At 73.0% G+C, this 57,671-nt stretch carries 48 protein-coding genes and 1 pseudogene (1 of these 49 running past the window's edge); 29 read left to right on the top strand and 20 right to left on the bottom strand.

Annotated features, from left to right (window positions below):
• The 3 genes from G011_RS0118485 to G011_RS0118475 form a co-directional block, all read left to right on the top strand.
• Positions 1-336, top strand: the final stretch of a protein-coding gene (locus G011_RS0118485; protein WP_019609783.1) for a sugar-binding transcriptional regulator. Its footprint begins 603 nt before the window's first position; 336 of the gene's 939 nt are visible here — the last part of the coding sequence; its start codon lies off the left edge, out of view; the stop codon is at positions 334-336.
• 168 nt (positions 337-504) lie between these two features.
• Positions 505-2,283, top strand: coding sequence for an ABC-F family ATP-binding cassette domain-containing protein (locus G011_RS0118480; protein ID WP_013155000.1), 1,779 nt, complete (start codon positions 505-507; stop codon positions 2,281-2,283).
• Between the two features lie 201 nt (positions 2,284-2,484).
• On the top strand, positions 2,485-2,979 hold the full coding sequence (locus G011_RS0118475) for a glutathione peroxidase (RefSeq protein WP_019609781.1): 495 nt from the start codon (positions 2,485-2,487) through the stop codon (positions 2,977-2,979).
• 62 nt (positions 2,980-3,041) lie between these two features.
• On the opposite strand, the gene G011_RS0118470 is transcribed toward G011_RS0118475, so the two are convergent.
• The 4 genes from G011_RS0118470 to G011_RS0118455 all read right to left on the bottom strand — a co-directional run bounded on the left by G011_RS0118470 (position 3,042) and on the right by G011_RS0118455 (position 6,493).
• Positions 3,042-4,031 (bottom strand): GDSL-type esterase/lipase family protein, encoded by a 990-nt coding sequence (locus G011_RS0118470; RefSeq protein ID WP_019609780.1) that lies wholly within the window; start codon positions 4,029-4,031, stop codon positions 3,042-3,044.
• A 233-nt stretch (positions 4,032-4,264) separates the two neighbouring features.
• Positions 4,265-4,774: a MarR family winged helix-turn-helix transcriptional regulator gene (locus G011_RS0118465; RefSeq protein ID WP_019609779.1), complete on the bottom strand. Its 510-nt coding sequence runs from the start codon at positions 4,772-4,774 to the stop codon at positions 4,265-4,267.
• Between the two features lie 85 nt (positions 4,775-4,859).
• Complete coding sequence (locus G011_RS0118460) at positions 4,860-5,516, bottom strand: TetR/AcrR family transcriptional regulator (RefSeq protein ID WP_174547716.1); 657 nt, start codon at positions 5,514-5,516, stop codon at positions 4,860-4,862.
• A 14-nt stretch (positions 5,517-5,530) separates the two neighbouring features.
• Positions 5,531-6,493, bottom strand: coding sequence for an acyl-CoA desaturase (locus G011_RS0118455; RefSeq protein WP_019609777.1), 963 nt, complete (start codon positions 6,491-6,493; stop codon positions 5,531-5,533).
• 585 nt (positions 6,494-7,078) lie between these two features.
• Here G011_RS0118455 and glmU point away from each other — a divergent pair.
• From glmU to pth, 4 genes are all read left to right on the top strand, one after another.
• Positions 7,079-8,539, top strand: a complete 1,461-nt coding sequence (gene glmU / locus G011_RS0118450) for a bifunctional UDP-N-acetylglucosamine diphosphorylase/glucosamine-1-phosphate N-acetyltransferase GlmU (RefSeq protein WP_019609776.1) — start codon at positions 7,079-7,081, stop codon at positions 8,537-8,539.
• A 17-nt stretch (positions 8,540-8,556) separates the two neighbouring features.
• Positions 8,557-9,525, top strand: coding sequence for a ribose-phosphate diphosphokinase (locus G011_RS0118445; RefSeq protein WP_013154993.1), 969 nt, complete (start codon positions 8,557-8,559; stop codon positions 9,523-9,525).
• 605 nt (positions 9,526-10,130) lie between these two features.
• Positions 10,131-10,748 carry a 50S ribosomal protein L25/general stress protein Ctc gene (locus G011_RS0118440; RefSeq protein WP_019609775.1) on the top strand — a complete coding sequence of 206 codons (618 nt, stop codon included), beginning with the start codon at positions 10,131-10,133 and terminating at the stop codon, positions 10,746-10,748.
• 92 nt (positions 10,749-10,840) lie between these two features.
• On the top strand, positions 10,841-11,506 hold the full coding sequence (gene pth / locus G011_RS0118435) for an aminoacyl-tRNA hydrolase (RefSeq protein WP_013154991.1): 666 nt from the start codon (positions 10,841-10,843) through the stop codon (positions 11,504-11,506).
• A 177-nt stretch (positions 11,507-11,683) separates the two neighbouring features.
• On the opposite strand, the gene G011_RS0118430 is transcribed toward pth, so the two are convergent.
• On the bottom strand, positions 11,684-12,868 hold the full coding sequence (locus G011_RS0118430; protein WP_019609774.1) for an endo-1,4-beta-xylanase: 1,185 nt from the start codon (positions 12,866-12,868) through the stop codon (positions 11,684-11,686).
• A gap of 163 nt (positions 12,869-13,031) precedes the next feature.
• On the opposite strand from G011_RS0118430, the gene G011_RS0118425 reads away from it, so the two are divergent.
• The 9 genes from G011_RS0118425 (at position 13,032) to G011_RS0118385 (ending at position 24,809) form a co-directional block, all read left to right on the top strand.
• Positions 13,032-14,048 carry a LacI family DNA-binding transcriptional regulator gene (locus tag G011_RS0118425; RefSeq protein ID WP_013154989.1) on the top strand — a complete coding sequence of 339 codons (1,017 nt, stop codon included), beginning with the start codon at positions 13,032-13,034 and terminating at the stop codon, positions 14,046-14,048.
• Positions 14,049-14,283: 235 nt separating this feature from the next.
• Complete coding sequence (locus tag G011_RS0118420; protein ID WP_019609773.1) at positions 14,284-15,576, top strand: SGNH/GDSL hydrolase family protein; 1,293 nt, start codon at positions 14,284-14,286, stop codon at positions 15,574-15,576.
• A gap of 367 nt (positions 15,577-15,943) precedes the next feature.
• Positions 15,944-17,530 (top strand): sugar transferase, encoded by a 1,587-nt coding sequence (locus tag G011_RS0118415; RefSeq protein WP_026338426.1) that lies wholly within the window; start codon positions 15,944-15,946, stop codon positions 17,528-17,530.
• A gap of 3 nt (positions 17,531-17,533) precedes the next feature.
• Positions 17,534-18,325: a 3'(2'),5'-bisphosphate nucleotidase CysQ gene (locus tag G011_RS0118410; RefSeq protein WP_026338425.1), complete on the top strand. Its 792-nt coding sequence runs from the start codon at positions 17,534-17,536 to the stop codon at positions 18,323-18,325.
• A gap of 50 nt (positions 18,326-18,375) precedes the next feature.
• Positions 18,376-19,305, top strand: coding sequence for a sulfate adenylyltransferase subunit CysD (gene cysD / locus G011_RS0118405; protein WP_013154983.1), 930 nt, complete (start codon positions 18,376-18,378; stop codon positions 19,303-19,305).
• A 181-nt stretch (positions 19,306-19,486) separates the two neighbouring features.
• Positions 19,487-20,770, top strand: a complete 1,284-nt coding sequence (gene cysN / locus G011_RS0118400) for a sulfate adenylyltransferase subunit CysN (RefSeq protein WP_255342149.1) — start codon at positions 19,487-19,489, stop codon at positions 20,768-20,770.
• A gap of 518 nt (positions 20,771-21,288) precedes the next feature.
• The gene (locus tag G011_RS0118395) at positions 21,289-22,449 is read left to right on the top strand and encodes a S8 family peptidase (protein ID WP_026338424.1); all 1,161 of its coding nucleotides are present in this window, start codon (positions 21,289-21,291) and stop codon (positions 22,447-22,449) included.
• A 241-nt stretch (positions 22,450-22,690) separates the two neighbouring features.
• Positions 22,691-23,581 carry a sulfotransferase gene (locus G011_RS0118390; protein ID WP_019609769.1) on the top strand — a complete coding sequence of 297 codons (891 nt, stop codon included), beginning with the start codon at positions 22,691-22,693 and terminating at the stop codon, positions 23,579-23,581.
• A 103-nt stretch (positions 23,582-23,684) separates the two neighbouring features.
• A complete protein-coding gene (locus G011_RS0118385) occupies positions 23,685-24,809 on the top strand; it encodes a glycoside hydrolase family 26 protein (protein ID WP_036552802.1) in 1,125 nt (374 codons plus the stop codon).
• Between the two features lie 102 nt (positions 24,810-24,911).
• Here G011_RS0118385 and G011_RS0118380 read toward each other — a convergent pair whose 3' ends face one another.
• The 9 genes and pseudogenes from G011_RS0118380 to G011_RS0118340 all read right to left on the bottom strand — a co-directional run bounded on the left by G011_RS0118380 (position 24,912) and on the right by G011_RS0118340 (position 36,408).
• Entirely contained in the window at positions 24,912-25,496 is a 585-nt protein-coding gene (locus G011_RS0118380; RefSeq protein WP_019609767.1) for a GNAT family N-acetyltransferase, read from the bottom strand.
• 60 nt (positions 25,497-25,556) lie between these two features.
• Entirely contained in the window at positions 25,557-27,182 is a 1,626-nt protein-coding gene (locus G011_RS0118375) for a glycosyltransferase (RefSeq protein WP_019609766.1), read from the bottom strand.
• Positions 27,179-27,637: a polysaccharide biosynthesis protein gene (locus tag G011_RS0118370; protein WP_013154976.1), complete on the bottom strand. Its 459-nt coding sequence runs from the start codon at positions 27,635-27,637 to the stop codon at positions 27,179-27,181. Before G011_RS0118370 ends, G011_RS0118375 begins: the two co-directional genes overlap by 4 nt.
• Positions 27,638-27,898: 261 nt before the next feature.
• On the bottom strand, positions 27,899-29,665 hold the full coding sequence (locus tag G011_RS0118365; protein ID WP_019609764.1) for a lipopolysaccharide biosynthesis protein: 1,767 nt from the start codon (positions 29,663-29,665) through the stop codon (positions 27,899-27,901).
• A complete protein-coding gene (locus G011_RS0118360) occupies positions 29,635-30,516 on the bottom strand; it encodes a sulfotransferase domain-containing protein (protein ID WP_019609763.1) in 882 nt (293 codons plus the stop codon). The genes G011_RS0118365 and G011_RS0118360 overlap by 31 nt, the downstream gene beginning before the upstream one ends.
• Before the next feature lie 125 nt (positions 30,517-30,641).
• A complete protein-coding gene (locus tag G011_RS0118355) occupies positions 30,642-31,865 on the bottom strand; it encodes a phosphotransferase (RefSeq protein WP_019609762.1) in 1,224 nt (407 codons plus the stop codon).
• Positions 31,865-33,271, bottom strand: a pseudogene (locus G011_RS0118350) (ligase); the annotation flags it as partial. The pseudogene G011_RS0118350 and the gene G011_RS0118355, both read right to left, overlap by 1 nt.
• On the bottom strand, positions 33,271-35,799 hold the full coding sequence (locus G011_RS0118345) for an LPS biosynthesis protein (protein ID WP_026338420.1): 2,529 nt from the start codon (positions 35,797-35,799) through the stop codon (positions 33,271-33,273). The gene G011_RS0118345 and the pseudogene G011_RS0118350, both read right to left, overlap by 1 nt.
• A 216-nt stretch (positions 35,800-36,015) precedes the next feature.
• Entirely contained in the window at positions 36,016-36,408 is a 393-nt protein-coding gene (locus G011_RS0118340; RefSeq protein ID WP_013154970.1) for a hypothetical protein, read from the bottom strand.
• A gap of 441 nt (positions 36,409-36,849) precedes the next feature.
• On the opposite strand from G011_RS0118340, the gene purN reads away from it, so the two are divergent.
• The 3 genes from purN to G011_RS0118325 are packed head-to-tail and all read left to right on the top strand — an operon-like array spanning position 36,850 to position 39,924.
• Positions 36,850-37,485 (top strand): phosphoribosylglycinamide formyltransferase, encoded by a 636-nt coding sequence (purN, locus tag G011_RS0118335; protein ID WP_019609760.1) that lies wholly within the window; start codon positions 36,850-36,852, stop codon positions 37,483-37,485.
• Positions 37,482-39,050, top strand: coding sequence for a bifunctional phosphoribosylaminoimidazolecarboxamide formyltransferase/IMP cyclohydrolase (gene purH, locus G011_RS0118330; protein WP_019609759.1), 1,569 nt, complete (start codon positions 37,482-37,484; stop codon positions 39,048-39,050). Before purN ends, purH begins: the two co-directional genes overlap by 4 nt.
• A 16-nt stretch (positions 39,051-39,066) precedes the next feature.
• Positions 39,067-39,924 carry a bifunctional methylenetetrahydrofolate dehydrogenase/methenyltetrahydrofolate cyclohydrolase gene (locus G011_RS0118325; RefSeq protein ID WP_019609758.1) on the top strand — a complete coding sequence of 286 codons (858 nt, stop codon included), beginning with the start codon at positions 39,067-39,069 and terminating at the stop codon, positions 39,922-39,924.
• 139 nt (positions 39,925-40,063) lie between these two features.
• On the opposite strand, the gene G011_RS0118320 is transcribed toward G011_RS0118325, so the two are convergent.
• Entirely contained in the window at positions 40,064-40,669 is a 606-nt protein-coding gene (locus G011_RS0118320) for an FHA domain-containing protein (protein WP_013154966.1), read from the bottom strand.
• Positions 40,670-41,195: 526 nt separating this feature from the next.
• On the opposite strand from G011_RS0118320, the gene G011_RS0118315 reads away from it, so the two are divergent.
• Both G011_RS0118315 and G011_RS0118310 read left to right on the top strand, forming a co-directional pair.
• Positions 41,196-41,687 (top strand): DUF3017 domain-containing protein, encoded by a 492-nt coding sequence (locus G011_RS0118315; RefSeq protein ID WP_019609757.1) that lies wholly within the window; start codon positions 41,196-41,198, stop codon positions 41,685-41,687.
• Positions 41,688-41,870: 183 nt separating this feature from the next.
• Positions 41,871-43,088 (top strand): NADP-dependent isocitrate dehydrogenase, encoded by a 1,218-nt coding sequence (locus G011_RS0118310; protein ID WP_013154964.1) that lies wholly within the window; start codon positions 41,871-41,873, stop codon positions 43,086-43,088.
• Positions 43,089-43,653: 565 nt separating this feature from the next.
• Here G011_RS0118310 and G011_RS0118305 read toward each other — a convergent pair.
• Together G011_RS0118305 and G011_RS0118300 are read right to left on the bottom strand one after the other, a co-directional pair.
• The gene (locus G011_RS0118305; RefSeq protein WP_019609756.1) at positions 43,654-44,949 is read right to left on the bottom strand and encodes an LCP family protein; all 1,296 of its coding nucleotides are present in this window, start codon (positions 44,947-44,949) and stop codon (positions 43,654-43,656) included.
• Between the two features lie 184 nt (positions 44,950-45,133).
• Complete coding sequence (locus tag G011_RS0118300) at positions 45,134-46,255, bottom strand: galactokinase family protein (RefSeq protein WP_019609755.1); 1,122 nt, start codon at positions 46,253-46,255, stop codon at positions 45,134-45,136.
• Between the two features lie 233 nt (positions 46,256-46,488).
• Between G011_RS0118300 and G011_RS0118295 the strand changes: the two genes are divergently transcribed.
• The 5 genes from G011_RS0118295 (at position 46,489) to G011_RS0118275 (ending at position 52,154) form a co-directional block, all read left to right on the top strand.
• The gene (locus G011_RS0118295) at positions 46,489-47,613 is read left to right on the top strand and encodes a YihY/virulence factor BrkB family protein (RefSeq protein WP_019609754.1); all 1,125 of its coding nucleotides are present in this window, start codon (positions 46,489-46,491) and stop codon (positions 47,611-47,613) included.
• 181 nt (positions 47,614-47,794) lie between these two features.
• Entirely contained in the window at positions 47,795-48,967 is a 1,173-nt protein-coding gene (locus G011_RS0118290; RefSeq protein WP_019609753.1) for a glutamate--cysteine ligase, read from the top strand.
• A gap of 25 nt (positions 48,968-48,992) precedes the next feature.
• Positions 48,993-50,231: a M20 family metallopeptidase gene (locus G011_RS0118285; RefSeq protein WP_019609752.1), complete on the top strand. Its 1,239-nt coding sequence runs from the start codon at positions 48,993-48,995 to the stop codon at positions 50,229-50,231.
• A gap of 196 nt (positions 50,232-50,427) precedes the next feature.
• A complete protein-coding gene (locus G011_RS0118280; RefSeq protein WP_019609751.1) occupies positions 50,428-51,525 on the top strand; it encodes an adenosine deaminase in 1,098 nt (365 codons plus the stop codon).
• Positions 51,525-52,154, top strand: a complete 630-nt coding sequence (locus tag G011_RS0118275; protein ID WP_174547541.1) for a PH domain-containing protein — start codon at positions 51,525-51,527, stop codon at positions 52,152-52,154. Before G011_RS0118280 ends, G011_RS0118275 begins: the two co-directional genes overlap by 1 nt.
• A 403-nt stretch (positions 52,155-52,557) precedes the next feature.
• Here G011_RS0118275 and G011_RS0118270 read toward each other — a convergent pair whose 3' ends face one another.
• A complete protein-coding gene (locus G011_RS0118270) occupies positions 52,558-53,382 on the bottom strand; it encodes a purine-nucleoside phosphorylase (RefSeq protein WP_013154956.1) in 825 nt (274 codons plus the stop codon).
• A gap of 87 nt (positions 53,383-53,469) precedes the next feature.
• Entirely contained in the window at positions 53,470-54,024 is a 555-nt protein-coding gene (locus G011_RS0118265; protein ID WP_026338419.1) for a gamma-glutamylcyclotransferase family protein, read from the bottom strand.
• A gap of 165 nt (positions 54,025-54,189) precedes the next feature.
• On the opposite strand from G011_RS0118265, the gene G011_RS0118260 reads away from it, so the two are divergent.
• From G011_RS0118260 to G011_RS0118250, 3 genes are read left to right on the top strand one after another with little or no spacing between them, the layout of a single operon-like run.
• The gene (locus G011_RS0118260) at positions 54,190-55,569 is read left to right on the top strand and encodes an NAD(P)H-quinone dehydrogenase (protein WP_019609748.1); all 1,380 of its coding nucleotides are present in this window, start codon (positions 54,190-54,192) and stop codon (positions 55,567-55,569) included.
• Between the two features lie 48 nt (positions 55,570-55,617).
• Complete coding sequence (locus G011_RS0118255) at positions 55,618-56,004, top strand: zf-TFIIB domain-containing protein (protein WP_013154953.1); 387 nt, start codon at positions 55,618-55,620, stop codon at positions 56,002-56,004.
• 34 nt (positions 56,005-56,038) lie between these two features.
• Positions 56,039-56,680, top strand: coding sequence for an AAA family ATPase (locus tag G011_RS0118250; protein ID WP_019609746.1), 642 nt, complete (start codon positions 56,039-56,041; stop codon positions 56,678-56,680).
• Positions 56,681-57,311: 631 nt separating this feature from the next.
• On the opposite strand, the gene G011_RS32525 is transcribed toward G011_RS0118250, so the two are convergent.
• Positions 57,312-57,671 (bottom strand): HNH endonuclease signature motif containing protein (locus G011_RS32525; protein ID WP_231391525.1); only part of this gene is annotated, 360 nt, incomplete at its 5' end.

Genomic DNA, 57,671 nt, shown 5'->3' with positions numbered 1-57,671 from the left:
GGGGGCTGGGACGAGCGCAACTCGACCGTCTTCCAGGCGCTGGACCCGGACTCGCGGGCCAGGTACACCGCGCTGGGCGTGTGCGCGGAGATGTCCGCCCAGCTGTTCGACGCCGACGGCCGGCAGGTGCACTCCGACCTGGACGAGAGGGTCATCAGCGTCCGGGCGGACCAGCTGCGCCGGGTGCCCGAGGTGGTGGCGGTCGCCGGCGCCGGGGACGAGGCCAAGGCCAGGGCGATCGGCGCCGCGCTGCGCAGCGGCCTGGTGTCCACGCTGGTGACGGACGACGCCGTGGCCCGGCTGCTGCTCGACGAGGAGCCGACGGGGCGGGAGTGAGACACCGGTCGCCGCCCCGGGGGAGCGGCGGCGGGCGCGGGGACGGGGCTTGGGTGACGCCGCGTGCCCGGCGCCTCCGCCCGTCCGGGGCCGCCCTCCCGCCCCGGAGCCGTCCGGGGGAGCGGCGGCGGTCAGCGCACCACGGCACTGCCGCCACAATGGATAGCGATGAATCTGGTCAATCTTCAGGACGTGTCCCTGGCCTACGGGCCGCTCGTACTCCTCGACAAGGTGTCGCTCGGCGTCGACGAGGGTGAGCGCATCGGCGTCGTCGGCCGCAACGGCGGCGGCAAGTCCACGCTCATCTCCGTGCTCTCGGGCATCACCCGGCCCGACTCCGGGCGGGTGGTGCACAACCGCGGGCTGCGCATCGGCTTCCTGCACCAGCGCGACACCTTCCCCGACTCCACGGTCGGGGAGTTCGTCCTGGGCGACCGGGCCGAGCACGAGTGGGCGGGCGACGCCCGCGTCCGCGACATCCTGCGCGGACTCCTCGGCGGCTGGGCCCTGGACACCCCCATGAGCGGCCTGTCCGGCGGCGAGCGCCGCCGCTCCGGCCTGGCCCGGCTCCTGGTGGGCGACCACGACCTCATCGTGCTCGACGAGCCCACCAACCACCTCGACATCGAGGGCATCGCCTGGCTCGCCGAGCACCTGCGCGCCCGTCCCGAGGCGCTCGTGGTCGTCACCCACGACCGCTGGTTCCTGGACGCCGTCACCACCCGCACCTGGGAGGTCGGACGCGGCGCGGTCGAGCGCTACGAGGGCGGTTACGCCGCCTACGTCCTGGCCAAGGCCGAGCGCGAGCGCCAGGCGGCCGCCGCCGAGGAGCGCCGCCAGAACCTCATGCGCAAGGAGCTGGCCTGGCTGCGCCGCGGCGCCCCGGCCCGCACCTCCAAGCCCAAGTTCCGCATCGAGGCGGCCAACCAGCTCATCGCCGACGAGCCGCCGCCCCGCGACACCGTCGAACTGGTCAAGTTCGCCAGCTCCCGGCTCGGCAAGACCGTCATCGACCTCAAGAACGTGTCCGCGTCCGTCCCCGACCGGACCCTGCTCGACCACCTCACCTGGCAGCTGGGCCCCGGCGACCGGGTCGGCCTGGTCGGGGTCAACGGCGCGGGCAAGTCCACCCTGCTCAGGATCCTGGCCGGGGAACGCGAGCCCGACTCCGGCAGCGTGCGCACCGGCCGGACCGTCAAGCTCGCCCACCTGTCCCAGAACGTCGCCGAACTCGACCCCGCCGCCCGCCCCCTCCAGGCGGTCATGGACGTGCGCGAGCACGTCACCATCGGCAAGCGCGACTACACCGCCAGCCAGATGCTGGAGCGGTTCGGGTTCCGCGGGGAGCGCCAGTGGACCCCGATCGGCGACCTGTCCGGCGGTGAGCGCCGCCGCCTCCAGCTGCTGCGGCTGCTCATGGACGAGCCCAACGTGCTGCTGCTGGACGAGCCCACCAACGACCTGGACATCGAGACGCTCACCGAGCTGGAGGACCTGCTCGACGGCTGGCCCGGCTCCCTGGTGCTGGTCAGCCACGACCGCTACTTCCTGGAGCGCATCACCGACCGCGTGCTGGCCCTGATGGGCGACGGCGGCCTGGCCTTCCTGCCCGGCGGCGTGGACGAGTACCTCCAGCGCCGCGCGGCCAGCGCGGGCGAGGCCACCGTGCCGCTGGGCGCCTCCGAGGCCGCCGCGGCCCAGGCCCCGGCGGAGCAGCCCGCGGTGTCGGCGGCCGAGCGGCGCGCCGCGCAGAAGGAGATGCAGCGCGTCGAGCGGCGCATGGACCGCATCGCCAAGCGCGAGGCGGAGCTGCACGAGCTGATGGCCGCCGCGGCCGAGGACTACACCCGGCTCGCCGAACTCGACGCGGAGGCCAAGGCCCTGGCCGTCGAGCGCGGGGAGCTGGAGGAGGTCTGGCTGGAGCAGGCCGAACTCGTCGGGGAGTGAGGCCGCGGCGCGGCTGACCGCGAAGGACGCCCGGCCGGAGCACTCCGGCCGGGCGTCCGGCTCGGAGAGGCGGTACGGCTGGACCGGGGCCCCTTCCTGAGAAAGAATCCGAGCCACGGCGGCGTGCGCTCCGAATACGCCGTGAAGCACCGCGCCGCGCGGTGGGCGTCGGCGCCCCGGCAAACGAGGAGATGGACGCGGATGAGCGACCTGGACGAGATCCCGGTGACCCTGATCGACGGACGCGAGACGACGTTCGGAGAGTGGTCCGGCAAGGTGAGGCTGGTGGTCAACGTCGCCTCGCGCTGCGGCTACACCCCGCAGTACGAGCGGCTGGAGAAGCTCCAGCACCGGTACGGCGACCGGGGGTTCACCGTGCTCGGCGTGCCCAGCAACCAGTTCCTCCAGGAGTTCGGCAGCGAGGAGAAGATCGCGGAGTACTGCTCGGCCACCTGGGGCGTCACCTTCCCCATGACGGCCAAGGCCAAGGTCAACGGCAAACAGCAGCACCCGCTCTACGCGGCGCTCTCCTCCGCAGAGGACGAGGACGGCAAGGCGGGGAAGGTCAAGTGGAACTTCGAGAAGTTCCTCGTCCTCCCCGACGGCGCCGTGCACCGCTTCCGCAGCTCGACCGAGCCCGACGACCCAAGGATCACCGCGCTCATCGAGAAGGCGCTCCCCGGCGGCCCGGAGTAGACGCCGCCTTCACTCGTTCCCCGGCGGCCCGCCCCCGAACGCGGCCGCCGGGCCCGGCCGGGTCACTCGGCCCGGTCCACCTGCCGGGCGAAGACGGCGGCGATCTCGCGCGCGCCCTCCTCGTTGGGGTGGATGTCCGGGCCCCGCTCGCCGTGGCACATCCACGTCAGGTCGCAGATGTTCTGGAGGTTGGCGGGCAGCCCGGTCCCACTGCCCCGGGGCACCTCCTGGTTGGTGGACTCGAAGACCGCGTCCACCTCCGCCACGTCGATCCCCTCCGCCCGGTAGGCGGCGGCGATCGTCCCGTTGACCTCCAGCAGGATGTCCACCGCCTCCTCGGCCAGACCCCCGCGCGCCTCGGTCTCGGGGAAGAGCTCCTCGGCCTCCTCCGCCGCCGCGGTCGCCTGCTGGGCGGGGTCCCCGTCCAGCAGCAGGAAGGCCAGGAACGGGTTGTAGTAGGTCATCCCGACGATCTGCGTGTCCGGCCCCGCCGCCTCGCGCAGCCGCTCGGCGATCTCGGGGGTCTCCTCCCGGAGCCGGTCCAGGCCCTCCTCCACGCACGCGCGGTCGATGTCCACGTCCCCGGAGTCGGGGGCCTGCCCCTCGGGGGTGTTGATCCCCCGCACGCAACGGGTGAAGTTGTTGGCGCCGATGGTCAGGGTGACCAGGTCCACCTCGCCCCGGTGCCCGGCCAGGAAGGCCTCGGCCTCCTCCAGTTGCGAGCCGTGCTCGTAGCGGGGGTCGCAGCCGGGCAGCCCGCCCTCCATGAAGGTGGTGGTGTCCTCTCCCGCGCACCCCATCCGCTCGTGCCGCAGCTCCGGGCGCTCCTCCTTCAGGGTGCGGTACAGGACGTCGGTGTAGCCCTCGGAGGTCTCCACCGGTCGGCCGTTCCCGTCGGGCTGCACGCCCACGCTGATCGAGTCGCCCAGGGACAGGTAGCGGCCGCCGGAGTCCGCCCCGCCGCCTTCGCCGCCGGAGCTCCCGCCTTCACCGTCCCCGCCACCGTTGCCCGAGCACCCCGCGACCAGCACGGCCGCGGCCGCCACGGCCATCCAACGGACCCGCACGTGTTCCCCCGAACGATCGACTGCGCGTACCGGGGCTGGACTACCCCGGGACGCGCGGTTCTCACGCGGTACGGCCGTGCGGCGTCCGACACACGGCGGCGGTCCCGGCTTCGGGGGCGAGGGGGGAGTACGCGCCGGTCGGCGAGGACGGCGGCGATTCGCCGCGCGCCCGCCCTGTCCGTGTGGAAGCCGGCCCCCCGGGGGCCGGTACCGCCTGTCTAACCCTGCTGGCCCTCGGGGCCCCGGTCGAGGGGCGCCAGGAGGCGTCTGAGTAACGATGCCAGCTGTTCGCGGTCTCCGTCGGCCATCGGCGCCAGCAGGGTCTCCTCGTAGCTCAGGAGCGACCTGAGGGCCGCGTCGATGCGCTCGGCGCCCCGCTCGGTCAGCCGGACCAGGACCCCGCGCTTGTCGGCGGGGTCGGGGCGGCGCCGCACGAGCCCGGCCGCGGCCAGCCGGTCCACCCGGTTGGTCATGGTTCCCGAGGTCACCAGGGTGGCGCGCAGCAGCCGTCCGGGGCTCAGCTCGTACGGGGGGCCGGAGCGGCGCAGCTCGGCGAGCACGTCGAACTCCCAGGGCTCCAGGTCGTGCTCGGTGAAGACGGTGCGCCGGGCACGGTCCAGGTGGCGCGCGAGCCGCGACACCCGGCTGAACACCTCCAGCGGCGTCACGTCCACGTCGGGGCGTTCGGAGCGCCACGCCTCGATCAGCCCATCCACCTCATCGCGCATGGGGACAGCTTATCTCTTGACATCAAGATAGTGGGGCGGGTATGCCGCGCACACCCGCCCCACAGGTCACCAGGACCGCCCCGCGTCAGCCCGTCCTGCGCTTGCCCGGGCTCAGCCTCGGCTTCGGCTCCAGGCTCGACAGTCCGTTCCAGGCCAGGTTGACCAGGTGCGCGGCGACCACCTCGCGCTTGGGCCTGCGCACGTCCAGCCACCACTGGCCGGTCAGGGCCCACATCCCCACCAGGGCCTGGGCGTACATGGGGGCGAGCGCCGGGTCGTAGCCCCGTTCGGCGAACTCGTCGACCATGATGTGCTCGACCTGGCTGGCGATGTCGTTGAGCAGACTGGCGAAACTCCCCGTGCCGGAGGCCGCGTGCGAGTCCCGGGTCAGCACCCGGAACCCCACGGTGTTCTCCTCCACGTACCGCAGCAGGGCCAGGGCCGCGTTCTCGATCTTGCTCCGGGCGCCGTCGGCGGAGAGGGCCTCGCCCATCATCGCCAGGAGGGTGCGCATCTCACGGTCGACCACGACCGCGTAGATGCCCTCCTTGCCGCCGAAGTGCTCGTACACCACGGGCTTGGACACACCGGCCCGCGCGGCGATCTCCTCGACGGAGGCCGCGTCGAACCCGCGCTCGGCGAACAGCTCCCGGCCGATCTCCAACAGCTGTTGCCGACGCTCCTTGCCCGTCATGCGCTTACGGCGCACACGGATCTTCTGACCGCTGTCGGCTGCTCCCATGATGGCTACCGATCCTAGACGCTGACCCGTTTGGCGGCGAGTCGCTCGTTGTTGGGCCAGCGGACCTTGGAGGCCCAGCCGAGCTTCTCGAAGACCCAGATGACGCGGGCGGAGATGTCGATCTGACCCTTGAGCACGCCGTGGCGGGCGCAGGTGGGGTCGGCGTGGTGCAGGTTGTGCCAGGACTCGCCGAAGGACGGGATGGCCAGCCACCACACGTTGCGGGAGCGGTCGCGCACCTCGAAGTTCTCCTCGCCGATGGTGTGGCAGATGGAGTTGATCGACCAGGTGACGTGGTGCAGCAGGGCCATGCGCACCAGGCTGGCCCAGAAGAAGGCGGTGAACGCGCCCCACCAGGACATGGTGACCAGGCCGCCGATGAGCGCCGGGGCGCCCAGGGAGAAGACCACGATCAGCCCGAAGAGCTTGTCGACCAGGACGATGTCCTTGTCCTTGAGCAGGTCGGGGGCGAAGCGGCGCGGCGAGGTCTTCTTCTCGTCCAGGTACATCCACGCCATGTGCGCGTAGTACAGGCCCTTGGCGACCGACTTCCAGTCGTCGCCGAAGCGCCACGGCGAGTGCGGGTCGCCCTCGGCGTCGGCGTACTTGTGGTGGCGGCGGTGGTCGGCCACCCACTTGATGACGCTGCCCTCGATGGCCATCGAACCGGCGATCGCGAGCGCGATGCGCAGCGGGCGCTTGGCCTTGAACGAGCCGTGCGTGAAGTGGCGGTGGAAGCCGACCGTGATGCCCAGGCCGCTGATCAGGTAGAAGACCGAGGCGATGGCGATGTCGGTCAGGGTCAGGCCCCAGCCCCAGAAGAAGGGCAGCGAGGCCAGCAGGGCGATCAGCGGCACGAACACGAACGCGAAGACCGTGTAGCGCTCGGCCTTGCCGCGCAGTTCGGGCTCGTACTCGGGGATCGCCTCGCGCTTCGGCTCTGTCGTCTTGGTCGGTAGCTCGGGAGCAGCGGTCATGGGTTCTTCCTCGCTGTCAGGCGGTCGGGCAACGTCGTCGCGGTCAGGACGGCGTCCGAACGGCACCTGAGTGACCGCCGCGACGACCCAACCTATTCCTACGTAACCGTAACCTACGATGCCGTAGGTTTGGCAAGCCCTCCGTCGAAGGCGCTATGTTGGTGGCTGGCGTACGGGCGGTGTGCTCCGCCCTCGCGCGTTCCCGGATGATGTAATCGGCAGCATGTGGGGTTTTGGTCCCCATCGTCCAGGTTCGAGCCCTGGTCCGGGAGCTACCCCGGCGTCGCGCGCACACACGCGCGGGGCGCCGAGCGGGTCCGCGCGTCCCCGTGCGACGGACGTGTCCCCACGGACCCCCGCGGAGCGGTGCATCTCACACCGAACCCCCAGAAACCGCCGCCACAGGCGCGGCGCGGCCAACGGCCGCTCACCCCCGCGTCACGCGCCCGTGGGGCGCCGGTGACGCGCATGTATCCTTCCCATGTCGGCCGCTGGTCATCCGACGGCCGCCCGTGCGGCATGCGGGTCGCGCCGCCGAGGGGTGAGCCGACATCTCAGCCACCAGCTACCACGAGGGACTCCTCAGTGAGCGTGAACCGTCCGGCTGCCGTCATCGTCCTCGCGGCGGGCGAGGGCACCCGAATGAAGTCGAAGCTTCCCAAGGTCCTCCACGAACTCAACGGCCGCAGCATGCTCGGCCACGTGCTCGCGGCGGCGCGGGAACTCGATCCCCAGCACGCGGTCGTGGTCGTCGGCCACGCGCGTGAGCAGGTCAGATCCCATCTGGAGGAGATCGCCCCCCATGCCGCCACCGCGGTCCAGGAGGAGCAGAACGGCACCGGCCACGCCGTGCGCATGGCGATCGAGGACCTGGCCGCCAAGGGCGTCAAGCTCAGCGGCACCGTGGTCCTGACCTGCGGCGACACCCCCCTCCTGCGCGGTTCCACGCTCGCGGAGCTCGTCGCGGCCCACGACGAGGAGGGCAACGCCGTCACGGTGCTCTCCGCGCGCGTACCCGACCCCCACGGTTACGGCCGCATCGTCCGCGACGCCGACGGCGACTTCACCGGCATCGTCGAGCACGCCGACGCCACCCCCGAGCAGCACGCGATCGACGAGATCAACTCGGGCATGTACGCCTTCGACGGCGCCCTGCTGTCCGAGGTCGTCCAGCGCCTGTCCACCGACAACGCCAAGGGCGAGGAGTACGTGACCGACGCGGTCTCCCTGCTGCGCGGCGACGGCCACCGGGTCGGCGCCTGGGCGGCGGACGACTGGCACGAGGTCCAGGGCGTCAACAACCGCGTCCAGCTCTCCGAGGCCCGCCGCGTCCTCAACGACCGGCTGGTCAACGAGCACATGCTCGCCGGGGTCACCGTCGTGGACCCCGCCACCACCTGGATCGACGCCCAGGTCACCGTCGGCCGCGACACCGTGATCGAACCGGGGACCCGGCTGCTGGGCGCCACCTCCGTCGGCGAGGACGCCGTGGTCGGCCCCCGCGCGGACCTGAGGGACACGGTCGTCGGCGCGGGCGCCACGGTGCGCGAGACCACGGCGGACCGGGCCGAGATCGGCCCCGGGGCCTCCGTCGGCCCCTACACCTACCTGCGGCCGGGCACCCGCCTGGCCGAGCGGTCCAAGGCCGGAGCCTTCGTCGAGGTCAAGAACTCGAACGTCGGCGCCGAGTCCAAGATCCCGCACCTGACCTACGTGGGCGACGCGGACATCGGCGTGGGCAGCAACATCGGCTGCTCCTCGGTGTTCGTCAACTACGACGGGGTCAACAAGTCCCGGAGCGTCATCGGCGACCACGTCAGGATCGGCAGCGACAACACCATCGTCGCCCCGGTCCGCGTGGGCGACGGCGCCTACTCCGGGGCGGGGACCGTGGTCCGCGACGACGTGCCGCCCGGTGCCCTCGCCGTTTCCGAGGGGCACCGCCAGCGCAACGTCGAGGGCTGGACCCGGCGCAAGCGCCCGGGCACGCCCTCCGCCGAGGCGGCGGAGCAGGCCGATCGGCACAGAGCCGACGACAAGCAGTGACTGTGGGGGAGAAACACGTGACCGGGATGAAGGCCACCGGCCAGAAGAACCTGATGCTCTTCTCGGGGCGCACGCACCCGAGCCTGGCCGAGGAGGTCGCGAAGGAACTGGGGATCGACGTGGTCCCCACCCGGTTCGACACCTTCGCCAACGGTGAGATCTTCGTCCGTTACCTGGAGTCGGTGCGCGGCTCGGACGCGTTCGTCATCCAGTGCCACTCCGACCCGATCAACGAGTCCATCATGGAGCAGCTGATCATGGTGGACGCGCTCAAGCGCGCGTCCGCCAAGAGGATCACCGTGGTGACCCCGTTCTTCGGCTACGCCCGGCAGGACAAGAAGCACCGCGGCCGCGAGCCCATCTCGGCCCGCCTCATGACCGACCTGTTCCGCACCGCGGGCGCGGACCGGATGATGGCCGTCGACCTGCACACGGACCAGATCCAGGGCTTCTTCGACGGCCCGGTGGACCACCTGTTCGCGCTGCCGATACTGGCCGACCACATCGCCGGCCGGGTCGACCAGTCCGAGATCACCGTGGTCTCCCCGGACGCGGGCCGGGTGCGCACCGCCGACCGCTGGGCGGACCGCCTCGGCGCCCCGCTGGCGATCATCCACAAGCGCCGCGACCCGGACGTGGCCAACCAGGTCCGGGTGCACGAGGTCGTCGGTGAGGTCAAGGGCCGCGTCTGCGTGCTGGTGGACGACATGATCGACACCGGCGGCACCATCGTCAAGGCCTCCGAGGCCCTGTTCGAGCAGGGTGCGGCCAAGGTCCTGGTGGCCGCCACGCACGGCGTGCTGTCCGGTCCGGCGGCCGAGCGCCTCCAGAACTCGCGGATCTCCGAGGTGGTCATCACCAACTCGCTGCCCGTTCCGGAGGAGCGCTCCTTCGAGAAGCTGACCCAGCTCTCGATCGCGCCGCTGGTGGCCCGCGCCATCAGCGAGGTCTTCACCGACGGCTCGGTCACGAGCCTGTTCGAGTAATCGGGGGACGCGCGCCCCTTCGCCCGGACCTCCCGCGGCCGCCCCTCCGGGCCGCCGCGGGAGGTCCGCGTCGTTCCCGGTCCGCCTCCGGGCCCGCGGCCGGCGGGGACGGTGCGGCGCGGGACGGCGCAGACGGCCTCCAGTGCGCTGACCGGGGCTTTCCGGGTCGGACGGCCTGGACGCGTGTCCTCGGGCCCCGACGGCCGTCTGGGGGCCGGGGCCGCGTCCGCCGCCGGGCGGTCCCCTCGCGGGCGTCCGCGCCGAGGCCGTCCGGCCGGCGGGTTTCTCTGGGGGCTTGTCCGGACCGGGGCGGGAATCGCGGGCCATGTTCGGAGTCGTCGGCGAAGCCATTAGACTTGACCGAGTGTCCCCGTGCCCAGGCGGAGCCCTAAGAAGGCTGCGTTCGGAAGGCGGGCAGGGGTGCGCGACGAGCGTTCCCGGGCCGGGCGGGTCCGGTGACGGCTCGCCGGGCACGCCTGGAACCAGGGCGGCCGCGTCCCTGCCTGAGGGCAGCCCCCGCCGCATTCCCCGCCGAGGGCGGGAATCGTTCGTGCTACTGGAGCCGTGTTCCCCGTTCTGCGGGGTTGAACCCGAGGAGTTTTGTCGTGTCCGAGGTACGTATCGCTGCCGAGCCCCGCACGGAATTCGGCAAGGGCGCCTCTCGTCGCGCCCGCCGCGCGGGTAAGGTGCCGGCCGTCCTCTACGGCCACGGCACCGAGCCCCGCCACCTGAACCTGCCGGGCCACGAGCTCATGCTCGCCCTGAAGACCCCCAACGTCCTGATCCGCCTCGACGGCCTGGACAAGGACAACCTCGCCCTGCCCAAGAGCGTGCAGCGCGACGCCATCAAGGGCTTCCTGGAGCACATCGACCTGCTGGTCGTCTCCAAGGGCGAGAAGGTCGAGGTCGAGATCCCGGTCAACCTGATCGGTGAGGTCAAGGCCCCGGGTGTGCTCAACCAGGAGCTCGTCACCGTGGCCGTCGAGGCCGAGGCCACCCACATCCCCGAGGGCGTCGAGTTCGTCATCGAGGACCTGGAGATCGGCGCCACCCCGACCGCCGCCGACCTCAAGCTGCCCTCCGGCGTCGCCCTGGCCACCGACCCCGAGGCCGTCCTGCTCACCGTCTCCGCCCCGCGCGTGGAGGAGGAGCCGGAGACCAGCGAGGAGGCCGCCCAGGCCGCCGAGGGCGACGAGGGCGCCCAGGAGGCCGCCGCCGAGTAAGGCGGTCGCAAGCCACACACGACGACGCGCGGTCTCCCGACAGGGGCCGCGCGTCCGTCGTGTCAGCCGCCGTCCCGGTAGGGTCGTGCCCCATGGGCAACTGGTGGGGCAGGCTGTTCGGCGGCAGGGGCCCCGGCGCGCGGAGCGCCGGGGGCACAAGCGTCGGCGGAGAGAACGAGGACATGGCCGATACCGAGCGCTGGCTCGTCGTGGGGCTGGGCAATCCCGGGCCCAAGTACGCCGGGAACAGGCACAACGCCGGGTTCCTGGTGGTGGAGGCGCTCGCGGGCGGCGAGCGCTGGAAGGCGCACAAGGCGCACGCCGAGGTGGTGGAGACCCGCCTGGACGGCGTCCCCGTGGTGCTGGCCAAGCCGCGGAGCTTCATGAACCTGTCGGGCGGCCCGGTCTCCGGTCTGGCCCGCTTCTACAAGGTCCCGGTCGAGCGGATCGTCGTGGTGCACGACGAGATGGACATCGACTTCGGCGCGCTCAAGCTCAAGAAGGGCGGCGGGCCGGGCGGGCACAACGGCCTGAAGTCGATGACCTCGTCCCTGTCCAGCCCGGACTACATCCGCGTGCGCTTCGGGGTGGGCCGCCCGCCGGGCCGGATGGACCCGGCCGCGTACGTGCTCAAGGACTTCTCCTCCACCGAGCGCGCCGAGCTGGACCTCAACGTCGAACGCGCCGCCGACGCGGTGCGCACGGTGCTCACCGAAGGCCTGGGCCGGGCGCAGAACATCTACCACACCGCCGCCTGACCTCCAGGACGCCGGGGTCCACCGGGGCGGGGCTCACACGCCCGCCGGACGACCGCTCTCACCAGGGGTTCCACGCGAGGGGCGCCCGCGCCGGGTACGGCGCGCGCTGAGTCGGACGTACCGCGCCCGCCGGCGGAGGAGCGCCGACGGGCGCGGCGACGGGGGCGCGGTGCCCGGCTACCGGCCGCGGCCCGCCCGGGGCGGGCGGCCCCGCCCGTCGTCCCCGGCCTCCTCCAGGAGGGATCGGAGGGTGAAGTAGGCGGGCTTGCGGTCGAAGTCCCCGTCCATGACGGTCGCCGCTCCCTCGCCCTCGAAGAACACCGGCACCCACGAGTACTTGTCGGTGAAGCCCCAGATGGTGAAGGAGTCGCAGCCCTCCACCCCGAGGCAGGCCTCCAGCGCCCGACCGTAGTAGTCGGCCTGCCGCTCCAGCTGCTCCCCGGTCGGCTCCCCGCCCTCGGGCACGTCCATGCGCACGTCCACCTCGGTCAGCGCCGTGCCCAGACCGAGGTCGTCGAAGCGCTGGAGGTTCTCCTCCAGGCCGGACGGGAACCCGTACCGCATGCTCAGGTGCACCTGGGCGGAGAACCCGTGCACCGGCACGCCGTCCGCCAGCAGTTCCTGGACCAGCGCGTGGTAGGCGTCGCTCTTGGCGTTGACGTCCTCGACGCCGTAGTCGTTGAAGTACAGCTCCGCCGACGGGTCGGCCTCGTGCGCCCAGCGGAAGGCGTCGGCGATGATCCCCGGCCCGAGCTCGCGGATCCAGATGTTGTCCTCGGTGCGCAGCCGCCCCGACTCGTCGAAGATCTCGTTGGCCACGTCCCACTGCGAGATCCGGCCCTCGTAGCGGCCGACGACGGTGGTGATGTGGTCGCGCAGGATCTCCCGCAGCTCCTCGTCGGTGAAGTCGCCCTCCTCCAGCCACGCGGGGTTCTGGCTGTGCCACAGCAGGGTGTGCCCGCGCACGTCCTGGCCGTGGCGCTCGGCGAAGTCCACGATCCTGTCGGCCATCCCGAACGCGTACTCGTCCCGCTCGGGGTGGATGTACTCCCACTTCATCTGGTTCTCGGGGGAGACCGAGCTGAACTCCCGGGCCAGGATCCGGCGGTACCGCCGGTCCGAGGTGAAGGGGTCGGGGTAGTCCTGGTCCACGTGGTGCCCGCCGCCCGCGACGGCGGTGCCGATGACCAGGCCGTCTGGCGCGGCCCAGCGCAGCGTGCCCGGCTTGGCGTGGCGGGGGTGGTGCGGCGACCGGTGGCCGTCGCCGTGGTCGTGCCCGGGGGCGGCGGACGCGGGGGCGGCCAGGGGGACCGCCAGCGCCGTCGCGGCGAGGACGGCGGTGACGAGGCGGAGCGGTTTCATGGGGGGATCTCCGATCTGGCGACCGACGAAACTTCCGGAAAGTTCCGTAACATGTGAAGGTCAATGGACCCTAGGTCGTCGCCGGGCACAGCGTCAAGATCCCGTCTCGGCGCTGTCGCCCCACCAGCTGTGCTCGTACTCTGGGTGGGCACAAAGGAGGACCATGCCCGACACCCCGTCCCGAGACGTCACGATCTCCGCCATCGCCGAGGAGGCGGGCGTCTCCGCGCCGACGGTCTCGCGCGTGCTCAACGGCCGGGGCGACGTCGCCCCCGCCACGCGCGAGCGCGTGGAGAGCCTGATCCGCGCCCACGGCTACCGGCGCCGCGGAGGTCGGCCACGGGAGCGCGTCGGCCTGCTCGACCTCGTCTTCAACGACCTGGACAGCCCGTGGGCCGTCGAGATCATCCGCGGGGTGGAGGACGCCGCGCACGAGAGCGGTACCGGCATCGTGGTGTCGGCCATCCACCGCCGGGTCAGCTCCACCCGCCAGTGGCTGGAGAACGTGCGCTCGCGCGCCACCGACGGGGCGATCCTCGTGACCACCGACCTGGACCCCGAGCTGCGCGAGGAACTGCGGGAACTCCACGTGCCCGCCGTGGTCGTCGACCCGGTCGGCGTCCCGGACCTGGACACTCCCACGGTCGGCGTCACCAACTGGGCCGGGGGCCTCAGCGCGACCGAGCACCTGATCCACCTCGGCCACCGGCGCATCGCCTTCGTCGCCGGGCGCCCCGAGCTGTGGTGCAGCCGGGCCCGGCTCGACGGCTACCGGGCGGGCCTGGAGACGGCGGGGCTCGCGGTCGACGACGAGCTGGTCGTGCCGGGGGAGTTCGGCTACGAGTCCGGCTTCCGGGCGGGGGAGCGGCTGTTCGACCTCGCCGATCCGCCCACGGCCGTGTTCGCGGCCAGCGACCAGATGGCGCTGGGCGTCTACGAGGCGCTGCGCCGCCGCGGTCTGCGGGTGCCCGCCGACGTCAGCGTGGTCGGCTTCGACGACCTGCCCGAGGCGCGCTGGTCCTCGCCGTCCCTGACCACCGTGCGCCAGCCGCTGTCGGACATGGGCAGGCTCGCGGTGCGCACCGTGCACCGCCTGGTGCAGCGCGAGACCATCGAGAGCCCGCGGGTCGAGCTGGCCACCGAGCTCGTCGTGCGCGACAGCACCGCCCCGCCGCCGTGAACGGGGCCCTGGGGAGGGCGTTGACACCCCGGCGCGGCGCTCCCTAGGCTGGTTTGACCGGAATCTTCCGGAAACCACCCGGGCTCCGCGCCAAGGAGGCCGGTGCGGCCACCGCCCCCGACGGGCGCGCGGCCGTGTCCCCTCCGTCCTGCCCGCCCTCGGTCGCGCCCTGATCACCGCGGCTCCCGCGGCCGCCCGCCCGGCGCGCACGCCCCCCACCCCCGAGGAGAAGAGCATGTCCCCCACCCGCGCCCGGCGAGGCGTGGCCGTCGTCATGGCCGGCACACTGCTCCTGCTCGGCGGCTGGAACGCCACCGGCGCCGCCGCCGAACCGGAGCCCGACACCGGGAACTGGGTGGGCACCTGGGGGGCCGCGCCGACCGCCACGCCCGCCACCGCCACCCCGGTCCTGCGCGACGAGACCGTCCGGCAGGTCGTGCGCACCAGCGTCGGCGGCGACCGGCTGCGCCTGCGCCTGACCAACGAGTTCGGGGAGAGCGCGCTGCGGGTGGGCGAGGTGCACGTGGCCCTGCGCGCGGGCGACTCGGGCACCGACATCGACCCGGCCACCGACCGCACGGTCACCTTCGGCGGCCGTACGTCGGTGACCGTCCCGGCGGGCGCCCCCATGGTCAGCGACCCGGTGGCGCTGGAACTGCCCGCCCGCTCCGACCTGGTCGTGAGCATCCACCTGCCGGAGGAGACGCCGGTGACCACCCTGCACGCCTCCTCCTTCCAGGAGAACGCGGTGGCCGCTGGCGACGTCACCGGCGACACGTCCGTCGAGGCCACCCGCACGCTCACCCAGTGGCACTTCCTGTCGGGGGTCAGCGTGCGGTCGCGCACGCGGCTCGCCGACGCGGTCGTGGCCCTGGGCGACTCCATCACCGACGGCTCCGAGACCCGGGTCAACGCCAACCACCGGTGGCCGGACCTGCTCGCCCGGCGCCTGCCGCACACCGGCGTGCTCAACTCGGGGATCGCGGGCAACCGCCTGCTCCACGACCCCAACCCGCCCGAGGGCGGCGACGCCGAGGACTTCGCGGCCTTCTTCGGGCAGAGCGCCCTGCGCCGCTTCGACCGGGACGTGCTGGCGCACCCGGGCGCGGGCCACGTCATCGTCCTTCTGGGGGTCAACGACCTGGGCCACCCCGGCACCGTGGCCCCGGTGTCGGAGACCGTCACGGCAGAGGAGGTCATCGGCGCCCACCGCCAGATCATCGCCCGTGCCCGTGCGGCGGGGCTGCGGGTCTACGGGGGCACCATCCTGCCGTTCAAGGGCGACACCCTCGGTTTCCACACCGAGGAGAACGAGGCCAAGCGCCAGGCGGTCAACGCGTGGATCCGCACGGGCGGGGAGTACGACGCGGTCATCGACTTCGACGAGGTGATGCGCGACCCGGCTGACCCGCTGAGCCTGCTGCCCGCCTACGACAGCGGCGACGGCCTGCACCCCAACGACGCCGGTATGGCCGCGATGGCCGACGCCGTACCGGCCCGGCTCTTCCTCCCCGACCGGGAGGGGTAGTCGGCCGGGGAGGGGGGAGGGGCGGCCCACGGCCGGTCCCGGGGCGGCCGGGACACGGGCCGTCACCGGACCCCCTCCGGACGGCCCGGGTTTCGGCTGTGCCCCCGCGCGGCCGCCGGTGTCCCCATCAGGTCACCCCTGCGTGACCGCACGGATCTCGGCACAGACACATTCTTGTGCTGAACAGGCCCTCTTACCCAACAAGCCGCAACACTGCGCGACTTTTCCACTACTTTTGGTTAATGTTCGGGGCGTTGGTCTCCGCGCCCGGCGCACCTGCCCCGCTCACGTCCTCAGAGTGCTCTCCCACGGCGCGCGGAGCTATGCCGTGTGAGCTGCAAGAGTCGTGGGTCTTGGGGGAGTGTACGTGGTCACAACCAGCAGGACGGATACCGTCCGCGAACAGTCGACGCGGATCGTGGTCGGCCCCGGAGCCCCCGGAGCCCCCGGAGCCCCCGGAACCCCAGACACTCCAGGGATCCCCGCCGCCGCGGGCGCCACCGGGCGGCGCGCGGCGGTCGCCTCCGGCGGTGGGACCAACGGCGCCTGGGTGCGCCCCTACGTCGTGAGCCTGGTCGGCCTGGACCTGGCCGCCGCTCTGACGGCCACCCTCAGCGGCACGGCGGTCCGCTTCCCCTCCGCCCTCGGAACCCTCACCACCCTGCCCTACCTGGCCCTCTCCCTCCTGCTGCCCCCGGTGTGGATCCTCTTCGTCTACCTGGGCGGCGGCTACGCCCGCCGCTTCCTGGGCGTGGGCACGGAGGAGTACCGCCGCGTCGCCACGGCCGGGATCGCCCTCGCCGCCGCCGTGGCCGTCGGCGCCTACGCCCTGCGCTTCGACCTCGCCCGCGGCTACGCGCTGGTCACCCTGCCGCTCATCCTCCTGCTCACCCTCGGCCTGAGGTACGCGCGCCGCAAGGCCCTGCACCGGCGCCGCGGTTCGGGCCAGTGCATGAGCGGGGTCGTGGTCGTCGGCTACCGCGTGGCCGTCCGCGACCTGGTCCGCCGGTTCCGCGGCGAGGTCTACCACGGCATGCGCGTGGTGGGCGTGTGCCTGCCCCAGGAGGAGGTCGCCTCCGGCCCGGGCGCCGACGAGGTGGAGGGCTGTCCGGTCCTGGGCACCTTCACCGGCGCGGCCGAGGCCGCCGCCCTGGCCGGGGCCGACACCGTCGCGGTCCTGGCCTGTCCGGAGATGGACGGGGCCGAGCTGCGCCGCCTGGCCTGGCGGCTGGAGGAGACCGGCACCGACCTCATCGTCGCCTCCGCGCTCATGGACGTGGCCGGACCGCGCACCTCCATCCGGCCGGTCGCGGGGCTGCCCCTGCTGCACGTGGAGCACCCCGAACTGGTGGGCGCGCGCCGCGTCCTCAAGGGCGCCTTCGACCGCTGCGCCGCCGCCCTGGCCCTGATACTGCTGTCGCCGCTGTTCCTCGCGCTGTGCGTCCTCGTCCGGGCCGAGGGCGGCGGGCCCGCCCTCTTCACCCAGACGCGCGTGGGCAGGGGCGGCCGCGAGTTCACCGTCTACAAGTTCCGTACGATGGTGGTGGGGGCCGAGGCGTTGAAGGCGATGCTCCAGCCCCGCAACGAGCACGAGGGCGTGCTGTTCAAGATGCGCCGCGACCCCAGGGTGACGGCCGTGGGGGCCTGGCTGCGCCGGTACTCGCTCGACGAGCTTCCCCAGCTCGTCAACGTGGTCCGGGGGGAGATGTCGCTCGTCGGCCCGAGGCCGCCGCTTCCGGAGGAGGTCGCCCGCTACGGGGACGACGTCCGCCGCAGGTTGGTGGTCAAGCCGGGTATGACGGGTCTGTGGCAGGTGAGCGGCCGCTCCGACCTCTCCTGGGAGGAATCGGTCCGCCTCGACCTGCGGTACGTGGAAAACTGGTCGCTGACACTGGACGTCCAGATCTTGTGGAAGACGTGGTCAGCGGTGATCCGTGGGGCGGGAGCATACTAGCCGGTGAAGAACATCCGAAACGATCATGAGGTGGCCCGCGACCTGGCCAGCGAGGCGGGGCAGCTGCTGCTGCGCCTGCGCGCCCGGCACGGCTTCGACGAGCCCGACGTCCTGCGCACGCTGGGGGACCGCACATCCCACGAGTTCCTGTTCTCCGCGCTGGGAAGGCTGCGGCCCAGCGACGCCGTCCTCTCCGAGGAGGGCGCCGACGACCCCGCGCGGCTCAACGCGCGCCGGGTGTGGATCATCGATCCCCTGGACGGCACGCGCGAGTTCGCCGAGGCCGGGCGCACCGACTGGGCGGTGCACGTGGCGCTGTGGGAGAACGGCGACCTGGTCGCGGGCGCCGTGGCGCTGCCCGCCCAGGGCAGCACCCTGTCCACGGTCGACCCGCCCTGGCTGCCCGAGGAGCGCCCCTCGGACCAGCGGCTGCGCATCACCGCCAGCCGGACCCGGCCCCCGGCCTTCGTCCAGCGGATGGCCACCCAGCTGGGCGCCGAGGTGGTCCCGATGGGCTCCGCGGGCGCCAAGATCTGCGCGGTGCTGCTCGGCATCGCCGACATCTACGTGCACGCGGGCGGCCAGTACGAGTGGGACAGCGCCGCCCCGGTGGCGGTGGCCCGGGCCTCGGGTCTGCACACCTCCCGGATCGACGGTTCCCCGCTGCGGTACAACACGGCGGACCCGCTGCTGCCGGATGTCCTTGTATGCCGATCGGAATTGTCGGGTATGTTGTTGGCAAGCATCCGCGACGGCGCGGACCTGGACAGCGCGGGTCCGCACGCGGGGGGCTGATAGGACGACCCCTCCGCCGTCGGCCCTGTCGGTATTTCTAAGGCGGATTCATGGGTCAGGCGAGTCAGCAGGCCGGACGCTACCAGCTCTCCCAGCTGGACGTCCTGGAGGCCGAAGCCATCTTCATCATGCGCGAGGTGGCCGCGGAGTTCGAGCGGCCGGTGCTGCTCTTCTCCGGTGGCAAGGACTCCATCGTGATGCTGCGCCTGGCCGAGAAGGCGTTCTGGCCCGGTGCCGTCCCCTTCCCCGTCATGCACGTGGACACCGGCCACAACTTCGACGAGGTCATCGAGTTCCGCGACCGCCGGGTCGCCGAGGCGGGGGTCCGCCTGGTCGTGGCCTCGGTGCAGGAGCAGATCGACGCGGGCAAGGTCTCCGAGCCCACCGGCCGCTGGGCCAGCCGCAACCGCCTCCAGACCTCGGCGCTGCTGGAGGCCATCGAGGAGAACGGCTTCGACGCCGCCTTCGGCGGTGCGCGACGCGACGAGGAGAAGGCCCGGGCCAAGGAACGGGTCTTCTCCTTCCGCGACGAGTTCGGCCAGTGGGACCCCAAGAACCAGCGCCCCGAGCTGTGGAGCGTGTTCAACACCCGCATCGAGCGGGGCGAGCACATCCGGGTCTTCCCGATCTCCAACTGGACCGAGCTGGACGTGTGGGCCTACATCAAGCGGGAGCGGCTGGAGCTGCCCTCGATCTACTTCGCCCACGAGCGCGAGGTCTTCGAGCGCGACGGCATCCTGCTGTCGAACTCGCCCATCATCAACCGCGACGAGACCGAGGTCCCGTTCACCGAGACCGTCCGCTACCGCACCGTCGGCGACCTCACCTGCACCGGGGCGGTCAAGTCCACGGCCGTGGAGATCGACGACATCATCGCCGAGATCGCCGCGACCCGGGTGACCGAGCGGGGGCAGACGCGGGCGGACGACCGCACCAGCGAGGCCGCCATGGAGGACCGCAAGCGCGAGGGCTACTTCTAGCGCGACCGCCGGAAGGGTCCACAGCCCGCCCCGTCCCCCGGACCTCGTGCTCGTGGCGGGGTTCGGGCGCCGACACCGGCCGGGAGGCGGGTCAGGACCCCACGCACCACACCGGCGACGTTCGGGTCAGCCCACTGGCACCCGCGCCGGAACCCGTTCCCCGCAGACCACACACTCCGCATTGGACCAGGCAAGCATGAGTAACGACATCCTGCGGTTCGCGACGGCGGGTTCCGTCGACGACGGCAAGAGCACCCTGATCGGCCGACTGCTGTTCGACTCCAAGTCCATCTTCGAGGACCAGCTCGACGCGGTGGAGCGCACCAGCGTCGCGCGCGGCGAGGAGCAGACCAACCTGGCGCTGCTCACCGACGGCCTGCGCGCCGAGCGCGAACAGGGCATCACCATCGACGTGGCGTACCGCTACTTCGCCACCCCCAAGCGCACCTTCATCATCGCCGACACCCCCGGGCACATCCAGTACACCCGGAACATGGTCACCGGCGCCTCCACGGCAGACCTCGCCATCATCCTGGTGGACGCGCGCAAGGGCCTACAGGAGCAGAGCCGCCGCCACGCCTTCCTCACCACCCTGCTCCAGGTGCCCCACCTGGTGCTGGCGGTCAACAAGATGGACCTGGTGGACTACTCCCAGGAGCGCTTCGAGGAGATCCGGGCCGAGTTCGCCGACTTCGCCACCAAGCTGGACGTGTGCGACCTGACCTTCGTGCCGATCTCGGCCCTGAACGGCGACAACGTGGTGAGCCGCTCGGAGAACATGCCCTGGTACACCGGGCCCTCCCTGCTCCACCACCTGGAGAACGTGCACATCGCCTCCGACCGCAACCTCATCGACGCGCGCTTCCCCGTGCAGTACGTGATCCGGCCGCACAGGTCGGCCGACCCCGAGTTGCACGACTACCGGGGTTACGCGGGCCAGATCGCGGGCGGCGTCCTCAAGCCGGGCGACGAGGTCACCCACCTGCCGTCCGGGCTGAACACGCGGATCGCCAGGATCGTCACCGCCGACGGCGACGTCACCGAGGCCTACTCGCCGATGTCGGTCACCCTCCTGCTGGAGGACGAGATCGACATCTCCCGGGGCGACATGATCTGCCGCCCCAACAACGCCCCCGCGGTCACCCAGGACCTGGAGGCGATGGTGTGCTGGATGACGGACGCGCGCAAGCTCACGCCGCGCTCCAAGCTCATCCTCAAGCACACCACCCGCACCGCGAAGGTCATGGTCAAGGACCTGCGCTACCGGCTGGACGTCAACACGCTGCACCGCGACGAGCAGGCCGACCACCTGTCGCTCAACGAGATCGGCCGGGTGCGGCTGCGCTCCACCCAGCCCCTGTTCGTGGACGAGTACGCCAAGAACCGCCAGACGGGCGGGTTCATCCTCATCGACGAGTCCACCAACACCACGGTCGCCGCGGGGATGGTCGTCAAGACCGACTGACCCCGGCCGGGGCGCGCCGGGCGCCCGGAAGGTGGAAGGGGGCCGCCCGAGGGCGGCCCCCTTCCACGTGTTCCGCCACCGGGAGGCCCGGCGGGGAGCGGGCCGGGTGGTCCGGACGCACCGGAAAGGGCGCCGCCCATGCCCTCGACCGTCTTACCCGAGAAACCTGTTTCGGTTCTCAGATTCTTACGGAATGGTTTCCTTCGGTCAACGCCATGTTTCTCCGTAAGGGCTCCGGGGGAACCGAAAGGTCTGTCCGAAAAACGTTTGACCACTACAGGCGAGTGTTTTTCGGACTCCTCGCCGCTGCACCGAAGCCCTCGTTCGCTGCACGGCCACGGCCCCCGAAGGCTGGTCCGAGGTACTTGGACGCAAAAAAAGTTGCTCTCGGGCCCTGGAGCGAAGGGCGAAGTCTGGTTATGGTGGCAAAGCGCAGCGAACCTGGAATCGCTTGACTACTCTGGGTTATTGACTGCTGTGCGCCTCCCATTACCGTCCCCCGCAAAAGGAGAATACGAGTGCACAGGCACACCACCAGGAGAACGGTGCTCGGCCTCGCCGCGGCCGGCGCCCTCTCCGTCCCCCTGGCCCTGTCGGGCGCCGTCTCGGCCGGCGCCGACGAGCTCGCCCCCCTCCACACCGTCGGCTCCTCGGCCACCGGCGACTACTTCGTCGTCCTGGAGGACACGCTCAGCGCCGCCTCCGTCACCCCCTCGTCCCTCGGCATCTCCTCCGACCAGGTCAACCACACCTACGACGAGGTCGTCAACGGCTACTCGGCCAGCCTGAGCGCGGCGGAGGTGCGCGAACTGCGCGGCCAGTCGGGTGTCGCCTACGTCGAGGAGGTCGGCGTCGCGCACACCACCGTCACGTGGGGGCAGGACCGCATCGACCAGGAGGACCTCCCCCTGGACGGCTCCTACGGCACCACCGGCGACGGGGCCGGCGTCTCCGCCTACATCATCGACAGCGGCATCGACGCCTCGCACCCCGACTTCGGCGGTCGCGCCTCCTCCGCCTTCGACGCCTACGGCGGCGACGGCGGCGACGGCAACGGCCACGGGACCCACGTCGCGGGCACCATCGGCTCCGCCACGTACGGCGTCGCCCCCGCCGCCGACCTCTTCGGCGTCAAGGTGCTCGACGACAACGGCTCGGGCTCCTACGACGACGTCATCGCCGGTATCGACTGGGTGGCCGCCAACGCCGGACCCAACGCCGTGGCCAACCTGTCCCTGGGCGGCCCGTCCTCCCCGACCCTGGACGAGGCCGTCAACAGCCTGGCCGAGTCCGGCGTGTTCGTCGCGGTCGCGGCGGGCAACGAGGGCCAGGACGCGGGCAATGTCTCCCCGGGCGGCGCCGAGGGCGTGACCACGGTCGGCGCCTCCGACGCGACCGACGCCGCGGCCGTCTTCTCCAACCACGGCCCGTCCGTCGACATCTACGCCCCCGGCGTGGACGTGGAGTCGACCGTCCCCGGCGGCGGAACCGACTCCTATGACGGCACCTCGATGGCCAGCCCGCACGTGGCCGGGGCCGCCGCCCTGTACAAGAGCGTGAACGGCGACGACGACCAGGCCACCATCCAGGACTGGCTCGTCTCCAACGCCGGCGTGGACAAGCTCAGCGGCGTTCCCGCGGGCACGGTCAACCTGCTGCTCAACGTCCAGGGCCTCTGACCCGGGGGGTTGTGGAGACCCCGCTCTTCCACAGCCCGCTCCGCGGCCACCGCGCGAGGAGCGGATGACCGACCGTTCGGCCCCGGTCCGGGGGACGCCTCCCCCGGGCCGGGGCCGACGCGTGTCCGGGTCGCGGTCCCCGGCTCGGGAACGGAGTCGTCACTTTGGGGGTGTGTGTGGTGACTGCAAGTAATAGCCTGGTGGAGTGGACGATGGTTATCGACTGGTGTTCGTCGGTGGAATGGGCCGCTCCGGCTCGACCCTGATCGAGCGGCTCCTCGGCGAACTGCCCGGGTTCTGTTCGGTCGGCGAGGTCGTGCACCTGTGGCGGCGCGGACTGGTGGAGGACGAGCTGTGCGGCTGCGGCCGACCGTTCTCCGGCTGCGGCTTCTGGTCCGACGTGGGAAAGGAGGCCTTCGGCGGCTGGGACCGCCTGGACACGGGGGAGGTGCTGCGGCTCAAGGACCGCGTCGACCGCACCCGCTTCCTGCCGGTGCTGCTCAACGGCGCCCACCAGGGCCTGCTCGCCTCGCGCTGCGACCGCTACACCGAGCTCTACCACCGCCTGTACTCGGCGGTGTCCCTGGTCAGCGGCGCCCACGTGATCGTGGACGCCAGCAAGCACGCCTCCCTGGCCGCCTGTCTGCGCTGGCGCTACGGCGCGCGGATGCGCCTGCTGCACGTGGTGCGCGACCCGCGCGCGGTGGCCCACTCCTGGGCCAGGCGCGTGGCGCGCCCGGACGCCTCCCCCGACAGCAGCGAGCCGGAGATGGCCCGCTACTCGGCCGGGCGGGCGTCGGTGCAGTGGATGACCCAGAACGCCTGCTTCGACGCCCTGGCCCGGCGCGGCGTCCCGACCCTGCGCGTGCGCTACGAGGACTTCGTCGCCGACCCCGGGGGCGAGTTCGCCCGGATCGCGGAGTTCGCGGGGTACGCGGGCACCCCTCCGGACGCGGCGCGGGGCGGCTTCGAGCTGTCGGAGGGGCACGCCGTGTCGGGCAACCCGATGCGCTTCACGGCCGGGCGCGTCGGGGTCCGCGCCGACCACGGGTGGCGTGAGGCGATGCCCTCCTGGCGGCGGCGCCTGGTGGCCGCCGTGACGGCTCCCTCCCGGGGGCGTTACGGCTACTGAAGTCCGTTTTGCCACTTCAAGGACTGTTGTTCGCCCCAATGGTGACGTATGGTGTTCATCTGAAAACTCTAAGTCACATTTGGAGAATTAGGGGGAGTTCGACGTGGACAGGGGACCAGTACGGGCACTGGCGACGACGGGGGCACTGACCCTCGTCCTGACACTGGTCGGAGCGGGGGACGCCCCGGCGGGCGGGGCCCCGTCCTCTCCACGGCCACCCTCGGACCGGCCCTCGGGGGTGACGGAACCGCCCTGGCGCTGGGGGTACGCCACCGACGAGGAGTGCACCGTCTCGGAGATCCTGGAGCCCTCGTGCGGCGCCTGGTGGGGGGCCAGCCCCTACCAGGACCGGATCGAGCCCCTGGAGGAGGCGGTCGACCGCCGCATGGACATCGTCTACACCTGGCGCGGCGTCGACCAGGCCGACATCCCCGGCAGACGCGAGCGGGAGATGATCGCCGAGGGCAGGTTCGTGCACACCAACATCGAGGCCCGGCGGTTCACGCGCTCCGGGCATCCGGCGGTCTCCTACGAGTCCCTCATCGACGGCGAGTTCGACGACTCGCTGCGCTCCCAGGCCCGCGCCATCGCGGAACTGGACGTGCCCTACTTCGTCACCTTCGACCACGAGGCCGACGCCAACACGCGCTACAACAGGCGCGGCACGCCCGAGGAGTTCGTGCGGGCCTGGCAACACATCGTGGACCTGTACCGCGAGGAGGGCGCGGACAACGCCATCTGGGTGTGGAACGTGACCGGTTGGGAGGGCAACTTCGACCGCCTCCCCGGCCTGTGGCCCGGCAACGACTACGTCGACTGGGTCAGCTGGGAGGCGTACAACATGACCGGCTGCGACTCCCAGCCGCACTGGGACGAGGTGTACTCCTTCGAGGACATGATGCGCCCGGCCTACGAGTGGTTCCAGAACGAGGGGCCCGACCACGGGATCGACCCGGACAAGCCGGTGATGATCGGGGAGATGGGCACCACGCCCATCGGCTCGCAGGAGACCCTGGAGTGGTACTCCGAGATCCCCGACGTGCTGCGCCGCTACGAGCGGGTGCGCGCGGTCAAGGTGTGGGACAACAAGCTGTCCCCGGACTGCGACTTCCGGATCCGGGCCAACGAGTACGCCCAGCGCGGCTTCGAGGCCGCCGGACAGGACCCGTACGTGTACCTGCCCGAGCGGGTGCGCCGCCTGGCCGAGTACGCCCGGGAACGGGGTTGACCGCCCGGGGCCCGGGCCGTCCGGGACGGTTCGCGCGGACCGCCGCTCCCACCAGGGGGCGGCGGTCCGCGCGTGTGGGGCACGCGCTCGGGGCGCGCCGGTTCAGCCGCCCACGGGCCGGAACATCGACCAGGTGCGCGGGCCGCCCTCGGGCAGCACGTACTCGGCGGTCACCCGGAAGCCGAGCGACGTGTACAGGCCCACGTTGTCCTCCGTCGACGTCTCCAGGAACGCCGGGAAACCCGCCGCGTCGGCCTCGTGCAGGCCCGCGCCGATCACCGCGCGTCCCAGGCCCCGGCCCCGGGACGCGGGGTGGACGCCGACGGTGCCGAGGAACCACACCGGCTCCTCCGGCCGGTACGGCGCCATGGCGGCCTCGGCCGCCGCGTAGGCCGGGGCGCGGTCTCCCGCCAGCTCCACGAGCCCGGGGAGCAGGGCCTCCATGGCCTCCTGCGCGCCCTCGGAGCCGGGCACCGTCCAGACGGAGACCGCCTGGAGGTCGTCGCTCACCCACACCCGTCCGTACGGAAGGCCGACGTCGGCGAGGAAGACGCGCTGGAACTCCCGCAGGCGCGTCTCGTGGCCGTCGGCGCTGATCACGTGACGGGTGAAGGGGTAGTCCGCGAAAGCGGCGGCCAGCGTGTCCGCCGCCCCCTCGACGTCCTCGGGGGTGGCTTGACGAATCATGCGTGTCCTTCCCGGCTGCTCTCGGTCCGCGCGCCGGGCCCGCCGGCGCGCGGACCGAGGTTACAGGCCCCTGCCGCGCAGGTGCAGCGCGCGCGTGACCCACCCGGCGGGCACCCCGAGCACCACCGCCAGCGCCAGGTAGGCGCGGGCCTCGGCGGGGCGGCTGCGGACGGTGGTGCCGATCCAGCGCAGCGCGGCGCGTCGGCGGCCGGAGGCGGCCTCGGCGAAGGCGATCTGCCCGGCCACGCGCGCGTGGCCGCGCGGCACCAGAGCGAACTCGGGGTAGCGGTCCAGCAGCCAGCGCAGGGCGGTGGAGATGGTCCGCCAGCGCCCGGAGAAGTGTGACCTGCGGTGCCACAGCACCCGCACGCCCGGTTCGGGGATGTTGCGGATGGGGCCGCGCCGGGCCAGGCGCAGCAGCAGTTCGTAGTCCTCGGCGTAGCTGCCGGGGATCTCCTCGCTGACGGTTCCGCAGCCGTCGATCATGGCGCGGCGCCGGATGAGGAACGTGGACGGGTGCAGCTCGGTCAGGCGCGACCCCAGCAGGTCGCCGAAGGTCACGCTGGTGCGGTCCAGGCTGCGGACCGCCTCGACCCTGTCGTAGACCACCCGGATGCCGCAGCACACCATCTCCGTGCCGGGCTCGTCGAGCATGACGCCGACCTGTGCCCGGAGCTTCCCGGGCAGCCACGTGTCGTCGTCGTCGCAGAAGGCCACCAGGTCGGTGTCGGCGGCGAGCACACCGGTGTTGCGGGCCCCGGCCAGGCCGGGGGTGAGGGTGTTGGTGACCACCCGCACGGGGCGGTCGCCGTCGGAGCGGGCCAGTGAGGGGTCGGGCTGGTCGTTGTCGAAGACGACGATCGTGGTGATGCGGCCGGAGTAGTCCTGCTCGTTGATCGCCCGCAGGGTGCGGCGCAGCAGTTCCGGCCGGTCCCGGGTGGGCACCACCACGGTCACGCCGGGCAGGGGCCCGGTGTCGTCGGCTCCGGAGGCGGCGGTCCGCGCGGCGGTGCGGCCGAAGGCGTGGTCGGCGGCCCGGGGGACTGGCGGGGCGGCGGTCAGCGGGTCCGCGCCGATTCCGGCGGTCCGGGCGGTGGTTCCGGCGGCCGTGGCGGCGGGCTCCGCCGTCGCGCCCCGGCCCCGCGTGAGCAGGTCGATGAGCTCCCCGGCGCGCAGCGCGGCCCGCTCGGTGCCCTCGCCGTCGCCGGGGTCCACCCGGAAGTCCGCGGGTGAGGCGAGCGCCCTGTCCAGGAGCGCGCAGAGCTGCTGGGGAGTGGTGCAGGAGCGCACCCGGCCCGCCTCCTCCAGGCGCCGTACGAACAGGAGCTGGTGCTCGTCGACGTGCTCGTCCAGTTCGGGGTCGCGGGCGACGACGATGGGCAGGCGTCCGGCTCGGCGGGCCTGGACGATGGTGCCCGGTCCGCCGTGGGCGACGACCACCCGGGCCCGGCGCATGTGCTCGCCGAGCTCCTCGCCGGGCAGGAACGGGGTGCCCGCGGCCACCTCGGGGGCGGCGCTGTGCCCGTGCTGGACCAGGAAGCGCAGGGTCCGGTGGCGCCGGGCGTAGTCGTCGATCCAGCGGACCAGCCGGTCGAAGGAGTGGTGGTCGGTGCCGAGGCTGACGACCACGTCGGGGTGGCCGCTGTCGTCGGGGCGCGGGACGGGACGCGTGGTCTGTTCGGTCAAAGCAGCGGTCCTACCGTGATGGCGGTCGGCATGAAGGCGCGCTGTTCCTCCCACTGGGCGAGGAACAGCCGGGTGAACGGACGGCACAGCCGTGCGGTGAGCGTCGGTGTGTCGAGGCGGTCGTAGACCTCGATGTAGACGGTCGGTATCCGCAGCAGCCACGCCAGGGCGAAGAAGGGCAGGGCCACCCCGGCACCGGTGGTGACCACGGCGCACGGGCGCCGTTCACGCAGGACGCGCACGGCCAGCCAGGCGTTGCGCAGCAGGTTGCCCACGTGGCGGGTGGTGGGGTGGAAGGCCCACCGGACGCGTTCGCCGGTCAGGGCGGACTCGGCGTCGGGGGTCCGGAAGGTGACCCACACGCGCTCGCGGTGCCGCCACCAGGGACGCAGTGAGCACAGCTGGGCCAGGTGCCCTCCGCTGGAGGCCACCAGGAGAACCGGTCGTGGAGACATGTGGTCATCATTTCATAACTCTGTGTAGTCACTGGGAGGGTCGCGGCGAGGCGCACCGGTTGTCCACAGGCGGGGGAGGGCGTCTTCCGCCGGGTGCGCGCAGGGGCTTTCATGGATAACGGGGGGTCCCCCGGGCCCGCCCGCCTCGGCGTGCCCGCACCGCCTCCGGCCGCGCTCCCCGGCTGGCGTCCTCGGCCGCCGCCGCGCGCCTGCACTACCTTCAGCCACCGCCGGACACCCCTCCGGCCGCCGCGGCACGCCTCACCGGCGCGGGTCCAGGCCCAGCAGCCCGCGCAGCGACCACACCGTCACCAGGTATCCCACAGCTCCCGAGGCCACCGCCATCACCAGCGTCGCGACCCCGCCGCCCAGCAGCGTCTCCAGCAGCAGCGGCAGGGCGCCGAACCACGTCAGCGCGCTGGCCGTCGCGGCCAGCACCGGGCGGCTGAACGGGTGCAGCACCACGTGGGACCGCAACTGCCACAGCGGGAGCAGCTTGCGCACCAGCATCGCGGCCACCAGGGCCACGGCCGCCCCGGTCGCTCCGGCCACGGGCACGAGCAGTACGCACACCAGCACGTTCGCCGCCAGCGACAGCACGTTGTTGACCAGGTTGAGCCGGGTCAGCCCGGTCATCGTCAGGACCAGGTCGCTCATCCCCAGCGCGGCGGCCGTCAGCTGGCCCGCACACACCACGACCAGCGCCGTCGCCCCCGCCGCGTACTCCGGCCCGAACAGCCGCATCACCTGGGGGGCGAACACCAGAACCGACAGGTACAAAGGCCACAGAAGGCACACCAGCCACGCCGTTCCCGCCTGGTAGAGGGCTCGGACCCCGGCGTGGTCGCCCGTCGCCAGCTGTTCGGCGAACCTGGGCTGGGCCGCGTACAGCACCGCCTGCGTGCCGAACTGGCCGACCACCATGACCCGCGTGGCCGCCGTGAACACCGCCGCGCCGGTCAGCCCGCCCAGGAGCGCCACGAGGACCACGCCGCCGCGCTGCACGCCCATCTGGGCGACCGCGGCCACCGCGCGCGGCAGGGAGAAGGCCCAGAACGTCCGCGCCTCCACCTGCTCCACGCTCTTCTCCACGGCCTCCGGAGCCACGGCCGTCTCCGCGGTCGCGGACGCCTCACGGGCACGGACGGTCTCCGAATCCACAGCCGTCACAGTGGCACTGGGGGCACCGGGAGTCCCCCGCTTCCCTCCGGGCATCGCCTTCCCGAGGGCATCCGCATCCCCGGAGCCGTGCGTCTTCCCGAGGGCATCCGCATCCCTAGAAGCGTGCGCATCCCCGCATCCGTCCGCCCTTCCGGAGCCGTCCGCCTCCCCGGAGACGCCACCGGTCTCGGGAACGGCCCGGCGCACGACACGTCCCAACCAGAACCACGCCACCACGGCCGCGGGCAGGTACGGCCCCGCCCACGCCAGCGCCAACAGCCCCGCCGCCCCCGACAGCGCGACCCCCGCCACCAGGGCCAGCTGGGCCAGCGGACGGCCCACCTTGTCCACCAGCACGGTCCCGGCCATGTCGTGGTGGGCCCGCGTCGCGGCCAGGGCCGTGTCCGCCAGCACCGCGAACGGCAGGAACACCGCCAGCAGCCGCAGGTAGACCTCCGCCTCGCCACCGCCCAGGCCCCGCGCCACCGGACCGGCGCACACCACCAGCAGCACCGCCAGCACGCACGCCGCCAGCACGGCCGGGGCCGCGGCCGTCCGCAGCAGCCGGGGCACGCCCCCGGGTTCGCCGAACACGCGCATCCGGGCGATGAAGTACACCAACCCGTCCGACGCGCCCAGGTTGGCCACCACCGCGGCGATCAGGAACACCGACGTCGCCGAGAACAGCAGTCCCGCCGTCTCCTGGGAGAAGGCCCGAGTGATCGTCACGATCACGGCGAGGTTCAGCGCGGCGCCGACCACGGCCCCCGCCATGTTGACCGCCCCGCCGCGCAGCACGCGGCGCAGTCCCGCCCGCTCCCGCTCCGCCGCGGCGGTCACGCGCGCCACGAGGGGACGCGCCCCCACCAGTCCGCCAGCCGCGCGTCGCTGTCGGCGAACCGCGCCGCCAGTTCCGCGCGCAGCCCCTCGGGCATGCTCGTCCGGGCGCGCGCGTTGTGCCTGCCCGGGGCGTCGCCCGGTCCGGGCGGCAGCCCCAGGAACCGCTCCACCTCACCCAGCGCCTTCGCCGTGCCGTCGAACAGGTCGGCGTGGTCCACCACGTGCATCCGGTCCCGCCCCAGGTGCTTCTCCATCCGCTCCAGCTGGTCCGCGTAACGGCCGCGCGCCACGTAGCCGTGGTGCTGGTGGGAGTAGGACCGGTACCCGGGGTCGGCCAGCATCCGCTCCTCCTCACCGGCCAGCCGCTCCGGCTCCAGTTCCAGCGCCCGCTCGAACGGTTCGGTCTCGAACCCGCGCGCGGTCTCGTGCGCGTGCGCCGAGTAGGCCCGCTCCACCGGGTCGCGCAGGATGACCACCACCCGCACGTCCGGCAGGTCGCGGGCGATCCGCTCGGCGGCCAGCGGGTGGAACAGGTAGTACGGGCTGGACTCGACCACCCTCACCCGGGGACGCCCCCGCCGGGCCCGCAGCCCCGCGCGCGGAGGGAAGTACGCCCGGTACCGGTCCGGGCCGCCGCGGTAGCCGGTGTCGAAGTAGTGCACCCCCTTGCGCAGGGTGGGCCCGGTGACGCACGGGTGCAGGCACAGCGTCCTGAACAGCGACGTCGTGCCCGAGCGCTGCGCCCCGCAGATGAGGAAGTCGGGCAGCGCGCGGGCCGGCGCGGTGAGCGTGCCCAGACCGTCGGCGAGGGGCAGGAGCGCCTTCCTGGCCGGGACGGCCATGCGGTGGAACAGGACGGGAACGGTGCTCCGGGGCATCACGTGCTCCTTCTGTCGCAGTTTCGGTCACCCCCGGCCGCCGTCCTCGGCGCCGGGGCTCGGCGGGTCGTGTCGATCGATCGGGTGGCCTGGTTCGCCGGACCGCCCGGACCCGAGAGGACCGCTCAGGTCCGGTGGGCGGCCTCGTGGGCCGCCCTCTCCTGGAGCCCCTCCAGCGCGGGCAGCAGCCAGTCGTCCACGGCCGCCAGGTGGCCGCCGCTCTCGTCCTGCCGGTCGTGCAGGTACCGGGTGGCCAGGTCGATCAGGTACAGCGCCATCACCGTGGACACCGTGTGGGAGCGCACCCCGGTCTCGGACATCAGCGGGTCGCGCAGCAGCCGCGACCCGCTCTCCAGCCACCGGTGCACCCCCGGGTGGACCCCGGCCTGCACGCACTCGTTGAGGTCGTAGTGCAGGGCGTCGAAGCCCGCGGGGGCGTCCATGGCGAGGCGCTCCCAGTCCCACACGAACGCGCGCCGCGCGGTGCTGGCGATGTTCCACCTGGTCAGGTCGCCGTGCCAGGCTCCGAACGGCACGTACACGTCGGGCAGACGGCGCAGCGCCGCGCGCAGGGGCGCCACCTCGGGGCGCGTGCCCAGCGTCACGATCCGCTCCTCCAGCGACCTGCGGTAGGGGCTGTCGGACAGCCTCCGGCGCCGCACCCTGGACAGCCCGACGATCTGCGTTACGCACCTCAGCAGCTGGCGCCGCGTGGGCCGGTCGGTCTGGACGCCGACCGGCAGCGCCTCCTGCACCAGCAGCGGGTGGCCGTTCCACTCGCCCTCATGCAGCAGCCGGGGAACGGTCACGTCCGGCAGGCGGGCCTCGGCCAGCTGGCGCAGGGCGCGCGTCTCGGCGCGCACCAGGCGCGAGGTCAGGTCGTTGACGGCCACCTTGGCGTAGCCGATCGTGCGTCCGCCGGGGGTGAGCAGCAGGAGCACGGGCTTGCGGTTGGCCCGGGGCGGGCCCACGTGGATGGCGACGGCCAGGTCGCGGTCCAGCGCCGTCGTGAGCGCGTGCTCGATGCCCGGACCGGCCCCCACGTACAGCCGGTCGCGCAGCAGGAGCGGGGCCAGCCCGGTGGCGAACGCCCCGGTCAGCAGCAGCGTGCGCGCCCTCTCCCGGAACGAGTGCCCCTGGGCGAAGGACGTGATGCCCCGGGTGGCCGCCGACCGGTCGTGGGCGGGCAGGATCACCCGGGGGTTCTGCGCGTTGGGAACCGGAAGGTACTGGGTGCCCCGGTCGCGGTGCGCCAGCCTCCGCATACCGCGGTCGCCGGGGCCGAGCAGCCCGCCGCACGGCCACAGCACCGCGGCGAGGTCGGTCAGGTAGGTCGTCTCGCTGTTCACCAAGGACCCCCGCGGGTGCGCGCGGTCCGCCGCCGGAGCACCGGTTCCTCGCCACGCCACAGCAGGGCGACGGCGACCATGGTGACGGCCAGCGGGGACATCAGCGCGACGTAGAAGAACATGTACCAGAACAGCAGCAGCACGGTCAGCAGCGCGCCCTGCCCCTCCAGCGTGGCCGCGCGGCGGTAGCGCCACACGACGTGCGCGAAGAAGGCGAGCATGAGGCCGGTGCCCACCCAGCCCCCGGCGATCAGCGTCATCCACAGCTGTCCCGCGTTGCCGATGACGTGCTGTCCGCAGCCGGGACACTCGGAGGTGGGGCCGATCGCGATCGACTCCGAGCTGCCCAGGCTCTCGCGGGTGGTGCCCCACCCCATGACCGGGGACAGCTGGGCGGCCTCCACGGACGCCGCGTTGGTGGCGGCCCGGCCGTCGTCGCTGTGCGGGTTGTCGATCCTGGTCCGCACCACGTCGGCGAGCGGTGAGGCGGCCAGCGCCAGCAGCACCGCCAGGCCCGCGACGGCGCAGGCGCCCACCAGGACCACCCGGCCGCGGCGCAGCGCCACCAGGGCCGCGAAGGCCGCGGACAGGGCCAGTCCCGCCCACAGGGCCCGGTTGAGCGAGTACACGGCGGGGACCACGGCCAGCGCGGCGGCGGCCAGCCCGCCCCAGCGCACCCATCCCGAACCCTGCGCCACCCAGCCCACCACCAGCCACACCAGCAGCAGGGAGAGCATGTAGCCCCAGACGTTGGTGTACTCCCAGGGCGCCTTCGGGCGGGCCGACTCGTACCCGAAGATGTCCATGACCTGCGCGGACGCCGGGTGGATGAGGGTCTGCATGTAGGCGTCGGAGGCGAGGGCCGCAGGGAGCAGGTACTCCATCGGGGCCGTGAACTCGAACCGGGGTGCGAGCATGCCCAGGTAGCCGCCCGCGATCGTGGTCAGGCACAGCACCGCCAGCGCGCCCACGACCGCGCGCGCGGGCAGTTCGCGCTCGGAGAGGTTGCCGACGTAGAGCAGCAGGACCGTCAGCACCAGGTAGTTGACCGCCCGGAGCACGGCGCCGCCGTATCCGCCGCTGCCCGGCACCGTGCCGGGCATCTCCAGGTGGACCAGGCACAGGCCCAGCACCGTCCACAGCAGGAACAGCGCCCACAGCCAGAACCCCGGGGGGACCCGCAGCCCCGTGGCGCGGTGGCGGCGCACCAGTTCGGCGGCCATCGGGACCGCGAACAGCCAGTACGCGAACTGCCCCAGGCCCAGCGCCCACCACAGCGGGTACCCGGCCAGCAGCCAGAGCAGCGGCCGACCGTCGGTTCCGCCCGCCGGGAGCGGGCCCCCGACGACGGGGCCCACCGCCCCGGCGGGCGGCCGGGGGGCGCGCGCGGACGTGCTCCAGGCCATCAGTTCCGGGCCCCCGGGGCCGTGTCAGGGGCGCTGTCCGGGGAGGCGGAGTCTCCGGCGGCTCCGGTCGGCCGGGACTCCTCGGCCCCCTCGGTCGCGAAGGCCACGAGGGCCTCCGTGGCCTCGGCGCCGCTGACGGTCGCCTCGGGGTCGTGGGGCTCCCGCGCCTCGGCGGTCCGGGGCAGTCCGAAGGCCATCTCCGCCTCCGGGGCAGCGCCCGGGGCCGCGGCGGTCCCCGCGGTGCCGCCGGTCGTGTCCGCGCCGGTCCCGTCCGCTCCGGTCCGGTCCGGGGCCGCGGTGTCCTCCCCGGTCCGGCCGGTCCCGGCGGCCTCGGGCGTCACCGGGATCTGGGTGGCACCGTCGCCTCCCAGCACGCGGGGGACGTCCAAGCCCGCGGGTATCCCGCCGTCGAGGGGGGCCGCCGCGTCCTGCGCGGTGCCGTCGTCGGTCCCGCCCGCCTCCGGAATCCGCTCGGCCGCATCGGCCCCGGCTACCTCCGCGTCCTCGTCGCGAGCCCGCGAAGGCGTGCTGGCGGCACCGTCGGCCGTGGTCCTCCCGCTCTCCGCCGCCTCGGGTTCCTCCGCGGCCTCCGCCCGTCGGGGACCGGGGACCCCGGGGACACCCTCGGCGTCCCCGGGCGTCGGGGGCCGGGCCGCCCCGCCGCGCCCCCGCGTCCCCGCGGTCCCGGCGGTGGCGGGCAGCTCGCTGACGATGCCGGTCAGCGTGATCCCCGCACCGGCGCGGCCCTTCGCGGTCCCGGCCGCCTCGTCCGACCCGGCCGCCCCGTCCCTTCCGGGCGTGCGGTCGGACCCGGTGGTCTCCTCCCCGGCGACCGGCTCGGCCGCGGACGGCGACGCCACCGGCGCGGGCCCGGCCAGCGGCTGGCGCGGCAGCACGGCCGTGCCCGGAACGGGAACCCCGAACCGGCCGGCGAGGACGAGCAGCTCCCTCAGCTCGGCGCGGCGCGTGCGGTCCAGTTCGACCACCGGCAGCATCAGGTCGGCCGAACCGGCCAGCGCGTGCGCGTCGGCCCGCTCGCTCACCGGAGCCACCGCCACCACCACGTACTCCGCCCCCGCCCGCAGCAGCCGCACCAGTTCCGGCATCGCGGTGCCCTGCACCGGCGCGTCCAGACCCGGCGACCCGTAGCGCAGCACCCGCAGACGGGGCACCGCGTCGGGCCGCACCTCCAGGTCGGCGGGGTCCTCGCCCTCCAGCAGCGCCTCGGCCAGGCCGGGGCCCTCCGGCAGCCCCAGCAGCTCGCCGACCGTGTCGGTGCGGGGGTCGGCGCACACCAGCAGCGTCTCCGAGCCCGTGCGGGCCAGGGAGGCGGCCAGGTTCACCGCGGTCGCCGCACCGGCGCGGCCCGGAGTGGTCGCGGTGACGAGCAGCACGCGGCCCAGGACCGCCTCCTCGTCCCCGAGGAGCACGGCCAGTCCGTCCTCCCCCCGGGCGCCGCCCGCGCCCGCTCCGGCGCGGTCGGACACCCCCGTCCCACCCGCCCCGGTCGGCCCGGCAACCTCCGAGGGTCCGCCGACCGCCGCGGGAACGGGGACCGCGGCGAGGCGGGCGCGCACCAGGTGCGCGAACTCGTTGACCCGCTGCCCGCGCCGGTCGCCGTCCGGCAGCAGCCCGGGGGAGCGCTGGCCGCGCCCGACCCGCTCGGACAGGTCGAGCAGCACCGGCACCTCACCGATCCGCCCGGTCTCCTCGGCGTCGTGCAGCCTCGGGTCGAGGCGGTCGCGCACCACGGCCGCCAGCAGCCCCGTCAGCAGGCCGAGCGCGGCGCCGCCGACCAGCCACAGGGCGGGCATCGGGCTGCTCGCGCGCTCGGGGAGCCCCGCCGGGGTGATGACACTGCCGGGCTCGACCGTCTCCGCCAGGGCGCTGAGCGGGCTGATGCCGTTGCCCAGTTCGGTGATCTCCGCGCGCAGAGCCTCCACCCGCGCGTCCGCGCCGGGGTCGGCGGACTCCCCGGCGGCCTCGGCGAGGGCCTCGTAGCGGGCCCCCTGCTCACCGCGCAGCGCCTCCAGGTGGCTCTCGATCAGCCCGTCGATCCGCTCGCGGCGCAGTTCGAGGTAGGCGTCGGCGTAGGCCTGCGCACCCGCCCGCGCGGCCTCGGGGCTCCCGGCGGAGTAGCTGATCTCCAGGACGCTGCTGTTGGGGGGAACGCTCACGTCCACCCGCTCGCGCAGGTCCGCCACGGAGGGCGCGGCGCCGCCCTCCTCCGCCAGGGCCTCGGCCACGGCGGACGACACGCGGTCCGACAGCAGGACCTGCGCCTCGGTGTCGAGGTTGACGTCCCCGGCAAGGCGGCCGGAGCGCTCCCCGGTGAACTCGGCCATCCCGCTGGGCTGGACCTGGACGGCGGAGACGGAGGTGTAGGCGGCGGGGAGTGCGACCACCGCGGCGGAGGCCAGGGCCAGCCCGCCGAGCACCCCGGCGCCGACGAACCGCCAGCGGCGGCGCAGCAGCGCCGTGTACTCCCTCAGTTCCGGTCCGGACGGGCCGGGGGCGTCGGTGTCCATCGAGTCCTCTCCGCGCAAGGATGGTCAACACTTTTAGTGATTGATTGCATACTAAGTGTAATCCCTTGGGGGGTCTCCGCAGCGTGGGCGAGCGGCCGTTTCCCGACTCGGGTAGTGACCGGAACCGGAGAGCGCGTCACCACCCGGGAAGGACCCCGGGCACGCGAAGGGGGCGGCGGGACACTCCCGCCGCCCCCTTCGGGCACCCCGACCGACCTAGCTGATGACCACCGTGGGCGGAAGGCCGGTGGAGGACTCCCACGCCTCGTCGCACTCGTTCTGGCTGGAGACCGTGTGTGCCAGGGCCGAGCAGTCCCGGTACTGCGCCATCTGCTCCTGGTACACCACGGCCACCGCGAACAGCGACAGCGACATCACGATCCCCAGCACGCCCACGACCACGCTCATCAGCGCGCCCGGCGCCTCGGTGCGGTTCGCCCGCGCGGCCCGCCTCGCCCGGAAACCCTGCACGACACCGAACACGGACAGCACGACCCCGTAGGGCGGCAGCAGCAGGCCGGCCGCCCCGAAGAACAGGCCCCACAGGCCGCCGCGTTCGGCTCTGGGCGGCTGCCCCTCGGTCCGGGGCTCCGGGCTGTTGTCGGTCAAGGTTCACTCCTTATGCGCGCCCCGCTCGGGGCGCCGTGGTCGGCTCCGCCGCACGGAGGCTACCCGTCGTCCATGGTCACGCCGGTCCGCGGGCCGCCGAGACCCCCGTCACAGGCCGGCCAACACCCACTCCCCGTGGGTAGACGCTACCTGGACCGATAGGGTGGGAACGCGGGCGGGCCCAGCGGGCGCGCCCGTCGCCCGCCCGTCACCCGCCACCACCCCCAACGGACGCCTCCGGCCCACGGAAGCCCGCGAGGGAGCGCCCGGCGGAGGACGATCGGGTCACCCGCACACCACGCCTCCGGCTCCGGTCTCGTGCCGTCCCCCGGACCGGCGTACGCGGGATCCGGATGCTGCGCCGTCCCCCGGCGCCCCCGGAAGGCGAGGGGCGGCTCTCGCACCGTTCTCTACACAATGGGAGAAGCATTGTCCGCGCGAGTGGTGGTCCTCATATCGGGCACGGGCAGCAACATGGCCGCCCTGCTGGAGGCGGCCAGGGATCCGGCCTACGGGGCGACCGTCGTCGCCGTCGGCTCCGACCGCGAGGGGACCCGCGGCATCGAGCTGGCCGAGGAGGCCGGTGTGCCCGCGTTCGTCGTCCCCTTCCGCGACTACCCCGACCGCTCGCGGTGGAACGCCGCCATGGCCGAACGCATCAGCGAGCACCGCCCCGACCTGGTGGTCTCCGCGGGCTTCATGCGCATCCTCGGCCCCGCCGTGATCGGCAGCCACCCCGCGGTCAACATCCACCCCGCGCTGCTGCCCTCCTTCCCCGGCGCGCACGCCGTGCGTGACGCGCTCGCCCACGGTGTCCGCATCACCGGCACCACCATCCACTTCCTCGACGAGGGCGTCGACTCCGGTCCGATCATCGACCAGGTCGCGGTACCCGTCCAGGACGGCGATGACGAAGCCAGCCTCCACGAGCGCATCAAGTCCGTGGAGCGGACGATGCTGGTCGACACGGTCGGCAGGCTCGCCCGCGAGGGCTGGACCATCGACGGCAGGCACGTGCGGTTCGGCCGCACCGAGCAGCGCGTCACCGACGCGACCGACACGAAGGAGAACCGGTGACCCAGCAGGCCATCAGGCGTGCGTTGATCAGCGTCTACGACAAGACCGGTCTGGAGGAGCTGGGCATCGGCCTGGCCGAGGCCGGGGTGGAGATCGTCTCCACCGGCTCCACCGCCGCGCGGCTGCGCGCCGCCGACATCCCCGTCACCCCCGTGGAGGACGTCACCGGCTTCCCCGAGATCATGGAGGGCCGCGTCAAGACGCTGCACCCCTCCGTGCACGCCGGGCTCCTGGCCAACCAGAACAACCCCGAGCACGTCGCCAGGATCAAGGAGCTGGGCATCGCCCCCTTCGACCTGGTCGTGGTCAACCTCTACCCCTTCCAGGACACCGTCGCCTCCGGCGCCTCCGAGGCCGACTGCATCGAGAAGATCGACATCGGCGGCCCCGCCATGGTGCGCGCCTCTGCCAAGAACCACGGCAGCGTCGCGATCGTGGTCGACCCGGGCAGCTACGACGCCGCCCTGGAGGCCGTCCGCGACGGCGGCTTCACCCTGGAGCAGCGCAAGCGCCTGGCCGGGCTCGCCTTCCAGCACACCGCCGCCTACGACGCGGCCGTCGCCGACTGGTTCGCGGCCGACTACGCCCCCGACGCCGAGGCCGCCGAGTCGGGCTGGCCCGGTTTCCTGGCCACCGTCCACCACCGCAGGGACGTCCTGCGCTACGGAGAGAACCCCCACCAGAAGGCGGCGCTGTACACCGTCGCGGGTGCCCCGCGGACCGGCCTGGCCGGAGCCGAGCAGCTGCACGGCAAGGCGATGTCCTACAACAACTACGTGGACGCCGACGCCGCGCTGCGCGCCGCCCACGACTTCGACCAGCCGTGCGTGGCCATCATCAAGCACGCCAACCCGTGCGGGATCGCCGTCGGCGCCGACAACGCCGAGGCCCACCGCAGGGCGCACGCCTGCGACCCGGTGTCGGCCTTCGGCGGCGTCATCGCCACCAACCGCCCCGTCGGCGAGGAGCTGGCCGGGCAGATCGCGGAGATCTTCACCGAGGTCGTCGTCGCCCCCGCCTTCGAGCCCGCGGCCGTGGAGATCCTCAGCCGCAAGAAGAACATCCGCCTGCTCGTGGCGGAGGGCTCCGGCTCCGGCGCGGGCGTGGAGCACCGCCAGATCAGCGGCGGCCTGCTGGTGCAGTCGCGCGACGCCATCGACGCCCCCGGCGACGACCCCTCCACCTGGACCCTGGCCACCGGCGAGCCCGCCGACGAGGCCACCCTGGCCGACCTGGCCTTCGCCTGGAAGGCCGTGCGCGCGGTCAAGTCCAACGCCATCCTCCTGGCCTCCGACGGCGCCACCGTGGGCGTGGGCATGGGCCAGGTCAACCGCGTGGACTCCGCACGCCTGGCGGTCACGCGCGCGGGCGAGAGGGTGACGGGGTCCGTCGCGGCCAGCGACGCCTTCTTCCCCTTCCCCGACGGCCTGGAGATCCTCACCGGGGCGGGGGTCCGCGCCGTCGTCCAGCCCGGCGGCTCGGTCCGCGACGAGGAGGTCGTGGCCGCGGCCAAGGCGGCCGGCGTGACCATGTACCTCACCGGGACCCGGCACTTCTTCCACTGAGCGAGGAGACACACGCATGAGCGCGATCGTCCTGGACGGCAAGGCCGTCGCCAAGTCCATCCGTGAGGAGCTCTCCGAGCGGGTGGCGAAGCTGCACGACCGCGGCGTCACCCCCGGTCTGGGCACGGTCCTGGTCGGCGACGACCCGGGCAGCCACTCCTACGTGCGCGGCAAGCACCGCGACTGCGCGCAGGTGGGCATCGCCAGCATCCGCCGCGACCTGCCCGCCGACGCCACCCAGGAGCAGGTGGAGCAGGCCGTCCGCGAACTCAACGAGGACCCGGCCTGCACCGGCTACATCGTGCAGCTCCCGCTGCCCAGGGGGCTGGACGAGAACCGCGTGCTGGGCCTGATCGACCCGGTCAAGGACGCGGACGGCCTCCAGCCCTCCAACCTCGGCAAGCTGGTGCTGATGCAGGAGGCGCCGCTGCCGTGCACCCCGCGCGGCATCGTGGAGCTGCTCACCCGCTACGAGGTGCCGCTCAGGGGCGCCGAGGTGGTCGTGGTCGGGCGCGGCGTGACCGTGGGCCGCCCCCTCGGCCTGCTGCTGACCCGCCGGTCGGAGAACGCCACCGTCACCCTGTGCCACACCGGCACCCGGGACCTGGCCGAGCACACGCGCCGCGCGGACATCATCGTCGCCGGCGCCGGTGTGCCCGGGCTCATCACCAGGGACATGGTGAAGCCGGGCGCGGCCGTGCTGGACGTGGGCGTCTCGCGCACCGAGTCGGGCCTGGTCGGCGACGTCGTCCCCGACGTGGCCGAGGTGGCCGGGTACCTGTCGCCCAACCCCGGCGGCGTGGGCCCGATGACCCGGGCGATGCTGCTGGTGAACGTGGTGGAGGCCGCCGAGCGGCAGGCCGCCGCCCTCTAGGCACACCCCTTCCGGGCCCCGTCCGGGGGACGGGGCCCGGCCCCCGGCGTCACACACGGGCCGAAATCGATCACTCCGAGTGACCGACCCCGGCCCGACCGTCGGCGCGAGGCCCCCGCGGCGGGGCCGGGGGGAGCGTTCAGCTGGCCTTGCGGGCCGGTCCGCCCATCGGCATCGGCCGCACCAGGCCCAGCGCCACGACCTCGTTGGCCAGCCGCGTCCTGCGGTTCTGCCCCTCGGGGATGCGGAACTTCTGGTACAGCCGCAACAGGTGTTGTTTGACCGCCGCCTCGGTGACCACCAGCGCCTCGGCGATGTCCCGGGCGGTGGCGGGGGCCACGAAGGCCTCCTCTGACAGCGCGGGCTGGCACAGCGCGGTCAGCACGTCCAGCTCCCGGCGGGTGAGCTCGGGGGCGGCGCCGCGGCGCAGTTCGATGTCGGGGCTGATCTGCTCCTTGGGCAGTCCGCCGACCCGGCAGCGCGCGGTGCCGAAGCTCACCACGTCGCCCTCCTCCAGCACCCGGCGGGCGATGGGGCGGCCGTTCACCCGGGTCCCGTTGCGCGACAGGCCCAGGTCCACCACGTAGACGTAGGGGCCGCGGCGGACCAGTTCGGCGTGCAGCTGGGAGACGCTCGGATCGTTCAGCCGGATGTCGGCGCCCTCCCCGCGACCGATCGTGGTGACCTCACCGGCGAGCTGGCGTATGTCCCCGGTCTCTTCGATGCGGAGGTAGGGCCCGTCCACGGTGGTTCCTCCCGGAGTGGGGTGGCGCTGCCGGTGGGGGTGCGGGCGACGGTGGTGGAGGGGAGGCTGTCGTGGGGTGACGGTTCGGTCTACGCGTGGAGTGGGCTTCATGGGGGTGGTCCTCGCTCACCGGTGCACTCAATCTCCAGCTTGGTTACCCGGGCGGTAAGCGTTCTACGCGCTTACTCCGGAGTTAGACGGATAAGGCGTGCAAATACGGCTCTGTGGCCGAACCGGAAGCGGGAAACGGTCATGGGCCCTTGGGGCCCGGGCCGGACCGTTTCCGTGAGCCCTGAGGAGTCGGCGATACGGATCACTACAATGGGCGCAGTCTCTCCCGGACGGGAAGCCTCGCTTCCCGCGCGGCGCCGCCGAAATCCTCACGGACGCGAGCCTCCGGAGCGGTGTTCGGTTTTCGGACAGCCAGTCCTCGACGGATGGCCGGTCCGTGCCAGTTCCCGGGAGAAGACCGTGAACGAGCCGCGAGGCGGCCAAGCACATTCGTAACCGAACGGGTCGGGACGCGGTGGACAAGGCGGGGCAGGCGGATTTGGCGGACGCGGACGAGGGCGCTCCCGGTGCGAGGGCGCCCGGGGAGGCGGCCCGCGGCGGGCGGGTGCCCGAAGGGGGAGCGCCGGACGGGGGCGGCCCCGGGGCGCCGGAGCCCGGCGGCGGCTCCGCCCGGGACTCCGGGGCGGACTCCGGGGAGGTCGCGCGCGGGCGGCCCGCCGGGGATGAGGGGCCCGAGGCGCCGTACTGGCTCTCGCAGGTGCCCTACTTCCTGGTCATGTCGGCGCTCGCGGCGGGGATCGTGGTCGTGGCCGCGGCCTACTTCAAGCGCGGACCGGCGATCATCGCGGGCGCGCTGCTGCTGGCGGCGACCTTCCGGGTGCTCCTGCCCCGGGACTGGGTCGGCATGCTCGCCGTGCGCCGCCGGTGGATCGACCTGCTCACCCTGACCACCCTCGCGGTCCTGCTGATCGTGCTGGCATGGGTGGCGCCGCAACTGTCCGCTTAGGCGTCGAATAAGCTTGACGTCGAGATACCGCGACACCGAGAAGCCACCGCCTCACCGGGGAGCACGGACCCCGGGCGGGACCGGTGGACCGCCGGGTGCGCGGACCGGCCCCCGGCCACGAGCCGGACACGGGTCCGCGGCGCACGAGGCGGCAGCGAAGACTGAAGGGACAGCCACACAGCCATGGCCAAGATCAAGGTCGAGAACCCCGTAGTCGAGCTCGACGGCGACGAGATGACCCGGATCATCTGGTCCTTCATCAAGGACCGTCTGATCCTCCCCTACCTCGACGTCGACCTGAAGTACTACGACCTGGGCATCGAGGAGCGCGACCGCACCGACGACCAGATCACCGTCGACGCGGCCAACGCCATCAAGGAGCACGGCGTCGGCGTCAAGTGCGCCACCATCACCCCGGACGAGGCCCGGGTCGAGGAGTTCGGCCTCAAGAAGATGTGGCGGTCGCCCAACGGCACCATCCGCAACATCCTCGGCGGCGTCGTCTTCCGCGAGCCCATCATCTGCGAGAACGTGCCCCGCCTGGTCCCGGGCTGGACCAAGCCGATCATCATCGGCCGCCACGCCCACGGCGACCAGTACAAGGCCACCGACTTCAAGGTGCCCGGCCCCGGCACGGTCACCATGACCTACACCCCGGCCGACGGCAGCGAGCCGGTCGAGTTCGACATCGCCAACTTCCCCGAGGCGGGCGGCGTGGCGATGGGCATGTACAACTTCCGCAAGTCCATCGAGGACTTCGCGCGCGCGAGCCTGAACTACGGCCTGGACCGCAACTACCCGGTCTACATGTCCACCAAGAACACGATCCTCAAGGCCTACGACGGCATGTTCAAGGACGTGTTCCAGGAGATCTTCGAGACCGAGTTCAAGGACCGCTTCGACTCCGCGGGCCTGACCTACGAGCACCGCCTCATCGACGACATGGTCGCCGCGGCGCTCAAGTGGGAGGGCGGTTACGTCTGGGCCTGCAAGAACTACGACGGTGACGTGCAGTCCGACACCGTCGCCCAGGGCTTCGGCTCCCTCGGCCTGATGACCTCCGTCCTGCGCACCGCGGACGGCCGCACGGTCGAGGCCGAGGCCGCCCACGGCACGGTGACCCGCCACTACCGCCAGCACCAGCAGGGCAAGCCCACCTCCACCAACCCGATCGCCTCCATCTTCGCGTGGACCCGCGGCCTGGAGCACCGGGGCAAGCTCGACAACACCCCCAAGGTCGTCGAGTTCGCCAACACCCTGGAGGACGTCGTCATCAAGACCGTCGAGGGCGGCCAGATGACCAAGGACCTCGCGCTGCTCGTCGGCGGCGACCAGGAGTTCCTGACCACGGAGCAGTTCCTCGCCGCCCTGGACGAGAACCTCGCCAAGCGCCTGGCCTGAGCCCCCGCGCACCGTCCGTTCGGCGGTGCACGCGGCGGGCCCGGACCCGGACGGTCCCGATCGTGGCCGTCCGGGTGAGACCTCGCTCACGCCCGGTCGCCCCCGAGGGGCGGCCGGGCGCCGTCGTGTCCGGGGCGGGGAGGGGCCCGCTCCCGAGGGGGTCCGGGTGTCGCAAACGCGGTGTTCGCGGGGTTCTGGGGCCGCGGTCGGCCAAAGTTTCCCGGCGTGTTTCCCGTGTTCGGCGTACATACGCGGGCCCGCGGTGGGAGGATGGCAACGCCGGACCACCGCAGAGGCCCGAGGGTGCGACATAGGCCACGTGCACAGGATTCGCACCTTAAGCGAGCTTTGACCTATTGTGGAGACGTGCCGGTGAGAACCGGCAGGCCAGAGCGGGTTTCGGCTCCTCTGCCACCATGACCGACGTGCCGGCCGTGCGCCCGCTGGGGGGTAGGCGCGCACAGTACGGAACGTCACGAAGAAGGGCCCGTCGCCTCGGCGACGGGCCCTTCGCCTTTCCCCGGACCGCCCGCTTCCCCCGGGCCGCGGCGGTCCGACGTCCGGCCTACTCCTGGAAGGCGCTCTCGGGGATCGGCTCCCCGGCCCGCATGGCGGCGAACATCTCCTCGGAGCGCACCTCGTCCCAGACCACCACCGAGCCGACCCCGTCCAGCGTGGGGGTCTGGCCCACGGGGATCGCGGTGGTCTGCGTACCGCCGCGCATCGCCAGGAGCATGCTGGCCAGGTGCCGCAGGTCGTCGCCCTCGTCCACCATGAAGGTGTCGGTGCCCGCGAGCACCAGCGGGACGGACTCGAAGGGGTTGAACAGCGTGGAGGGCGCGCTGGCCGTCTGGACCAGCGCCGAGAAGAACTCGCGCTGGCGGGCGATGCGGTCCAGGTCGGCGCGCGGCGTGGCCCGGGTGCGCACGTAGCCCAGGGCGGTGCCGCCGTCCATCATCTGGCAGCCCGCCTCGATGTCCAGCCCGGCCTTGGGGTCGGCCATGGCCTCCTCCGGGCACAGCTCCACGCCGCCCACCGCGTCCACGATGTCGACGAAGCCGCCCATGCCGATCTCCACGTAGTGGTCGATGTGCACGCCCGAGGCGCGCTCGAAGGTCTCCACGAGGGGAGCGGGGCCGCCGCAGACCTCCTCGCCCGCGTCGTTCGTGCCGCACACGGCGTCGGCGAAGGCGGTGTTGATCTTGTTGTCGGCGTAACCGGGGACGGCGAGGGGGACGTAGGAGTCGCGGGGGACGCTGACGATGGTGGGCTCGCCCTCGTCGGGGATGTAGAGCACCATGATGGTGTCGGTCCGGCGGCCCTCGGCGTAGCCGGTGGCCATCTCGTCCATCTGCTCCTCGGACAGGCCCTGGCGGCTGTCGGAGCCCACGATCATGTAGGTCGTGCCGGGCTGCCCGTCCGGGCGGCCCTCGTAGTCCAGCAGGGCCTCCACCCGCTCCAGCCGCGAGTTCGCGTACACGTAGAACCCGCCGACGAAGACCAGGGGCAGGACCAGCACCAGCACCAGCACGGTCACCGTGATGGTCGTGGCCAGCCGGCGCTTGCGCTCCTTGCGCCTGCGCTCGATGCCGCGGCCGTCGTAGACGCGCCCGGCGCTGTGGGTGCGCCGGGACCTCTGGGACTGCTGAGGCCTCTGGGACCGCCTCGGCCGCACCGGGGGCACGTCCTCGGCGGGCGGGAGCCGACGCGTCTCGCCGACCACCCTCTGCTCGGACTCGCGCGGGCGGTAGAGCTTCTCGAACTCGTCCGGCCTGCCCGGGGTCCCGCCGCGCCGGAACACGCCCTGCCTGTCGTGCTCGCCGGTGCGGCCGGGGTCGTCCCGGTTCCGTCGGTCAGCCATCGCATCGCCCATCTGCTCAGCGCCGTGGATCGCCTCGTCGCTTGCTTCCACCCTGTGTGATCGCGAAAAGGGTAGCGGGGTTCGGCACAATGTCACGGTTCGGCCTCTCGGATCCGGAAGGCGCCCGCCGCGCGACCGCCTCCGCACGGTGCCCGCGGGCCCCGCGCCCGTCGCCCCGACCGGCTCAGCGCAGCCGGTGGGCGCCCGCGGAGGGCACCGCGGCGCGCACGCGCGGGGGGACCCGGCCGTCGGCGCGGAACTCCCGGGCCAGCGCCTCGCCGATCCCCTCCACGCGCTCCTCGGCGGCCAGGGCCAGCACGGTCCCCGCCCAACCGGACATCCGCACCCCGCGCGCCCCGGCCCGCGCGGCGGTCTCCGCGGCCAGCTCCACCTCCGGCGTGGGCAGCCCGAAGCCGCGCAGGGACAGGTGGGAGGCGGACAGGATCGAGCCGACCTCCCCGAAGCGCCCGGCGCGCAGCAGCCCCACGGCCGCGTTGAGCCGGTGCACCTCGGTCACCGCGTACTCGACCCGGCGGCGCAGCACGGGGTCCGGCAGGTTCGCCAGCGCCCCGGACAGGTCCTGGACCGCGCGCAGCGGCCCGAGCGTGCGCTGCGCGCGCTCCAGCTCGGCGGAGCGGGCCGCGCGCAGGTCGCGCCGGGGCAGGGCGCCGGTGTCCACCACCACGAGCCTCAGCCCGGCCTCGGCGAGGTCGAACGGCAGCACGGTGGTGCGCAGGCTCCTCAGGTTCACCCGGACCGCGCACCCGGGGCGGGCCGCCAGGGCCACCCGCTGGTCGGCGGTGGCGCCCTCGGGCGGGGGACCGCCGCCCAGGTCGGCCAGGGCCAGCGCCACCGCCGCGCCCACGGCGGCCGCGTAGCCCAGGGAGGCGTGTTCGGGCAGGTCCGCGCCCAGCACCGCGCGCACGCCCGTGTCGCCGCCTAGGACACCCGTCCGGCGCGCGGCGGCCACGGCCCCGGCCACCGCGCGCGCCGCCGCCTGCCGGGGGCGCAGCGGGCCGCTCGGGGCGGCCACGTGCACGCCCGGGTCCGGCGCGGGGCCCACGGCGGCCGTCACGCCCCAGGGCAGGGCGGCGTACAGCCCGGCCCCCGCGCCGGCCGCGGTGTGCTCGCCCATGATCGCCAGGCGCCCCGGCGCGTGCCATACGCCCGCGGGCGGCGCCTGGAACCGCGCCCGGTACTCCCCGACCAGTGCGTCGGCGTCCGGCGCCTCCTCGGGCCAGTCCCCCCGAGGCCCCGCCGACCGCACACCCAACACGGCACGCAGCCGTGCCCCCGCGCCCCCCACCGAGGCCCCCTTCCGCCGGATGGATCTCCGTCCCCCAAGTCTGCCCAAGGCCCGGACGTGTCCGTGATCACCCCCGCTGAAGCGCTTCGCCCCCGTACGGGGGTGTTCGCCGCCGAATCCGGCGCGGAGGCTTCACGGGGGAGCGCGGCGCCGCTACGGTTGCGGGCCACCGGTGACCGCGGAGCCGCACGGGGTAGGGACACGGGTGACACGTGCGACGGAGAGGGGGCCGCGTGGCCGCAGCGCTGGACCGGGCCAGGGACACCGGCAGGCACTACCGGAACCTCGGCATGGACGCGTACTGGGAGCTGCGCAGGCGCAGGCCCGCCCTCGACCACCTGGTCCGGGCTTACGAGCGCTACGCCGACCGCAACGGCAACCAGCTGGCCGGGGCGGTCACCTACTTCGCCTTCCTGTCCTTCTTCCCCCTGCTGGCGCTGGCCTTCGCCGCGGTCGGCTACCTCGCCGCCGTGCAGGTCGAGGTGGGCGACTACCTCCAGCAGGCGCTGGACGGCGTCCTGCCGGGCCTGTCCGAGCAGCTGCCCATCGACGAGATCGCCCAGGCCCGCGTGGGCGCCGGTGTCATCGGTGTGCTCGGTCTGCTCTACGCGGGCCTGAACGCGGTGTCGGCGCTGCGCGAGGCCCTGCACTCCATCTGGCTCAAGAACCTCAGGGAGGGCCCCAACCTCCTCCTGCGCAAGCTGGCCGACCTGCTGGTCATGCTGGGCCTGGGCGCGGCGCTGCTGCTCGCGGTGGCCTTCACCAGCGTCGCCCAGACCGCCACGCAGTGGCTCCTCGGGCTGGTGGGCCTGGACGGCTCGCTCCTGGCCAACCTGTCCCTGCGCGCGCTGGCCCTGGCCATCGCGGTCGGCGCCAACATGGCGATCTTCGTGCTGGCCTTCGCGCTGCTGTCGGGCAGCGGGCGGCCCACACGGATGATGTGGAGGGGGGCCCTGCTGGGGGCGGTCGGGTTCGAGGTGCTCAAGGCCGCGGCGGCGGTGCTGCTGGCCGGGACGCTCGGCAACCCCGTCTACGCGTCCTTCGCCGTCCTGGTCGGGCTGCTGGTGTGGATCAACCTCGTGATGCGCCTGGTGATGTTCAGCGCGGCGTGGACGGCCACGTGGCTGCCGATGCCGCCGCCCTACACCGGCTCCCTGCCCCTGCCGGAGGAGCACGGCATGGACTGGTCCCGCCCGGACTGGGTCTCGGGGGTGACGGCGCGGGTGGCGGCGCGGGAGGCGGCTGAGCGCCGACGGGCACGGCGCGCGCTGGCCGGGGTGTTGTCCCTGCTGGGAGCGGCCGGTGCCGCGGGCACCACGGCGTGGGCGCTGCGCCGACGCCGCGGCGACCGCGTTTAGGCGTTCCGGCGGCGCGCCCGAAACAGAAATTCTTTCCACGGAATTCGCATGAAGCGAGGCGATTGTCCCGTATGTGTGCGGTGCGTGAGGGGTAGTCCTCCCCTGTCCCGGTTGACCGGTTCTCCGGGGCGCGACGGTGCGACGGCCGGGGACGGCCGCAAACACCCCCTTCGGAGGGCAGATGGGAATCGCATTCAACTCGTCCGAACGCGCGACGATCGGAGTGGAGTGGGAACTCCAGCTCGTCGACCGGCGCAGTCGGCACCTGAGACAGGAGGCGCCCAAGCTCCTGGCCGAACTCCCCGAGCTCAGCTCCGACTCCGCCCCGCCGCTGCGCCACGAGCTCATGCAGTCCCAGGTGGAGGTCGTGACCGGGATCTGCGAGACGGTCGAGGAGGCCAAGGGCGACCTGGGCCGCAACATCGACCGCATGAGGGAGGTCCTCACGCCCTGGGGGACCACGTTGACCTGCTCGGGAACCCACCCCATCGACGACTGGCGCGACCAGGAGCTCAGCCCCGGCGAGCGCTACGGCGAGCTGGTCGAGCAGATGCAGTGGCTGGTCCGGCGCATCCTGACGTGCGGCGTCCACGTCCACGTCGGCGTGCGCGACAGGGACAAGGCCATCCCCATGGTCAACGCCCTGTCGCGCTACCTGCCGCACTTCCTCGCCCTGAGCGCGTCCAGCCCGTTCTGGGGCGGACAGGACACCGGCCTGGCCTCCTCCCGGTCCGTCATCTTCGGCACGCTGCCCACCGCGGGGCCGCCGCCGAACCTTCCGCACTGGGCCGCTTTCGAGGAATACCTCGAAACGCTTCTCCGGGCAGGTACCATCGCCTCTATCAAGGAAGTGTGGTGGGACATCCGTCCGCACCCTGATTTCGGCACCATCGAGATCCGGATGTTCGACGGTATTCCCACCCTGCGCGAGGTGGGAATGGCCGCCGCGCTCTCTCAGAGCCTGGTGGAGCTGTTCGATCACCAGCTCGACCGCGGGTACGGACTGCCCAGCCCGCCGTCCTGGGTGGTGAAGGACAACAAGTGGCGTGCCACCCGCTACGGACTCGACGCTCGTGTCATCACGGACGCGCGCGGAACCACGGTTCCGCTCCGCGACGACCTGTACGAGCTGGTCCGCGAGCTGAAACCGGTCGCGACCCGCCTGGGTTGCGCCGAGGACCTGGACCTGATCTCCGAGATCCTGGACAAGGGCGCCTCCTACGAACGTCAGCGCGCGGTCATCGCCGAGGGCGGGACCCTCGACGACGTCGTGGACATGCTCGCCGCCGAGCTCCAGGGCGGTCCTCCCACCCGCGCAAGGGTCGGTGCCGGCGACGGAGCCGGTACGCGCTGAGACGTGGAGAAGAGGGGACCCTCGCATGCAGGGACATGACCTGCCGGAACAGTTGACCGCTTTCCTGGCGCGGCACGGGCGGGAGCTGAGCGGCTTCCGCCGGGACCTGCACATGCACCCCGAACTCGCCTTCGCCGAACACCGCACCACGGGGCGGATCGCCGAACGCCTGCGCGAGGTGGGCCTCGAACCGCGGGAACTGCCCCAGGGCACCGGTCTGGTCTGCGACATCGGATCCGGGACCGGTCCCCTGGTGGCCCTGCGCGCCGACATCGACGCCCTGCCCCTGACGGACGAGAAGGACGTCCCCTACCGCTCCACCGTGCCGGGGGTCGCCCACGCCTGCGGGCACGACGTGCACACCACGGTCGTGCTGGCGGCCGGGGTCTTCCTGTCGCAGCTGGAGAGGGCGGGCGCGCTGCCGGGCCGGGTCCGGCTGATCTTCCAGCCCGCCGAGGAGCTCCCCGGCGGCGCCGTGGAGGTGATCAACGCCGGGGCCATGGAGGGCGTGGACCGCATCTTCGCCCTGCACTGCGACCCCCGCCTGGTGACGGGCCGGGTCGGGCTGCGCACGGGCGGCATCACCGCCGCCTGCGACCAGCTCATGGTGCGCCTGTCGGGCCCGGGCGGGCACACCGCGCGCCCGCACCTGACCGCCGACCTCGTCTACGCCCTGGGCAAGGTCGTCACCGAGCTGCCCGCCGCGCTGTCGCGGCGGATCGACCCCCGGGCCGGGTTCAGCCTGGTGTGGGGCAGGATCAGCGCCGGCTCCGCGCCCAACGTCATCCCCGACGACGCCGTCGCCGAGGGCACCGTGCGCTGCCTGGACGACGAGGCCTGGCACGCGGCCCCCGACATCATCAAGGGGCTGGTGGAGTCGGTGGCCTCGGCCTACGGCGCCGAGGCCGAGGTGACCTACCGGCGGGGCGTGCCGCCCACCATCAACGAGGCGACCAGCGTGGCCCTCATGCGCGAGGCCGTCACCGCCGCCCTGGGCCCCGAGGCGGCGGCCTCCACCCCGCAGAGCCTGGGCGGCGAGGACTTCGCCTGGTACCTGGAGCACGTCCCCGGCGCGCTGGCCCGCCTGGGCACCCACTCCCCGGACTGGGACGGGCCCATGCTGGACCTGCACCGGGGCACCTTCGACGTGGACGAGCGCGCCATCGGCACGGGCACCCGCTTCATGGTGACCACCGCGCTGACGGCGCTGTGGGACAGCTCGCGCCGCGACACCCGCGTGGACACCGAGGAGGCCATGGCCTGAGGCGGCCCGCGGGACGGGGAGCCCCGAACCGCCGCGCGCACCGCGGCGGACCCCAGCGCGCACGAGCGCATAGCACCGCCCGGCTCCCCGCCCGCCGACCCGTCCTACCGCCCCCGGTCCGCCGCCCCGGCCGCCCGACGCGGCGACCCGCGTCCGCCTGTCGGGGCGGCTCCCCGGCTGGTGGCATCCTGAATCCATGAACCAGCCACTCACAGTCGACCAGATCCGGCGGGCGCCGAAGGTACTGCTGCACGACCACCTCGACGGCGGGCTGCGCCCGGCCACCGTCGTGGAACTGGCCCGGGAGACCGGCTACACCGGTCTGCCCACCTACGACGCGCAGGAGCTGGGGCGGTGGTTCCGCGAGGCCTCCGACTCCGGCTCGCTGGAGCGCTACCTGGAGACGTTCGCGCACACCACGGCGGTCATGCAGACCCGTGACGCCCTGGTGCGGGTCGCCGCCGAGGCCGCGGAGGACCTGGCCGCCGACGGCGTGGTCTACGCCGAGCAGCGCTACGCCCCCGAGCAGCACCTGGAGGCCGGACTCACCCTGGAGGAGGTCGTCGAGGCCGTCCAGGAGGGACTCGAACTCGGCCAGAAGCGCGCCGCCGACCAGGGGCGCAGCATCCGCACCGGCCAGCTCGTCACCGCCATGCGCCACGCCGCGCGCTCCTCGGAGATCGCCGAGCTGGCGGTCCGCTACCGCGACGCGGGCGTGGCCGGGTTCGACATCGCGGGCGCCGAGGCGGGCAACCCGCCCACCCGGCACCTGGACGCGTTCGAGTACCTGCGCCGGGAGAACTTCCACTTCACCATCCACGCGGGCGAGGCGTTCGGCCTGCCCTCCATCTGGGAGGCCCTCCAGTGGTGCGGGTGCGACCGCCTGGGCCACGGCGTGCGCATCATCGACGACATCGACACCGACACCGGCGGCGCCCCGCGGCTGGGCCGCCTGGCCCAGTACGTGCGCGACAAGCGGGTGCCGCTGGAGATGTGCCCCAGCTCCAACGTGCAGACCGGAGCCGCGGAGTCCATCGCCGACCACCCCATCCGGCTTCTGCGCGACCTGCGCTTCCGCGTCACCGTCAACACCGACAACCGCCTCCAGAGCGGCACCAGCCTGTCCGAGGAGTTCGCCCGCCTCTGCGAGGCCTTCGGGTACGGCTGGGACGACATCCAGTGGTTCACGGTCAACGCCATGAAGTCGGCCTTCCTGCCCTTCGACGAGCGCCTCGCGCTGATCAACGGGGTCATCAAGCCCGGCTTCGCGCAGCTGAAGTGGACGACCTCCTGATGGACGGACCCAACCCCACCACCCACTACTCCACCTTCACGCGGGTGGCGGCGATCGTGTGGACCGTGATCGCGGCCCTGCTGCTGGTGGACGTGCTCCTGCGCGGCGAGGGCCGCCAGGCCTGGATCGCGGGGGCCCTGCTGATCGCGACCGTCTCCGCGGTGTACCTGGTCTGGCTGCGCCCGCGCGTGGTCTCCACCGAGCGCGGCCTGAGGGTGGTCAACCCGCTGCGCGAGACCTTCGTGCCGTGGGCGGCGGTGCTCTGGGTGGACGTCACCGACGTCCTGCGGGTGCACACGCCGGGGGGCGTGGTGCGCTCGTGGCCGCTGCGCGAGACCAAGCGCCAGCGGGTCCGCGACAACATGCGCCGGGAGGGGGGATTCCTCGACCCTGACGACGACGGGGACCCCGCCTCCACGCGCCCGGTGGACCTGGCCGCCCGACAGCTGCGCCAGGACGCCGAGCGCCACAAGGCGCGCCCGCTCAGCGGGCCGGTCAGGGACGTGGACGAGGCGGGCCCCGCCGCGCTGGGCGCGGAGGACGAGCCCCAGACCATGGTCCCCCTGGAGGTGATCGTGGTCATCGGCGCGACCGCGGCCCTGCTCGTGGCAGTGTTCCTGCTGGCCTGAGCGCCGCCCCTCCCGGATCCGACCCGGCCCCCACCCCCGTGTGGCGGCCGGGTCCGCCATGTCGGGGGTTGACGCGCTTCCCGAGTTCTGGTTAGGTAAGGCATGCCTAAGGGAGAGTGTTCCGGGTGGGCGACTTCGCGCGGATGGCCGTCCGCCCGGACCTTCCCCGAGGGCGACGCGCGCGGTTCAACTGAATAACGGAAGTACAAGGTGTCCAGGTCGCGAGTCCAACGGGATCTGCGGGGATTCCGCGCGACGCGGGCACCGGGGCAAGCACTGCCTCCGACCGGAACCCGGTCGGTACCGTCCACCCCCAGGCCTCGGGGTGTACGCTCGCCACGCCGGTACCGGACGGGCCCGGTCGGAGGCGCCCCACCCCCACGGTTCTCTCCAGGCCCGGCCCCTAGGCCTGGCCGATCACCCTGTTGAGCAGCTCGCCCAGCCTGCGGGCCCGCTGGGTGACCACATCCAGGGCGCGCTCGGCCTCGAAGGGCTCGAACACCGCCCCCACGGCGTCGTTGCTGACCACCGCCAGCCCCAGCACCTCGGCGCCCGCCTCCACCGCCGCGACCGCCTCCAGGGCGATCGAGTGGCCCACCAGGTCCGCGCCCGCCTGGTGCAGCACCTTCAGCTCCGCCGGGGTCTGCGTCTGCGGCCCCGTCGTGCACACGTACACACCTTCGGGGACCGAGGCGTCCGCCTCCTGGACGGCCCGCCGCAGCCGGGGGCTGTAGGCCGACGACAGGTCCACGAACGAGGGTCCCACCAGCGGCGACCGGGCGGTCAGGTTGATGTGGTCGCGCACCACCACGGGCTGCCCCGTGGCGAAGTCCGTGCGCAGCGACCCGGCGGCGCCCGTCAGCACGGCGGTCCTCGCACCCGCGGCCACGCCCGTGCGGACCGCGTGGACCACCTCCAGCGGATCGCGGCCCTCGTAGAGGTGGACGCGCCCCATGAACACGATGACGCGCTTGTCGCCCACCCACATGCTGCGGATCTTGCCCGAGTGCCCCTCGGCGGCGGGTTCGTGGAAGCCGGGAAGGTCGGTGGCGTCCAGCTCGATGTCGTACGAGCCCAGCGTGTCCACCGCGCCCGCCCAGCCCGAACCGAGCACCACCAGCGCGTCGAAGCTGTCGGCACCGGTACGGGACAGGAGTTCGCGCGCCGCGTCGGCCGCCAGTTCCCTGGCCTCGCCGGTCGTCCTCGGCTGCTGCTCTGGTTCCGTCACACGACGGATGCTACCTCCGGGTGACCGCGGCGTCCGGGAGCGTGCGCACGTGTGTTCCCGCGCCCGGCCACACGGCGGACGCGGTGGTCACAGCTCGGTGGGCAGGCACTCCCGGGCGAGCAGCTCGGAGACGTACCAGTCGGGCGCCCCCGCCTTCTCGGCGGCCACCGCCAGCTCGCCCAGCTGGATCGCCGAGGGCATTCCGCCCTCGTAGCCGTCGAGTACGTAGGCCCAGGCCGGCACCACGCCGTGGTCGGCCGTCCGGGCGCGCACCGTGACCTTGCGGTAGGCCCGCCCGTCACCCGCGACCGACCACAGCGCCCGCCTGCGCCGCAGGTCCTCGTACTCGTCCTCGGACACGCCCCGCAGGCGGTGCTGACCCCCGCGCGGCGTCTCCAGGGCGCCCTGCCAGAAGTCCAAGTGGGGTTCGTCCCATTCCATGAGGTCGTACAGCGCCACGAACACCCGCCGACCGGCGTCCTCGACCAGGGTCGCCAGCGCGCCCCCGGGCTCGGGCAGGCACTCGCCGAAGGTCAGCCGCCAACCCTCCAACCAGCCCGTGGTGATCAGGGGTGAGTGCGGGGCCCGCCGGGCCATCTGCCCGGGGTGGAGACTGGTTCCGTACGCCGCGTAGATGGACACGGGGTCATCGTAGACCGGTTGGCCCGGGGTGCCTGCTATTTCCCCCGGTCGGCATGGCCGACAATGGGAGCAAGCGACGAAAACAGGTGGTGCCGCGCCATGCCCGCATATCACCCGGACCGGGGACGCGCGTGGCGGCCAGGCAGCAGAGGGAGTGAGGCTAGCGTGACGAAGGTCGTGATCATCGGTGGCGGACCCGGGGGCTACGAGGCGGCACTGGTCGCCGCGCAGCTCGGCGCGGACGTGACGGTGGTGGAACGCGACGGTATCGGCGGCGCCTGCGTCCTCACCGACTGCGTGCCCTCCAAGAGCCTGATCGCCACGTCCACCCGCACCACGTACGTACGCGAGTCCGACAGCCTCGGCATCCGTATCCGCGACGCCCAGGACGAGGACGCGGTCCGGGTGGACACCGACCGGATCAACACCCGCATCAAACTCCTGGCCCAGGCGCAGTCCGAGGACACCCGTGCCCGCCTGGTCAAGGAGGGCGTGGAGGTGATCAGCGGCGAGGCCCGCCTGGTCGACCCGCACATCGTGGCCGTGGGCGACCAGCGCCTGCGCGCCGACGTCGTCCTCATCGCCACGGGCGCCCACCCCCGCGAACTGCCCTCCGCCAAGCCCGACGGCGAGCGCATCCTCACCTGGCGCCACCTCTACGACATGGAGGAGCTCCCGGAGAGGCTGATCGTGGTCGGCTCCGGCGTCACCGGCGCCGAGTTCGCCAGCGCCTACCAGTCCCTCGGCTCCCAGGTCACCCTGGTCTCCTCGCGCGACCGCGTCATGCCCACCCAGGACCCCGACGCCGCCGAGGTGCTGGAGCAGGTCTTCATGCGCCGCGGCATGACCGTCCTCAACAAGACCCGCGCCGAGTCGGTGGTGCGCACCGACGACGGCGTGCTCGTCACCCTCTCCGACGGCCGCACCGTGGAGGGCAGCCACTGCCTGATGACGGTCGGCATGATCCCCAACACCCAGGACCTGGGTCTGGAGGAGGCCGGCGTCCGCCTGGGCGACGGCGGCTTCGTCGAGGTCGACCGGGTCTCGCGCACCACCGTCCCCGGCGTGTACGCCGCGGGCGACTGCACGGGCGTGAACATGCTGGCCTCCGTGGCCGCCATGCAGGGCCGCATCGCCATGTGGCACGCGCTCGGCGAGGCCGTGTCCCCGCTCAAGCTCTCCACCGTGGCCTCCACCGTGTTCACCCACCCCGAACTGGCCGCCGTGGGCGCCAGCGAGGACGACGTGCGCAGCGGCCGGATCGACGGCCGGTCGGTCACCCTGCCGCTCAACACCAACCCGCGCGCCAAGATGAACGAGGTCAAGGACGGCTTCGTCAAGCTGATCTGCCGCCAGCACACCGGCATCGTGCTGGGCGGCGTCATCGTCGGCCCGCGCGCCAGCGAGCTCATCCTGGGCGTGTCCATCGCCGTCCAGCAGCGGCTGACCGTGGACGACATCGCGCACACCTTCTCGGTGTACCCGTCGCTGTCGGGCAGCGTGACCGAGGCCGCCCGCTCGCTCATGCTGGCCTCCCCGGAGTAGGCCGCCCCTTTTTACCCGCTCCTGACAAGAATCGAGTAATGTCGTTTCGTGATCTGTCCCAAGTGTCAAAGCACCATGCGCACGTTCGACCGCCAGGGCGTCCACATCGACCGGTGTGACGGATGCCAGGGCATCTTCCTCGACCGGGGTGAGCTGGAGCGGGTCGTCAACGCCGAGCAGCGCCACTACGGTGTCGCGCCGCCGCCCGACCCCCACCAGGCTCCGCCCCACGGCTACCCGCAGCAGCACCGCGGCGGCTACCCGGACTCCCCGAAGGGCTACCGGGGCGGTCACCCCGACTCCCCGAAGGGCTACCGCGGCGGTTACCCGGACTCCCCGAAGGGCTACCGGGGCGGTCACGGCGGCTACCCCGACTCCCCGCGCGGCTACGGCGGACGCCGCAAGAAGAGCTTCCTCGAAGGCCTCTTCGACTGAGCCGAGCAGTTCCGACAACCTGAACGAGTAACCCGTGCACCCGCTGATCTGTACCCACTGCGGGGAATGGGACGAGACCCCCGACACTGCCGCGGGGGTCTCCGTGCTGCGCTGCGCCTTCTGCCAGCGCACCCGCCCGTTCCTGCGCCTGCCCCTGTACTGCGTGTCGGGGCCGAGCGGCACCGGCAAGTCCACCATCGCCGGAGCGCTGCTGGAGCGGCTCCGCGACCGCTTCGTCGTCCTGGAACAGGACCTCCTGTGGGTCGGCGGACTCCGCGACCCGGCCGACCACCACCGGCTGTTCCGCTCCACCTGGCTGCGCACCGCCGCCATGGTCCAGCAGAGCGGACGGCCCGTCGTGCTGTGCGGCACGGTGGTGCCGCCGGAGCTGGAGCACCTGCCCGAGCGCGCCCTGTTCACCGACGTCCACTACCTCGCGCTGACCTGTGAGCCCGACGTCCTGGCCGGGCGCCTGCGGGCCCGCCCCGCCTGGCGCGAGTGGGACGAGGAGCGGATCGCCGAGGCCCTGGAGTACGCGGCCTGGGTGGAGTCCGAGGCCGCGCGCCTAGAGCCCCCGGTCGACCTGCTGGACACCACCAGCGCCGAGCCCCGGGAGACCGCCGACGCCGTGTGCCGGTGGATCGAGGAACGGCACGTGCGGGCTGCCGCCTCCTGACCTGACGTCGTTACCTGTCGTCGTTGGTTGGGCCCGGGATGGTTGTGGGTGAGTGAGGGCTCCGACCAACGACCTGGTTGCGGGTGGTGGCCGGTGGCGGCGTCGCCAGCTGCCGCGAAGTGGCCCCGGAGGGCGGCCAACGGCCGGGGTTCGGGGGCGGCTGAGCTTTGCTGCGTTGGCACCAAAGGCGGCGAGTGTCTGAGGGCGCCGATCAACGCCCTGGTTACGGGTGGTGGCCGAAGGCAGCATCGCCAGCTGCCGCGTAGTGGTGCGGGAGGGCGACCAACGGCCGGGGTTCGGGGGCGGCTGGGCTCTGCTGCGTTGGCAGCGAAGGCGGCGGGTGTCCGGGGACTCCGTTTAACGCTCTGGTTGCGGGTGGTGGCCGGTGGCGGCGTCGCCAGCTGCCGCGAAGTGGTGCGGGAGGGTGACCAACGCTTGCTGTTCACACGTGGTGGGGGTTTGCTGCGTTGGCACCAAAGGCGAGCGGGCCCTCCGGCCTCGGGCAGCGGTGCTGGCCCCCGGGGCGGGGTGGGCGACGGTGGCAGCGACCACGGTGGGTGCGGGGCCCGGGCCGATTGCCGGATGCGGGCATGCCGGACACGGGCATTCCGGCTCCCGGCGCGGTCGGGGGTCATTCCCGGGGTGGTGGATCCGGATCCCTGCCGGGCGGGTGGTCTCCTCCCCGCCGCCGTCCCCGTCCTTGCCCTTGGTGGTGGTGTGTGCGGAGTTCGCATTGGTACTTGGCCCGGTTATGCGGCCCGCACAACGGTTGCAGGTTAGCCACCACCGTCCGCCCGCCCCGCGAGAACGACCGCACGTGGTCGGCCTGGCACAACGCCACCGGCACCTCACACCCGCCCGGGTGGGCGCAAGTGGCGTGCCCGTGGAACGCTGCTGTGCGCTGGCGGGTTGAGGCCAGGCGGCGGCTGTGGCCCACATCCAACACCTGCCCGGTGGGCGGAGCGGTGAGCATCCGCACCACCTCAGAGTC

The organism is Nocardiopsis sp. CNS-639, assembly GCF_000381685.1.
Classification (GTDB): domain Bacteria; phylum Actinomycetota; class Actinomycetes; order Streptosporangiales; family Streptosporangiaceae; genus Nocardiopsis; species Nocardiopsis dassonvillei.
Note: the sequence above shows the minus strand (reverse complement) of the source record. Positions and strands in the feature narration are given on the sequence as shown.

Excerpts from the sequence above, each read along its gene's own strand:
- G011_RS0118480 (WP_013155000.1), top strand. The coding sequence starts at position 505 with ATGAATCTGGTCAATCTTCAGGACGTGTCCCTGGCCTACGGGCCGCTC.
- G011_RS0118475 (WP_019609781.1), top strand. The coding sequence starts at position 2,485 with ATGAGCGACCTGGACGAGATCCCGGTGACCCTGATCGACGGACGCGAG.
- G011_RS0118470 (WP_019609780.1), bottom strand. The coding sequence starts at position 4,031 with ATGGCCGTGGCGGCCGCGGCCGTGCTGGTCGCGGGGTGCTCGGGCAAC.
- G011_RS0118465 (WP_019609779.1), bottom strand. The coding sequence starts at position 4,774 with ATGCGCGATGAGGTGGATGGGCTGATCGAGGCGTGGCGCTCCGAACGC.
- G011_RS0118460 (WP_174547716.1), bottom strand. The coding sequence starts at position 5,516 with ATGGGAGCAGCCGACAGCGGTCAGAAGATCCGTGTGCGCCGTAAGCGC.
- G011_RS0118455 (WP_019609777.1), bottom strand. The coding sequence starts at position 6,493 with ATGACCGCTGCTCCCGAGCTACCGACCAAGACGACAGAGCCGAAGCGC.
- pth (WP_013154991.1), top strand. The coding sequence starts at position 10,841 with ATGGGCAACTGGTGGGGCAGGCTGTTCGGCGGCAGGGGCCCCGGCGCG.
- G011_RS0118430 (WP_019609774.1), bottom strand. The coding sequence starts at position 12,868 with ATGAAACCGCTCCGCCTCGTCACCGCCGTCCTCGCCGCGACGGCGCTG.
- G011_RS0118425 (WP_013154989.1), top strand. The coding sequence starts at position 13,032 with ATGCCCGACACCCCGTCCCGAGACGTCACGATCTCCGCCATCGCCGAG.
- G011_RS0118420 (WP_019609773.1), top strand. The coding sequence starts at position 14,284 with ATGTCCCCCACCCGCGCCCGGCGAGGCGTGGCCGTCGTCATGGCCGGC.
- cysD (WP_013154983.1), top strand. The coding sequence starts at position 18,376 with ATGGGTCAGGCGAGTCAGCAGGCCGGACGCTACCAGCTCTCCCAGCTG.
- G011_RS0118390 (WP_019609769.1), top strand. The coding sequence starts at position 22,691 with ATGGGCCGCTCCGGCTCGACCCTGATCGAGCGGCTCCTCGGCGAACTG.
- G011_RS0118380 (WP_019609767.1), bottom strand. The coding sequence starts at position 25,496 with ATGATTCGTCAAGCCACCCCCGAGGACGTCGAGGGGGCGGCGGACACG.
- G011_RS0118370 (WP_013154976.1), bottom strand. The coding sequence starts at position 27,637 with ATGTCTCCACGACCGGTTCTCCTGGTGGCCTCCAGCGGAGGGCACCTG.
- G011_RS0118360 (WP_019609763.1), bottom strand. The coding sequence starts at position 30,516 with ATGCCCCGGAGCACCGTTCCCGTCCTGTTCCACCGCATGGCCGTCCCG.
- G011_RS0118345 (WP_026338420.1), bottom strand. The coding sequence starts at position 35,799 with ATGGACACCGACGCCCCCGGCCCGTCCGGACCGGAACTGAGGGAGTAC.
- G011_RS0118325 (WP_019609758.1), top strand. The coding sequence starts at position 39,067 with ATGAGCGCGATCGTCCTGGACGGCAAGGCCGTCGCCAAGTCCATCCGT.
- G011_RS0118310 (WP_013154964.1), top strand. The coding sequence starts at position 41,871 with ATGGCCAAGATCAAGGTCGAGAACCCCGTAGTCGAGCTCGACGGCGAC.
- G011_RS0118305 (WP_019609756.1), bottom strand. The coding sequence starts at position 44,949 with ATGGCTGACCGACGGAACCGGGACGACCCCGGCCGCACCGGCGAGCAC.
- G011_RS0118290 (WP_019609753.1), top strand. The coding sequence starts at position 47,795 with ATGGGAATCGCATTCAACTCGTCCGAACGCGCGACGATCGGAGTGGAG.
- G011_RS0118285 (WP_019609752.1), top strand. The coding sequence starts at position 48,993 with ATGCAGGGACATGACCTGCCGGAACAGTTGACCGCTTTCCTGGCGCGG.
- G011_RS0118280 (WP_019609751.1), top strand. The coding sequence starts at position 50,428 with ATGAACCAGCCACTCACAGTCGACCAGATCCGGCGGGCGCCGAAGGTA.
- G011_RS0118275 (WP_174547541.1), top strand. The coding sequence starts at position 51,525 with ATGGACGGACCCAACCCCACCACCCACTACTCCACCTTCACGCGGGTG.